General features: G+C 65.6%; 64 protein-coding genes and 1 pseudogene (2 of these 65 running past the window's edge). 37 read left to right on the forward strand and 28 right to left on the reverse strand.

Annotated features, from left to right (window positions below; translation table 11 throughout):
• On the forward strand, positions 1-241 hold the 3' portion of the coding sequence (locus NO998_RS15150) for an enolase-like domain-containing protein (protein WP_267648130.1). It extends 845 nt beyond the left edge of the window; 241 of the gene's 1,086 nt are visible here — the last part of the coding sequence; the start codon falls outside the window, past its left edge; it ends in the stop codon at positions 239-241.
• Positions 242-331: 90 nt separating this feature from the next.
• Positions 332-748: an archease gene (locus tag NO998_RS15155; protein ID WP_267648131.1), complete on the forward strand. Its 417-nt coding sequence runs from the start codon at positions 332-334 to the stop codon at positions 746-748.
• Between the two features lie 30 nt (positions 749-778).
• Here NO998_RS15155 and NO998_RS15160 read toward each other — a convergent pair whose 3' ends face one another.
• A complete protein-coding gene (locus NO998_RS15160) occupies positions 779-2,215 on the reverse strand; it encodes an RtcB family protein (protein WP_267648132.1) in 1,437 nt (478 codons plus the stop codon).
• A 189-nt stretch (positions 2,216-2,404) separates the two neighbouring features.
• Here NO998_RS15160 and NO998_RS15165 point away from each other — a divergent pair, with 189 nt between their 5' ends.
• Positions 2,405-2,782: an Hsp20/alpha crystallin family protein gene (locus NO998_RS15165; protein WP_267648133.1), complete on the forward strand. Its 378-nt coding sequence runs from the start codon at positions 2,405-2,407 to the stop codon at positions 2,780-2,782.
• A gap of 14 nt (positions 2,783-2,796) precedes the next feature.
• Here NO998_RS15165 and NO998_RS15170 read toward each other — a convergent pair whose 3' ends face one another.
• The 3 genes from NO998_RS15170 to hsp14 form a co-directional block, all read right to left on the reverse strand.
• Positions 2,797-3,258 carry a DUF6653 family protein gene (locus tag NO998_RS15170; RefSeq protein WP_267648134.1) on the reverse strand — a complete coding sequence of 154 codons (462 nt, stop codon included), beginning with the start codon at positions 3,256-3,258 and terminating at the stop codon, positions 2,797-2,799.
• 1 nt (position 3,259) lies between these two features.
• Positions 3,260-3,889: a phosphoribosyltransferase gene (locus NO998_RS15175; RefSeq protein WP_267648135.1), complete on the reverse strand. Its 630-nt coding sequence runs from the start codon at positions 3,887-3,889 to the stop codon at positions 3,260-3,262.
• A gap of 118 nt (positions 3,890-4,007) precedes the next feature.
• Positions 4,008-4,448 carry an archaeal heat shock protein Hsp14 gene (gene hsp14 / locus NO998_RS15180; RefSeq protein WP_267648136.1) on the reverse strand — a complete coding sequence of 147 codons (441 nt, stop codon included), beginning with the start codon at positions 4,446-4,448 and terminating at the stop codon, positions 4,008-4,010.
• Between the two features lie 141 nt (positions 4,449-4,589).
• On the opposite strand from hsp14, the gene NO998_RS15185 reads away from it, so the two are divergent.
• Positions 4,590-5,030, forward strand: a complete 441-nt coding sequence (locus NO998_RS15185; RefSeq protein ID WP_267648137.1) for a DUF7992 family protein — start codon at positions 4,590-4,592, stop codon at positions 5,028-5,030.
• Between the two features lie 160 nt (positions 5,031-5,190).
• Entirely contained in the window at positions 5,191-6,222 is a 1,032-nt protein-coding gene (locus NO998_RS15190; RefSeq protein ID WP_267648138.1) for a threonine ammonia-lyase, read from the forward strand.
• A gap of 32 nt (positions 6,223-6,254) precedes the next feature.
• Here NO998_RS15190 and NO998_RS15195 read toward each other — a convergent pair whose 3' ends face one another.
• Entirely contained in the window at positions 6,255-6,677 is a 423-nt protein-coding gene (locus NO998_RS15195) for a CBS domain-containing protein (protein ID WP_267648139.1), read from the reverse strand.
• Positions 6,678-6,835: 158 nt separating this feature from the next.
• Between NO998_RS15195 and NO998_RS15200 the strand changes: the two genes are divergently transcribed.
• A complete protein-coding gene (locus NO998_RS15200; protein WP_267648140.1) occupies positions 6,836-7,411 on the forward strand; it encodes a flavodoxin domain-containing protein in 576 nt (191 codons plus the stop codon).
• 106 nt (positions 7,412-7,517) lie between these two features.
• On the forward strand, positions 7,518-8,054 hold the full coding sequence (locus tag NO998_RS15205; protein ID WP_267648141.1) for a hypothetical protein: 537 nt from the start codon (positions 7,518-7,520) through the stop codon (positions 8,052-8,054).
• Positions 8,055-8,109: 55 nt separating this feature from the next.
• Here NO998_RS15205 and NO998_RS15210 read toward each other — a convergent pair whose 3' ends face one another.
• Positions 8,110-9,285: an inorganic phosphate transporter gene (locus NO998_RS15210; RefSeq protein WP_267648142.1), complete on the reverse strand. Its 1,176-nt coding sequence runs from the start codon at positions 9,283-9,285 to the stop codon at positions 8,110-8,112.
• 97 nt (positions 9,286-9,382) lie between these two features.
• On the opposite strand from NO998_RS15210, the gene NO998_RS15215 reads away from it, so the two are divergent.
• Together NO998_RS15215 and NO998_RS15220 are read left to right on the forward strand one after the other, a co-directional pair.
• Complete coding sequence (locus NO998_RS15215; protein WP_267648143.1) at positions 9,383-9,802, forward strand: universal stress protein; 420 nt, start codon at positions 9,383-9,385, stop codon at positions 9,800-9,802.
• Between the two features lie 110 nt (positions 9,803-9,912).
• Positions 9,913-12,186 (forward strand): AAA domain-containing protein, encoded by a 2,274-nt coding sequence (locus NO998_RS15220; protein WP_267648144.1) that lies wholly within the window; start codon positions 9,913-9,915, stop codon positions 12,184-12,186.
• Between the two features lie 65 nt (positions 12,187-12,251).
• Here NO998_RS15220 and NO998_RS15225 read toward each other — a convergent pair whose 3' ends face one another.
• On the reverse strand, positions 12,252-12,617 hold the full coding sequence (locus tag NO998_RS15225; protein WP_267648145.1) for a rhodanese-like domain-containing protein: 366 nt from the start codon (positions 12,615-12,617) through the stop codon (positions 12,252-12,254).
• A gap of 99 nt (positions 12,618-12,716) precedes the next feature.
• On the opposite strand from NO998_RS15225, the gene NO998_RS15230 reads away from it, so the two are divergent.
• Complete coding sequence (locus NO998_RS15230) at positions 12,717-12,959, forward strand: Rdx family protein (RefSeq protein ID WP_267648146.1); 243 nt, start codon at positions 12,717-12,719, stop codon at positions 12,957-12,959.
• Positions 12,960-12,989: 30 nt separating this feature from the next.
• Here NO998_RS15230 and NO998_RS15235 read toward each other — a convergent pair whose 3' ends face one another.
• A complete protein-coding gene (locus NO998_RS15235; protein ID WP_267648147.1) occupies positions 12,990-14,384 on the reverse strand; it encodes a sodium-dependent transporter in 1,395 nt (464 codons plus the stop codon).
• A 339-nt stretch (positions 14,385-14,723) separates the two neighbouring features.
• On the opposite strand from NO998_RS15235, the gene NO998_RS15240 reads away from it, so the two are divergent.
• From NO998_RS15240 to NO998_RS15250, 3 genes are all read left to right on the forward strand, one after another.
• The gene (locus tag NO998_RS15240; protein WP_267648222.1) at positions 14,724-16,724 is read left to right on the forward strand and encodes a copper-translocating P-type ATPase; all 2,001 of its coding nucleotides are present in this window, start codon (positions 14,724-14,726) and stop codon (positions 16,722-16,724) included.
• Between the two features lie 205 nt (positions 16,725-16,929).
• Complete coding sequence (locus NO998_RS15245; protein ID WP_267648148.1) at positions 16,930-18,186, forward strand: thiolase family protein; 1,257 nt, start codon at positions 16,930-16,932, stop codon at positions 18,184-18,186.
• Between the two features lie 2 nt (positions 18,187-18,188).
• The gene (locus tag NO998_RS15250; RefSeq protein ID WP_267648149.1) at positions 18,189-18,632 is read left to right on the forward strand and encodes a Zn-ribbon domain-containing OB-fold protein; all 444 of its coding nucleotides are present in this window, start codon (positions 18,189-18,191) and stop codon (positions 18,630-18,632) included.
• 44 nt (positions 18,633-18,676) lie between these two features.
• Here the strand turns inward: NO998_RS15250 and NO998_RS15255 are convergent, their stop codons facing one another.
• Genes NO998_RS15255 through NO998_RS15265 form a run of 3 tightly spaced genes read right to left on the reverse strand, consistent with a single transcriptional unit; the run spans position 18,677 to position 21,196 of the window.
• Positions 18,677-19,000, reverse strand: coding sequence for a holo-ACP synthase (locus tag NO998_RS15255; RefSeq protein ID WP_267648150.1), 324 nt, complete (start codon positions 18,998-19,000; stop codon positions 18,677-18,679).
• A 4-nt stretch (positions 19,001-19,004) separates the two neighbouring features.
• Positions 19,005-20,189, reverse strand: coding sequence for an acetate/propionate family kinase (locus NO998_RS15260; RefSeq protein WP_267648151.1), 1,185 nt, complete (start codon positions 20,187-20,189; stop codon positions 19,005-19,007).
• The gene (locus NO998_RS15265; protein WP_267648152.1) at positions 20,186-21,196 is read right to left on the reverse strand and encodes a phosphate acyltransferase; all 1,011 of its coding nucleotides are present in this window, start codon (positions 21,194-21,196) and stop codon (positions 20,186-20,188) included. The genes NO998_RS15260 and NO998_RS15265 overlap by 4 nt, the downstream gene beginning before the upstream one ends.
• Positions 21,197-21,513: 317 nt before the next feature.
• Here NO998_RS15265 and NO998_RS15270 point away from each other — a divergent pair, with 317 nt between their 5' ends.
• Positions 21,514-21,780 (forward strand): hypothetical protein, encoded by a 267-nt coding sequence (locus NO998_RS15270; protein ID WP_267648153.1) that lies wholly within the window; start codon positions 21,514-21,516, stop codon positions 21,778-21,780.
• Between the two features lie 5 nt (positions 21,781-21,785).
• Here NO998_RS15270 and NO998_RS15275 read toward each other — a convergent pair whose 3' ends face one another.
• The 3 genes from NO998_RS15275 to NO998_RS15285 all read right to left on the reverse strand — a co-directional run bounded on the left by NO998_RS15275 (position 21,786) and on the right by NO998_RS15285 (position 24,501).
• The gene (locus NO998_RS15275) at positions 21,786-22,799 is read right to left on the reverse strand and encodes a BtrH N-terminal domain-containing protein (RefSeq protein WP_267648154.1); all 1,014 of its coding nucleotides are present in this window, start codon (positions 22,797-22,799) and stop codon (positions 21,786-21,788) included.
• 121 nt (positions 22,800-22,920) lie between these two features.
• Positions 22,921-24,135: a CBS domain-containing protein gene (locus NO998_RS15280; RefSeq protein ID WP_267648155.1), complete on the reverse strand. Its 1,215-nt coding sequence runs from the start codon at positions 24,133-24,135 to the stop codon at positions 22,921-22,923.
• A 99-nt stretch (positions 24,136-24,234) separates the two neighbouring features.
• Positions 24,235-24,501: an acyl carrier protein gene (locus NO998_RS15285; protein WP_267648156.1), complete on the reverse strand. Its 267-nt coding sequence runs from the start codon at positions 24,499-24,501 to the stop codon at positions 24,235-24,237.
• A gap of 235 nt (positions 24,502-24,736) precedes the next feature.
• Here NO998_RS15285 and NO998_RS15290 point away from each other — a divergent pair, with 235 nt between their 5' ends.
• From NO998_RS15290 to NO998_RS15300, 3 genes are read left to right on the forward strand one after another with little or no spacing between them, the layout of a single operon-like run.
• Positions 24,737-26,314 (forward strand): COG1361 family protein, encoded by a 1,578-nt coding sequence (locus NO998_RS15290; protein WP_267648157.1) that lies wholly within the window; start codon positions 24,737-24,739, stop codon positions 26,312-26,314.
• The gene (locus NO998_RS15295; protein ID WP_267648158.1) at positions 26,311-27,033 is read left to right on the forward strand and encodes an ABC transporter ATP-binding protein; all 723 of its coding nucleotides are present in this window, start codon (positions 26,311-26,313) and stop codon (positions 27,031-27,033) included. The genes NO998_RS15290 and NO998_RS15295 overlap by 4 nt, the downstream gene beginning before the upstream one ends.
• Positions 27,026-28,240, forward strand: a complete 1,215-nt coding sequence (locus NO998_RS15300; protein ID WP_267648159.1) for an ABC transporter permease — start codon at positions 27,026-27,028, stop codon at positions 28,238-28,240. Before NO998_RS15295 ends, NO998_RS15300 begins: the two co-directional genes overlap by 8 nt.
• A gap of 84 nt (positions 28,241-28,324) precedes the next feature.
• On the opposite strand, the gene NO998_RS15305 is transcribed toward NO998_RS15300, so the two are convergent.
• From NO998_RS15305 to NO998_RS15315, 3 genes are read right to left on the reverse strand one after another with little or no spacing between them, the layout of a single operon-like run.
• Positions 28,325-29,176 carry an alpha/beta fold hydrolase gene (locus NO998_RS15305; protein ID WP_267648160.1) on the reverse strand — a complete coding sequence of 284 codons (852 nt, stop codon included), beginning with the start codon at positions 29,174-29,176 and terminating at the stop codon, positions 28,325-28,327.
• A 5-nt stretch (positions 29,177-29,181) separates the two neighbouring features.
• Entirely contained in the window at positions 29,182-29,580 is a 399-nt protein-coding gene (locus tag NO998_RS15310; RefSeq protein WP_267648161.1) for a hypothetical protein, read from the reverse strand.
• Positions 29,581-29,599: 19 nt separating this feature from the next.
• Positions 29,600-29,929, reverse strand: coding sequence for a hypothetical protein (locus NO998_RS15315; RefSeq protein ID WP_267648162.1), 330 nt, complete (start codon positions 29,927-29,929; stop codon positions 29,600-29,602).
• A 77-nt stretch (positions 29,930-30,006) separates the two neighbouring features.
• Between NO998_RS15315 and NO998_RS15320 the strand changes: the two genes are divergently transcribed.
• A complete protein-coding gene (locus NO998_RS15320; RefSeq protein ID WP_267648163.1) occupies positions 30,007-30,363 on the forward strand; it encodes a DUF8165 family protein in 357 nt (118 codons plus the stop codon).
• Between the two features lie 106 nt (positions 30,364-30,469).
• Here NO998_RS15320 and NO998_RS15325 read toward each other — a convergent pair whose 3' ends face one another.
• A complete protein-coding gene (locus NO998_RS15325) occupies positions 30,470-30,802 on the reverse strand; it encodes an ArsR/SmtB family transcription factor (RefSeq protein WP_267648164.1) in 333 nt (110 codons plus the stop codon).
• A gap of 124 nt (positions 30,803-30,926) precedes the next feature.
• Here NO998_RS15325 and NO998_RS15330 point away from each other — a divergent pair, with 124 nt between their 5' ends.
• Positions 30,927-31,499 carry a helix-turn-helix transcriptional regulator gene (locus tag NO998_RS15330; RefSeq protein ID WP_267648165.1) on the forward strand — a complete coding sequence of 191 codons (573 nt, stop codon included), beginning with the start codon at positions 30,927-30,929 and terminating at the stop codon, positions 31,497-31,499.
• A 30-nt stretch (positions 31,500-31,529) separates the two neighbouring features.
• On the opposite strand, the gene NO998_RS15335 is transcribed toward NO998_RS15330, so the two are convergent.
• Positions 31,530-31,949 (reverse strand): DUF7500 family protein, encoded by a 420-nt coding sequence (locus NO998_RS15335; RefSeq protein WP_267648166.1) that lies wholly within the window; start codon positions 31,947-31,949, stop codon positions 31,530-31,532.
• A 144-nt stretch (positions 31,950-32,093) separates the two neighbouring features.
• Positions 32,094-32,672, reverse strand: a complete 579-nt coding sequence (locus NO998_RS15340) for an archaellin/type IV pilin N-terminal domain-containing protein (RefSeq protein WP_267648167.1) — start codon at positions 32,670-32,672, stop codon at positions 32,094-32,096.
• Between the two features lie 236 nt (positions 32,673-32,908).
• On the opposite strand from NO998_RS15340, the gene NO998_RS15345 reads away from it, so the two are divergent.
• From NO998_RS15345 to NO998_RS15390, 10 genes are all read left to right on the forward strand, one after another.
• On the forward strand, positions 32,909-33,844 hold the full coding sequence (locus NO998_RS15345; RefSeq protein WP_267648168.1) for a FlaD/FlaE family flagellar protein: 936 nt from the start codon (positions 32,909-32,911) through the stop codon (positions 33,842-33,844).
• The gene (gene arlF, locus NO998_RS15350) at positions 33,844-34,287 is read left to right on the forward strand and encodes an archaellum stator protein ArlF (protein ID WP_267648169.1); all 444 of its coding nucleotides are present in this window, start codon (positions 33,844-33,846) and stop codon (positions 34,285-34,287) included. The genes NO998_RS15345 and arlF overlap by 1 nt, the downstream gene beginning before the upstream one ends.
• The gene (gene arlG / locus NO998_RS15355) at positions 34,288-34,740 is read left to right on the forward strand and encodes an archaellum stator protein ArlG (RefSeq protein ID WP_267648170.1); all 453 of its coding nucleotides are present in this window, start codon (positions 34,288-34,290) and stop codon (positions 34,738-34,740) included.
• Positions 34,737-35,447 (forward strand): archaellum protein ArlH, encoded by a 711-nt coding sequence (gene arlH, locus NO998_RS15360; protein ID WP_267648171.1) that lies wholly within the window; start codon positions 34,737-34,739, stop codon positions 35,445-35,447. Before arlG ends, arlH begins: the two co-directional genes overlap by 4 nt.
• Positions 35,444-37,117: a type II/IV secretion system ATPase subunit gene (locus NO998_RS15365; protein WP_267648172.1), complete on the forward strand. Its 1,674-nt coding sequence runs from the start codon at positions 35,444-35,446 to the stop codon at positions 37,115-37,117. Before arlH ends, NO998_RS15365 begins: the two co-directional genes overlap by 4 nt.
• Complete coding sequence (gene flaJ, locus NO998_RS15370; protein WP_267648173.1) at positions 37,114-38,835, forward strand: archaellar assembly protein FlaJ; 1,722 nt, start codon at positions 37,114-37,116, stop codon at positions 38,833-38,835. Before NO998_RS15365 ends, flaJ begins: the two co-directional genes overlap by 4 nt.
• A gap of 63 nt (positions 38,836-38,898) precedes the next feature.
• Positions 38,899-39,336, forward strand: a complete 438-nt coding sequence (locus tag NO998_RS15375) for a FlaD/FlaE family flagellar protein (RefSeq protein ID WP_267648174.1) — start codon at positions 38,899-38,901, stop codon at positions 39,334-39,336.
• Between the two features lie 179 nt (positions 39,337-39,515).
• A complete protein-coding gene (locus tag NO998_RS15380) occupies positions 39,516-39,947 on the forward strand; it encodes a DUF7539 family protein (protein ID WP_267648175.1) in 432 nt (143 codons plus the stop codon).
• 89 nt (positions 39,948-40,036) lie between these two features.
• The gene (locus NO998_RS15385) at positions 40,037-40,426 is read left to right on the forward strand and encodes a CBS domain-containing protein (RefSeq protein ID WP_267648176.1); all 390 of its coding nucleotides are present in this window, start codon (positions 40,037-40,039) and stop codon (positions 40,424-40,426) included.
• Between the two features lie 79 nt (positions 40,427-40,505).
• Positions 40,506-41,912, forward strand: a complete 1,407-nt coding sequence (locus NO998_RS15390; protein WP_267648177.1) for a serine hydrolase domain-containing protein — start codon at positions 40,506-40,508, stop codon at positions 41,910-41,912.
• Between the two features lie 27 nt (positions 41,913-41,939).
• Here the strand turns inward: NO998_RS15390 and NO998_RS15395 are convergent.
• The 5 genes and pseudogenes from NO998_RS15395 to NO998_RS15415 all read right to left on the reverse strand — a co-directional run.
• Positions 41,940-42,230: pseudogene (locus tag NO998_RS15395) on the reverse strand (type II toxin-antitoxin system RelE family toxin); the annotation flags it as partial.
• On the reverse strand, positions 42,211-42,486 hold the full coding sequence (locus NO998_RS15400) for a ribbon-helix-helix domain-containing protein (RefSeq protein ID WP_267648179.1): 276 nt from the start codon (positions 42,484-42,486) through the stop codon (positions 42,211-42,213). The gene NO998_RS15400 and the pseudogene NO998_RS15395, both read right to left, overlap by 20 nt.
• Before the next feature lie 147 nt (positions 42,487-42,633).
• Entirely contained in the window at positions 42,634-43,158 is a 525-nt protein-coding gene (locus NO998_RS15405; RefSeq protein WP_267648180.1) for a hypothetical protein, read from the reverse strand.
• A 58-nt stretch (positions 43,159-43,216) separates the two neighbouring features.
• On the reverse strand, positions 43,217-43,390 hold the full coding sequence (locus NO998_RS15410; RefSeq protein ID WP_267648181.1) for a glycine zipper domain-containing protein: 174 nt from the start codon (positions 43,388-43,390) through the stop codon (positions 43,217-43,219).
• Between the two features lie 141 nt (positions 43,391-43,531).
• Positions 43,532-44,542, reverse strand: coding sequence for a Cdc6/Cdc18 family protein (locus NO998_RS15415; RefSeq protein ID WP_267648182.1), 1,011 nt, complete (start codon positions 44,540-44,542; stop codon positions 43,532-43,534).
• 143 nt (positions 44,543-44,685) lie between these two features.
• On the opposite strand from NO998_RS15415, the gene NO998_RS15420 reads away from it, so the two are divergent.
• The 4 genes from NO998_RS15420 (at position 44,686) to NO998_RS15435 (ending at position 48,199) form a co-directional block, all read left to right on the forward strand.
• Complete coding sequence (locus NO998_RS15420) at positions 44,686-44,982, forward strand: hypothetical protein (protein ID WP_267648183.1); 297 nt, start codon at positions 44,686-44,688, stop codon at positions 44,980-44,982.
• Positions 44,983-45,274: 292 nt separating this feature from the next.
• A complete protein-coding gene (locus NO998_RS15425; protein ID WP_267648184.1) occupies positions 45,275-45,853 on the forward strand; it encodes a hypothetical protein in 579 nt (192 codons plus the stop codon).
• On the forward strand, positions 45,840-46,091 hold the full coding sequence (locus NO998_RS15430; RefSeq protein WP_267648185.1) for a DUF8156 family protein: 252 nt from the start codon (positions 45,840-45,842) through the stop codon (positions 46,089-46,091). Before NO998_RS15425 ends, NO998_RS15430 begins: the two co-directional genes overlap by 14 nt.
• The gene (locus NO998_RS15435) at positions 46,088-48,199 is read left to right on the forward strand and encodes a type B DNA-directed DNA polymerase (RefSeq protein WP_267648186.1); all 2,112 of its coding nucleotides are present in this window, start codon (positions 46,088-46,090) and stop codon (positions 48,197-48,199) included. Before NO998_RS15430 ends, NO998_RS15435 begins: the two co-directional genes overlap by 4 nt.
• A gap of 248 nt (positions 48,200-48,447) precedes the next feature.
• On the opposite strand, the gene NO998_RS15865 is transcribed toward NO998_RS15435, so the two are convergent.
• Positions 48,448-49,254 (reverse strand): PH domain-containing protein, encoded by an 807-nt coding sequence (locus NO998_RS15865; RefSeq protein ID WP_379822355.1) that lies wholly within the window; start codon positions 49,252-49,254, stop codon positions 48,448-48,450.
• A 2-nt stretch (positions 49,255-49,256) separates the two neighbouring features.
• Positions 49,257-51,014, reverse strand: coding sequence for an outer membrane protein assembly factor BamB family protein (locus tag NO998_RS15440; protein ID WP_267648187.1), 1,758 nt, complete (start codon positions 51,012-51,014; stop codon positions 49,257-49,259).
• 140 nt (positions 51,015-51,154) lie between these two features.
• Here NO998_RS15440 and NO998_RS15445 point away from each other — a divergent pair, with 140 nt between their 5' ends.
• From NO998_RS15445 to NO998_RS15460, 4 genes are all read left to right on the forward strand, one after another.
• Complete coding sequence (locus NO998_RS15445; RefSeq protein ID WP_267648188.1) at positions 51,155-51,493, forward strand: helix-turn-helix domain-containing protein; 339 nt, start codon at positions 51,155-51,157, stop codon at positions 51,491-51,493.
• A 45-nt stretch (positions 51,494-51,538) separates the two neighbouring features.
• Positions 51,539-52,600, forward strand: coding sequence for a hypothetical protein (locus NO998_RS15450; RefSeq protein ID WP_267648189.1), 1,062 nt, complete (start codon positions 51,539-51,541; stop codon positions 52,598-52,600).
• Between the two features lie 432 nt (positions 52,601-53,032).
• Positions 53,033-53,281, forward strand: coding sequence for an AbrB/MazE/SpoVT family DNA-binding domain-containing protein (locus tag NO998_RS15455; protein ID WP_267648190.1), 249 nt, complete (start codon positions 53,033-53,035; stop codon positions 53,279-53,281).
• Positions 53,282-53,716 (forward strand): PIN domain-containing protein, encoded by a 435-nt coding sequence (locus tag NO998_RS15460; RefSeq protein WP_267648191.1) that lies wholly within the window; start codon positions 53,282-53,284, stop codon positions 53,714-53,716.
• Positions 53,717-53,817: 101 nt separating this feature from the next.
• Here the strand turns inward: NO998_RS15460 and NO998_RS15465 are convergent, their stop codons facing one another.
• Positions 53,818-53,928: the end of a hypothetical protein gene (locus tag NO998_RS15465; protein ID WP_267648192.1), read on the reverse strand. Its footprint extends 660 nt past the window's final position; only the last 111 of its 771 coding nucleotides appear in the window; the start codon falls outside the window, past its right edge — the gene reads right to left on this strand; its stop codon occupies positions 53,818-53,820.

Here is a 53,928-nt window from a genome sequence, read left to right on the forward strand (position 1 = left end):
CGCGTCGCTGTTCGAGACGGTCGAGTGGGCGCTGGCGAAGGGGATCACCCTCTACGGCGGCGGCCAGTTCGAGCTCTCGGTCGGGCGCGGACAGGCCCACGAACTCGCTTCGCTGTTCTACCCCGACGGCCCGAACGACCTCGCGCCGAGCGTCTACAACGAGTCGTCGCTGCCGCCGGAACTCCCCCGTAGTCCGATCGCTGTCCCGGCCCGCGGCGCCCACGAGGGCTTCGGCTTCTAAGCGCCGACCCCGCGATCCACCCGCCCTGGGCCGACCATCGGTGATCCACCCTAACGTGAATGTGCCTGCGAGCGAACGACTCCGGTAGCCATGTCGTTCGAACTCCTCGAGCATCCCGGCGACGCCAAACTCAGAGCTCGCGGCGAAACACTCGAAGACGCGTTCTCGGGCGTCGTCGATGCCGTCTCCGCCCTCGTCGGCGGGACGGGGATCGACGGTCCCGAGACGACCCGCGAGGTCGAACTCGCCGCCCGCAACCCCGAGGCCCTGCTGTTCGACTTCCTCGACCGGCTGATCCTCTTTCAGGACCTCGAAGACGTCGTCGTCACACGAGCCACGGCGCTCGCCATCGAGGAGACCGACGACGGCGTCAGGCTCTCGGCGACGCTCCACGGGGTCGCTATCCCGCCCGACCGCACCCTGCTCGACGTGAAGGCGCCGACCTACAGCGAGATGCGGATCGAGGAGAACGCCGAGTGGGTCATCGAGGCGGTCCTCGACCTCTGAGCGGTCCCCACGGGCCGCCCCGCGGTCCAGTCAGCCCTTGATGTTGCAGATCGGCACCGTCCGGGCGACCTTGGTGCCGATGTTCAGCGCGTCGCTGACCCGGATCACCTCGTCCACGTCCTTGTACGCCCCCGGCGCCTCTTCGGCGAGGGTTCCGCCCGAGCGCGCCCGGACGTAGATCCCTCGTTCGCGCAGGGTCCGCCGGAGTTCCCCCGCGCTGTACTCCTTTTTCGCCTGCATCCGGGACTTCAACCGCCCGGCGCCGTGGGCGGTCGAGCCGAACGTCAGGTCGAGTGAGCGCTCGCCGCCACAGAGTACGTAGGAGGCGGTCCCCATACTCCCGGGGATGAACACCGGCTGGCCCACGTCACGGTAGGCATCGGGTATCTCCGGCCGACCGGCCGGGAACGCCCGCGTCGCGCCCTTCCGATGGACGAGCAGGGTGTCCTCGCCGCCGTCGATGCGGTGGCGTTCCTCCTTGGCGATGTTGTGGCACACGTCGTAGACCAGTTCGACCGTATTCACGCCCAGGAGGTCCGCGAACACCTCCCGAACGGCTTGCGTCATCGCCTGCCGGTTCGCCCACGCGAAGTTGGCGGCGGCGTACATCGCCTGCTTGTAGTCCTCGGCGACCTGCTCGTCCAAGGGCGCGTAGATGAGCTGTTTGTCGGGCAGCGAGTCGGCGATGTCCGGGAACGCCCGCTCGAACCGGCGGACGTACTCGGTACAGGTCTGGTGGCCCAGCCCGCGCGACCCCGAGTGGATCATCACGACGATCCGGTCCTCGGCGAGACCGAACGCGGCCGCGGTCTCGGCGTCGTACACGTCGGCGACGCGCTGGACCTCGAGGAAGTGGTTTCCCGAGCCGAGCGAACCGACTTGATTGTGACCGCGGCTCAGCGCTTCCGCCGGCACCTTCCCCGGGTCACCGTCGAGCCGACCGTTCTCCTCGCAGTGTTCGAGATCGGCCTCGGTCGCGTGACCCGCCTCGCGCATCCACTCCATCCCACCGTCGAGGATGCCTCTGAGGTCGTCCATATTGGTCTCGAGATAGCCGCCTTTCCCCAGGCCACACGGGACCGTCTCGTAGAGCCGTTCGGCGAGTTCCTCCTCGTGACCCGCCACGTCGTCGGCGGTCAACGGTGTCCGGAGCAACCGGACGCCACAGTTGATATCGAAGCCGATCCCGCCGGGGCTGATCACGCCCGTCTCCGTGTCCACGGCCGCGACGCCCCCGATCGGGAAGCCGTACCCCTGGTGCCCGTCGGGGAGCACGACTGCGAACTTCCGGATGCCGGGTAGTGTCGCCACGTTCCGGCCCTGACTGAGTGTGCGGTCGTCGGCAGTCTGCATCTCCTCGACCAGCGCCGCCGACCCGTAGACCCGAACGGGGACCTCCATCCCCTCGTCTTCGGGTATCTCGTAGACGTTCTCCGCGACCTGTGTAAGTTGGATCTGTTGGCTCATGGTGACGGGACACGACCAGCCACTGTGCGACACGGTCGATCACCGCCGACCTGGTCCATCCGCCCCGGCCGTCCGTAACCTGTCTCCCCTGTTCGTTCGAGCCCACGTGGCCGCTCGACCAGTCCCCGACGTGGTCAGTCGGCGTCCGCATTTATGCACCGTCGGCACATATGTAGACGTGGTGAAACCATGACCTCGATCAAGCGAGTCCCACTGGACCGCATCCGACCAGCCATCGACCCCAGAGCGCGCCGCTCGGAGCCGTTCCCCGTCGACGTCGAGGACCGCGGCGACGAGTTCCACGTGTCGGCGGACCTCCCGGGGCTCCGCAAGCAGGACCTCGACATCAGCGTCCGCAAGAACCGCGTCCGGATCACCGCTGACTACGGCGACGAGTCCGAGTCGGGGACGTACCGCCGACGCGAACGGGCCAGCGGCGAGGTCAGCCGCGTCGTTCGGCTGCCCGTCTGGGTCGACGAGAAGCACGCCGACGCCTCCTACGACCAGGGCGTCCTGCGGATCACGCTCCCGAAGCGCGAGCGGGGGATCGACATCGAGGTCTCCTGAGCCGGCCTGCCACCTCAGGCCGCCCCGGTTCGCTCCTGTGTCGCGTCGTACCGTCGCACCAGCACACCGATCCACCAGAGCTTCAGCGCCGACCCGAGCACCGTCCCGACTGCCGCTCCGAGGGGCCGTCGACGCCACGCGGCGAGCAGCGCGTAGCCGAACGCGAGTGCGCTCGCCGCGTTGCAGACGTTCGGGTACGTGCGACCGACGGTCCCGTTTCCTTCCTCGCGCACCCACCAGCGCTCGGCGAGTACGCCCCGGGTCATCCACGCCTCGTCGGTCGCCGGCGGGGGGAAGATGAAGGGGTTGACCGCCGCCCAGAGCAGTCCGGCGAGCAGGAGTCGCGTGTCCCGCTGGTAGACCGCGTAGATCAGCACGGCGCCCGTCGGAACCCTGCTCCAGCCGCTTTTCGGGTTGGCGTGCCGGGCCCACAGCACTGCCTCTGCCCGGCCCCGGACCGACGGTGATCCGTCCACGTCAGCCCTCCGGCGTGAGGAACGTCGTCGCCTCGTCATCGCTGACCTGGTCGAAGCGTTCGTAGAACTGGCCGACCGCTCGGAAATGCGGCGGCGTTTCGACGCAGATCACTTCGTCGGCCTCGGCGCGGAGCCGTTCGACGGTCTCCACCGGCGCGACCGGGACAGCGACGACGATGCGTTCGGCGCCGGCGTTCCGGACTTGTTTGACACACGCCATCGTCGTCGCCCCGGTGGCGACGCCGTCGTCGACGATGAGCACCGTCTTCCCTCGGAGATCGGGCGGCGCTCGATCACCGCGATAGCGTTCGACGGCGTCCAGCGCGGCCGCCCGCTCGTACTCGCCCCGCTCCTCGATGTACGGCTCTGACACCCCGAGGTCGTCGATGAGCGTCCGGTTCAGCCACACGGAGCCGTCGCTCGCGACGGCACCGATCGCGAGTTCCCGGTTCCCCGGCGCGCCGATCTTCCGTGCGGCGACCACGTCGAGCGGGAGGCCGAGGCTGTCGGCGACGATACGGCCGACCGGCAGGCCGCCCCGCGGGACCGCCAGCACGATGTCGGCCTCCACGTCGTGATCGTCGAGGAGGTCGGCCAGCTGTTCGCCGGCGTCGGTTCGGTCTGTGAACATGGGTGGTGGATCTCTCTGTCGCCTCGGCGGGACGGCCCCCTCGGCTGACGGGCTGTCGGTTCGTTCACCGCGGTCTGCCCACGCGGAGACCGTCGGTCGGTCCGACTCGGCGGGCAGTCTACTCGATCTCGATGCTGTGGGCTTCCTCGACCTCCATCTTCGGGACCGTCACGGTCAGCACGCCGTTGTTCATCCGGGCTTTCACCTCCTCCTTCCGGACCTCCTCGGGCAGCCGGATCGACCGACTCATCGAGCGCTCCCGGCGCTCGTGACGGAGGTACCGTTCGGACTCCTCGTCGGTGCTCTCCTCGCGGTCGGCCTCGATCCGGAGCGTGTGGTCGGTTACCCGGACGTCCACGTCGTCCTTCTCGAAGCCGGGGAGGTCGATGGTCACGACGAACTCGTCGTCGTGTTCGACGAGGTCGATCGCCATCTCCTCGCCGCCCCACCGGCCGAGTGGCCCGTCGTTCTCCCACGCGTCGGCCGACTCCTCGAACTGCCGGCTCATTCGCTCGAAGAACTGTTCGATGTCCTCGAAGGGGTTACTGCGTGTGCTCATTGTCGTGCTCCGACGTAATCAGAGGACGAGGACGGAGATATACAGTACGCTTGACTATTACAGGTGCTCGACGCCCTCGGGCACCGTGGTCGCCAATCCCCCGAGCGGGCCTTTATCGTTCCTGTCAACCAATAGCCGCCTATGCCGATCGATATCGAGGCGCCGAGCCCCCCCGACCTGACGAATCGTTCGCTACCGAGCGGGATCGACCCGACGGACGTGACCGACAGCACTGGTGACCTCCGCCGTGAGGAGTTGGAGACGGCACTGCGAGAGGGTGCGTGGGACGACGCCTTCGGCGAATGGACCGAGTACACGGACCTGAACGAGGCGGAGTACCGCGCGGTCCACGACGCCGGCCTCGTCGAGTCGCTTGACTTCTACTGGGACCCCGTGGAGGGTGGCGTCCGGTTCGAGCTCCCGTCGATCCCCGATGGGCTCGGCGACGACGGCAGCCTGTCCAGCCTCGCCAGCACGGAGCTCGCCGACCTCGGCGAGACGGTCCGGAAGGTCCTCGAGGGCGGCTATATCGACTGGAGCGAGCTGGAGACCGATGAACAGGAGATGGACGAAAACCTCTAGGCAGCCATGTTGGCTACGGTGGCTCAGTCACCTGAGGTACCTAATGTAAGTCTGGTAGCTTCGGATCCGGTTCGCGCCGGCGCTGTGGCCACGCCCTCCTCAGGGCGCAGTTGCGTTTTCACCCGAACGCTTAGTAGCCGACGGCCACAGCGTCGAGAGCATGACTGCTGGGTACGAGCCGGTCGATTCACCCGACGAGACGACCGTCTTCCCCTACCACGACCTTGAACCGCCGACGACGGCAGACATCTATCGCGCGCGCCGTGTCGTCGACCGCCACCTCCCCCGGACGCCGCTCGTGCGGAGCGAAGCTCTCTCCGCCGAGTTCGACGCCGACGTCTACCTCAAGCGGGAGGACACCCTGCCGACGGGGGCGTTCAAAGTCCGAGGCGGGCTCTACCTGGCTTCGGGGCTCGACCCCGAGTTCCACGAACAGGGGCTGATCGCCGCGAGCACCGGGAACCACGGCCAGTCGGTCGCCTACGCCGGCCGGACGTTCGACGTGCCCGTTACCGTCGTCGTCCCCGAGGACGCCAACCCCTCGAAGGTGACCGCGATGGAGCGACTGGGCGCCGAGGTGCTGTTCCACGGTGAGACGTTCGACGACGCCCGCGAGCACGCTGAGGAACTGGCGACGGCCAAGCCCTACCGCTACGTCCACTCGGCCAACGAACCCGCGCTCGTCGCCGGTGTCGGCACTGCGGGGCTCGAAGTCGTCGAGGACCTGCCGGAGATCGACCACCTCTTCTGCCCGGTCGGCGGCGGGTCGAGCGCTACCGGTTACTGCCTCACCGTCGGCGCGCTCACCGACGCGACGGTCACGGGGGTTCAGTCCGCGGCCGCGCCGGCGATGCACCGCGCGTGGTCGGAGGGCACGCTCGCGCCACACGAGCGCATGGAGACGTTCGCGGAAGGGATCGCCACGCGGGTCCCGTTCGCGCTGACCACGGAGGTGCTCCGGGAGCGACTCGACGCGTTCGAACTCGTCGAGGAGTCGGCCATCGAACGCGGCGCTCGCGACCTGTTCGTCGATGATCGCATCCCCGCAGAAGGCGCGTGCGCGGCGAGTCTGGCGGCGATGCGCCAGCAGCGCGACGCGATCCGTGGCGACACCGTCGTTTTCCCGATCTCCGGGGGAAACGTCTCGCCGGACCTGTTGCGGACGCTCCTCGACGGTAGCTCCCTCGAGTGAGCATCGCCCGTTGTTGGCTGTGATGTCCCGTCTCAGTACGGTGGTGATTCGGCCTCGATCACCCCAGAGAGTTCGTCAAGTTCGTCGGCGAGCATGACCACGAGGTCGTCGAGGGTGATGATCCCCGCGACGGCACCGTCCCCGTCGACGACCGGCAGCCGTCGTACCGAGCTATCGTGTAGGGTCCTGATCGCGTCGAACACGCCCGTATCGAGATCGACGGTGACGGGCGTCTCCGTCATGATGTCACCGGCGGTCACCGCAGACGGGTCGCCCCGTGGTTCGAGTACGCCCATCACGAGGTCGCGGTCGGTCACGATCCCGACGGGCTCGCCGTCGTTCTCGATGACGACGCTCCCGACGTTCTCCTCTTTCATCACCGTTGCGAGGTTCCCGGCTGACTGGTCACGGTGTGCGGTCATCACGTCCGTTCGTACGAGGTCTTGGATCGGCATTGTGCTTCAGTAGAAGGTGGCCGGGAGTCCCTCAATAGTATAGACACGATTCTGGCCGGGCGCGAATCCAGACCGCTACTAACCTCGGCGTAGGCCGGTGCTTCACGGCGGACGTGTTATCGGACAACACTTTTCGAGTGAGCGGCCCTACCGACGGTATGGCATCGATCCTGGTGTATTACGGAACCGGCGAAGGGCAGACTGCGACGGTCGCCGAACGGCTGGCGGCGACGCTGGACGAGCGGGGCCACGACGCGACGGTGGTCGATGCGGCCACTCGGCCCATCGACCTCGACATCGCCGACTTCGATGCAGTCCTCGTCGGCACGTCCATCCACATGGGTGACCCACAGCAGTCGGTCGTCCAGTTCGTCTCGGCGAACGCCGAGGCCCTGGCAGAGCGCCCGACGGGGCTGTTCCAACTGTCGCTGTCGTCGGCCACCGACGACCCCGAGGGCCGCGCCGCTGCCGCCGACTACGTCGACTCGTTCGTCGAGCAGACGGACTGGCAGCCCGACCGCATCGGGCTGTTCGGCGGGGCGCTCCGCTACTCGGAGTACGGCTTCTTGAAGCGCCTCGTCATGAAGCGCATCGCCAAGGATGCCACCGGCGACACCGACACCAGCCGGGACTACGAGTACACCGACTGGCACGAGGTCGAGGCGTTCGCAAACGACTTCTCGGCGTTCGTCGAGGGCCGGTTGGGCGAGCGCCCGCCGGCCGACGACGGCTGAGGTCTCAGCGTCGCCTCCCGCCGTTCCTGCCCGCTGGTCCACTCCCGTTCTCGCCCGCCGAGGCGTGTCGTCGATATTGAAGGTCTCTGGGACCGTTCGTTCCCGTATGGAACAGCGCAACGACGGCCAGGGGACCGAGAGCGAGGAGTTCCCGGCCTACGGTCCGGTAGAGGCGGTGTTCGGCTACATCCTGTTCTACGCTCTCGTCGACCGAGCGACGCCGGTCGTCGTCGACGTGCTGGCCGGTACCGGGCTGTCGGCCTCGTCGGTCCGGTTCGGGTTCGCGGCGCTGCTGTGGTTCGTGCTCGTCGTGAGCGTCGTCGACGAACTCCGCCGGCAGTTGGCAGCGCTCGGGATCGGCAGCTACGAGCCGGATCTGCGCGTCTGGTCGCGGGTGACGCCGTCGTCGGTGCGGACTGCGGGCTATGTCGCCGCGTTGGTCCTCGGCGTTACCCTCGCGTCGCTGACGTTCGACCGTGCCTTCGAGACGGTGCTCGCGCTGCTCACGCTGTTCGTCGACGGGGCGTCGATCAGCGTCCTCGACGCCGTCGCGACGGTCGTCTTCTTCGCCGCCTACGGCGCTGCGACTCACTCGCTCGACCGACTCGTCATCGGCGTCGTTCGGGCGCTCACGCCCCGCTGAGCCCGGCTGAGTCCCGCCAGTCGAAGCACCTGTCGCCGGCGGGACCCCGTGCCGGCTACGGCGTGCCGGCGATCGGGAGGAACGTGAACGTCACGTAGGAGAGCGCGGTCGCTACGGACGGGCCGATGATCCAGAACGCGACGAAGCGGACCACCGAAGACGGGTCGAACAGCTGTTGAGCCTCGCGGATGTTCGTCGGGTCCTCCTGCCCGACTGGGGGGACCTCGTCGTCGGTCTCGGCGGCGACCGCGCTCACCGATATCTCGGTGTCGATGTCCTGCTTGACGAGGTCGGGCGCGCTCACGGGTCGCGTCGCGCGACCCCAGCCGAGGCCGACGATGCACATCACCGTCGAGAGCGCCAGGCTCATCGGGATCCCGAGCGCCGACGCGACGGTGGTGATGCTCGCGGCCACGACCATCACGATGGTCGCCGCCAGCAGCGGCAGGTCCGTGAGGTCGTTCCCGACCGACTCCATCGTCCGGCGCGCGATGGTGAACGCGCCCAGTCCGATCGCGGCGGTCCCGAGGTAGACGGCGTTGTTGACGCCGATCAGCTCCCCGCCGACCAGTGGCGCGACCGCGTTGGCGACGTTGCTCGCGCCGGCGCTGAAGGACATGTAGCACGCGATGGCCAACACTACCAGCGTACTGACCGCTTCCTTCGGGGTCGTCCCGGGCCCGAGCGTCGGCGTGGGGATCGCGCCGGAGCGGTCGAGCGTGAACAGCGGCCCCTCGGACTGTTCGAGCGCGAACCGCTTGTCGAGGTACGGGTAGAAGTACCGGCCGATGAGCCCGCCGGTCCAGAAGCCGAGGACTGGCGCGATGATCCACCACATCATGATCGAGCCGATGACGGCGTAGTCGAGTTGGTTCGTCGCCAGCCCCAGGCCGGCGATAGCGCCGACGGCGGTCATCGACGTGGAGACGGGGACGCCGTAGAGGTTCGCCAGCAGCATCCCGAGTCCGATGAACGCCAAGACGACGATACTCGCCTCCGGCGAGAACATCGACTGGGGGACCAGGTCGCCGCCGAGCGTGTCGATCACGTTCCGACCGACCGTCCAGCCCCCGAGGAACACGAAGAACGTCATCAGGGCTGCCGCGCCGGTCTTGTTCATGATCCGCGCGCCGACGGGGGGACCCCACGCGACGCCCGTCGACGACCCACCGATGTTGAAGCCGACGAACGCGGCTGCGACGACTGCAACCAGCAATAAGAGAGAAACCATACCGTAAGTTAGCGAAATTCTGTATGTATGCGTTTCGGCTCCACAACCGTCTCGCACGTGGCTACTGATTTATCACCTCGGGTGTGCAACACCGGATATGGTCGAACGCGTGCTGGTCCCCATGGACGACTCGGACCTCGCCGAGCAGGCGCTCAGATACGCGCTCGAAACACACCCCGACGCCGAGATCGTGGTACTTCACATCGTCGGCGAGCCGTCGCCGATGATGGGGGGCGCGGTCGGCCTCGCCCTCGAGGGGGACATCGAGACCGCGGCGAAGGAACACGCCTCCGAGGTGCTCGACCGGGCACGCGAGATCGGCGACTCCTACGGGATCGACGTGGAGACTGAGGTAGCCTGGGGGAGCCCGGCGAAACTGATCGTCAAGCGCGCCGCCGACTTCGACACGGTCGTGATCGGCAGCCACGGCGGCTCCATCGCCGAGCGTATCTTCGTCGGGAACGTCGCCCGGACGGTGTTCCGTCGCTCGCCGGTCCCCGTCACCGTGGTTCGGTAGCCACCTACCCACGGATCGATAGCCTGCTGCCGACGGGCCGGCGGGTCCCGGCTGTGGGGCCGTGCCACCGACGGGTAGTTTTTCACCGATGGCGCTGCACTCCTACCTGAATGTCGGACCTCCTCGATGCGGCCGTCGGCGCGTTCCTCGCCGGCGACGACCCCATCCTTCTCTCGACACCCGGTGTCGAGTCGCTCCCCGGCGACGCCGATGAGCCACCCATCGGCGCGGCTCTCGACCGACTCCAGGCCTACGACTCGCTGGTCACCGACGACGGCACCGTCCTCCTCCCGCTGCACGAACGCGACTCGGCAGAACTCACAGGTGAGTACGTCGAGTACCGCCCGAGCGGCCTCGCCCCGACGTACGTCTATCGGGATACGGCCACGGACGCGCAGGCCCGACTCGACCCCGGAAAGATCGCGGGGACGACGGTGGGCTGGCGCCTCCGCTTTTGGACCGAGGCGTTCGACCCGCCGACGCCGCCGTCCTACGCGAGTGAGGGCGCGGATGAGGGGTCCAACGCGGTCCGTGCGGAGCCGGTCGTCACGATGGACGACGACGAGCGGGAATCGTTCCACGAGGAACTGGTCGATTCCGTCGAGAGCCTCCGCGGACGGGACCGTGTCGACACCCGCGAAGCCCTGGCCGAACGGGGCTATCGGTACGTCAGCCGCACGGAGGGTGGGATCGAGGAGACCATCTACACCGGCCGGCGGGTGACCCAGTCCCACGGCACCGTCGAGGTGTTTACCATCCCCGAAGAGGAGGACGGCGAACGGCGCTTCGACATCCCCGGCGAGCACGACATCTACCCGGATTCGGAGGTGCTGGTGGTCCCGAACCCGGACGCCTCGACGGTCTGGATCGACCGGGACGAGACGCCGTTCCCGGCCGAGGCCCGCGTCGCGTTCGCCGAGGACGGCGCCGTCGGCCTCTCCTTTTTCGAGGACCGCTCGCCCGACCCCGAGACCCTCCGGCGGTACTTCTCCGACGACCGCGCGGTGTTCTCGGTGCTCGCGCTGCTCAACGGCGTCCCCTACGACCGCGAACGATCGGGGATCGAGTCGGTCCGCTCGACACCCGAGAAGTGGGACGTGCTGACCGGCCAGCAGTCCCTCGGTTTCACCCCCGCGTTCACCGTCGACGTGGACACCGATCTCGCGTTGAACGAGTTCCAGGAAACGGCCGTCTCGCGTGCGCTCCGGGCCCGTGACGTGTACTGCATCCACGGTCCTCCGGGGACCGGCAAGACCCGGACGCTGATGGCCATCGTCCAGCAGGCTGTCGCCGACGGGCAGCGCGTGCTCGCCTGTGCCCACTCGAACCAGGCGGTCGACAACCTCCTCGTCGGTGCCAGTTCGGCCGACGACCCCGACCCCGGAACGCTCCACGCGATGGCCGTCGACGACGACCACGAGGAGATCGACATCCGGCGGGTCGGCCACCCAGAAAGCGACCTCGTCGCGGACCGCTACACCGACGGCCCCGTCGCCGAGGCGGACGTGGTCGGCGCGACGACGAGCATGGCCAGCCGGTTCGACGTGGACGAGTTCGACATCGCCGTCCTCGACGAGGCGACGCAGGCCTCGATCCCGGCGAGCACGATCCCCTACGCCTGTGCCGAGCGACTGGTGCTCGCCGGCGACCACAAGCAGCTACCGCCCTTCGCCTCCGACGAGCTCGAACAGCGCGAGGCCGAGGTCTCCCTGTTCGAGCACCTCCTCGATACGTACGACGACGGTGTCAGCACGATGCTTCGCCGACAGTACCGCATGCACGAGCGCATCGTCGACTTCCCCAACGAGGCGTTCTACGACGGGCAACTGGAGACCGCCGACCGCAACCGCGGGTGGACGATCGACGATTTGGACCCGATCGTCGCCTACGACGTGGCCGGCGGCGAGGACCGAACCTCCGGGAAATCCTACCGTAACCCCGCGGAGGCCGAGATCGTCGCCGACGAGGTCCAACGCCTGCGCGAGCACGGCGTCCCCCAGTCGGACATCGGCGTCATCACGCCCTACACCGGCCAGATCAGCTGCATCAAGAGCGCCCTCGCGGATGTCGACGCCCGGACGCGCGGGATCAAGGTCAACACCGTCGACTCCTTCCAGGGCAGCGAGCGCGAGGCGATCGTCCTCTCGCTCGTTCGGTCGAACGACCGCGGGAGTTCGGGCTTCCTCACCTTCGGCGACGAGGGCGAGCGTCGACTGAACGTCTCGCTGACCCGTGCGAAACGCCGCCTCGTCGTCGTCGGCGACTGGGAAACCCTCGGAACCGTCGGCCGCCACCGCGACCCCGAGGACTCCTGTGCGGACGTGTACGCGGCGCTTCGGGAGGCCCTCCCGATCGAGAAAGCCCCGACGGGAACCGTGTCGTAGCGCACCGGCCGAAATCCAGCCGTTCGTCGTGTCTTCCTCGTGGCTCCCCGCGAGCCACGCCGAGGCTACAGCCGCCAGAGCAGCGACCGAAGTTTGTAGAGCAGCGAGCCGTTCTGGTAGCCGCGCCACCCGCTCATGCCGCCCGAGAGCGTGCTCGCGTCGTAGCCCTCCTCGACGAGCAGGTCCGTCGCTCGGCGGGCGACGACGCCCATCTTACAGACCACGACGATCTCCTCGTCCCGGGGCAGCGTATCGAGCCGCGCCCGCAGCGTGCTGTCGTCGCCCGCTCGGAGGTCGTCGTACACCGGGACGTTGTGACTCCCCTCGATGGCCCCCGACTCGTAGGCCGACTGCGGCCGGATGTCGAGCACGTACGGCTCGTCGCCGCCGTCGAGACGGCTCGCAAGCTCGGCGGGTCGAACGTCGCTCATTATCTACTGTCGGCCCCGCGGCGGCAAAACCACACCGGTACTGGCGACGCCATTAGCACGGTGAGGTTTAACACACAGCGTTCGCTACTTTGGGACGGCATGACATCCGTCGAAATCGAGTACTGCGTTCCGTGTGGCCACCTCCAGCGAGCACAGGACCTGGAAGCGTCGATCCTCGAAGCGTACGGCCTCGGCGTCGACCGCGTCGCGCTCGTGACCGGCGACGGCGGCGTCTTCGAGGTCAGCGTGGACGGCGAGACGATATTCGACGTGGAAGAGGACGAGTACGACGCCGACGCGATTGTCGACGAGGTCGGCACGCACGTCGGCGCGACCGCGTAGCTCCGGCCGGATCCCGGTCCGATACCGACGCTACCCGTCGGTTGCGACCGCGACGGCCGCCCGACAGGCCACGGTGACGGCGACGGCGGCGACGGCCCGGCCGCCGAGGCCGAGTGAGACGCCGACCAGCGGCGCCACGCTACTGGCCAGCGAGAACAGTACGACGACGGGCAGCACCCAACTCACCGCCAGCAGCCACGGCTCGGCCAGCGGCGTGAAGGCCCCAGCACCGGCGCGGAACTCCTCGAGCGCTTCCGTCCGGATCACCCAGCCGGCGATGGCGAGGAACGCGAACAGCCCGACAGAGAGCAGCAGATCCGCGAGCGTCCCCGAGACGAACGTGAACACCGAACTCGCCAGCGCCAACCCGCTTCCGGTCGCGGCGAGCAGCAGCGAGACCAGCAGCGTCGCCCGTCGACGAGGGACGCCGAAGCTGTCGACCAGCGTCCCCACCGGTGTCTCGAGGAGGTTGATCCCGCTCGTGACCGCCGCCAGCAGGACGGTCCCGAAGAACGCCGTGGCGACGACGCTCCCGCCCGGGATCGCCGCGAACGCGCTCGCCAGCGCGACGAACAGCGCGCCCGGTCCACCCTGTCCCGGGTCGATCCCCTGTGAGAACAGCAGCGGAATGACGACCAGCCCAGCTAACACGCCGATGACGGTGTTCGAGACGGCGATGACGATGGTGTCCTGCGGGAGCGAGGTGTCCTCGTCGAGGTAGGACGCGTAGGTGAGCATCGAGCCCGCACCCACCGAGAGGGTAAAGAGCGCCTGCCCCGCCGCGGGGCCGAGCACGCTGGTGAGGTTGGCCGCGAGGTAGTCGGCGTCGAAGCTCAGGTAGAACTCGTAGCCTGCGGTGGTCCCCGGTTGGGTGGCGGTCCACGCCGCCAGCCCAGCCAGCAGCACCACGACAGCCGGGAGCATCACCTTCGACACCCGTTCGATCCCGCGGCTCACGCCGAAGAAGACGATGCCGGCGACGATGGCGAGGAAGGCGAGGTGGAAGGCCACCGCCTCCGCCCCGTAGCTGATAGAGCCGAAGTACCGTCCCGGCTGGGCAAAGTACGCACCCGTCGGCGAGGCCACGGTGTACCGGAGTATCCAGCCGCCGACTACCGAGTAAAACGAGAGGATCACCAGCGTGGTGACGACGTTCAGCACGCCGACCGCCGCTCCCCAGCCACCGACGAGGGAGCGAAGCGCGCCGATCGGCGTCTGTCGCCCCCGCCGCCCGAGCACGAACTCCGCGAGCAGTCCGGGGACGCCGACGCCCACGACGATGAGCAGATAGACGACGAGAAAGGCGCTCCCGCCGTTGCTGGCCGTCAACCACGGGAACCGCCAGATGTTCCCGAGTCCGGCGGCGCTCCCGATCGCGGCGAGCACGAACCCGACGCTCGATACCCAAGAGTCACGAGTGGACATTCGTGGACAGAACTGTCCATCGGCTACTCAAGTGGGTGTTGCTTTCGTCCGGGAACTCTTCACAAAGATGAGTCAACCGATGGACACGACCGGCCGTACAGGGGCGGCTACGTCCCAGTATCCGTCGATGAACTAACACGCTCCAGCCCATATCCAGGGGTCGAGGACACCATGGCCGACAACAACCCCCACTCCCACGACGGTCCGGACGGGGACCACGCCGATCACGCCGACCACAACGAACCGGACGGCGACGCCCACGATGGGACCGGCGGCGGCCACGGGGAACACGACCACGGTCACGGGGACCACGACGGCGGACACGGCGACCACGGGGGGATGCACGCCGGCCATGAGGCGATGTTCCGTCGGCGCTTTGTCGTCTCGACGCTGCTCTCGGTCCCGGTACTGCTCTACAGCGAGACCCTCCAGGGGTGGCTCGGGTTCTCGGTGCCGGCGTTCCCCGGCAGCGAGTGGCTCACCCCCGTCTTCGCCGTGATCGTCTTCGCCTACGGCGGGGTGCCGTTCCTTCGGATGGCCGTCCCCGAACTCCGGGAGCGCAGCCCCGGGATGATGACGCTCATCTCCATGGCGATCACCGTTGCCTTCGGCTACAGCCTCGCGAGCCTGCTGTTCCCGACGACGGCCTTTTTCTGGGAACTGGTCACGCTGATCGACATCATGCTGTTGGGTCACTGGATCGAGATGCGCTCGATCCGGCGGGCCTCCAGCGCGCTCGACGAACTGGCGAAGCTCCTCCCCGACACCGCTGAACGTCTGACCGAGGACGGCGACACCGAGACCGTCCCGGTCGGCGAACTCGCGGCCGGTGATCTGGTGCTCGTCCGGCCGGGAGCGAGCGTCCCCGCCGACGGCGTCGTCGAATCCGGCGAGTCCGACGTGAACGAGGCGATGATCACCGGCGAGTCCCGCCCCGTTTCGAAGGAACCCGACGACCAGGTCATCGGGGGCACGATCAACGGCGACGGCAGCCTCCGGGTCCGGATCAGCGCGACCGGCGAGGAGACGACGCTCGCGGGGATCATGCGGCTGGTTGAGGAGGCCCAGCAGAGCACCTCCCGGACCCAGCGCCTCGCCGACCGGGCGGCCGGCTGGCTGTTCTACGTCGCCCTCGCCGCCGCCGCGGTCACGGCAATCGCGTGGACTGTCGCCGTGGGCTTCGACGCGAGCGTCGTCGAGCGTGTCGTCACCGTGCTCGTGATCGCCTGTCCCCACGCCCTCGGGCTGGCGATCCCGCTGGTCGTCGCCATCAACACCTCGTTGGCGGCGGGCAACGGCATGTTGATCCGCGACCGCACCGCGATGGAGCGCGCCCGGGGCCTGGACACCATCGTCTTCGACAAGACCGGTACCCTGACCGAGGGGGAACACGGCGTCGTCGGCGTCGGGACGACCGACGCCATCGGCGAGTCCGAGGCGGTCGCGCTCGCTGCCGCCGTCGAGGGCGACTCCGAGCACGTGATCGCTCGCGCGGTCCGGGAGGCCGCCGCCGACCGCGACCTCACGGTCCCCGAAACGCGCGATTTCGAGGCGATCAAGGGACGCGGTGTCCGCGGCACCGTCGACGGCGAGACGGTCCACGTCGGCGGGCCGAACCTCCTCACACAGCTCGATACGGCGGTTCCCGACGACCTCCGGGCGTTCGCCGACGAAGCGGGCGCCAACGCACAGACGGTGGTCTACCTCCTCCGCGGGGGTGAGCCGGTGGCGGCGTTCGCGCTCGCGGACGTGATCCGGCCCGAGAGCTACCGGGTCGTCGACGCGCTCCACGGGCTCGGCATCGAGGTGGCGATGCTCACCGGCGACGCCGCCGACGTGGCCGATGCCGTCGCAGACGAACTCGGCATCGACACGGTGTTCGCCGAGGTACTGCCCGAGGACAAGGACCGGCACGTCGCCGGCTTGCAGGAGGCGGGGAAGCTGGTCGGAATGGTCGGCGACGGCGTCAACGACGCGCCGGCACTGGCCCGCGCCGACGTGGGCATCGCCATCGGCAGCGGCACCGACGTAGCCGTCCAGTCGGCCGACATCGTGCTCGTCCAGAACAACCCGATGGACGTGGCCCGCCTCGTCGCACTCAGTCGCGCCAGCTACCGGAAGATGCAGCAGAATCTCGTCTGGGCGGCCGGCTACAACGTCGTCGCGCTCCCGCTGGCTGCCGGGGTGCTCGCGCCGTGGGGAATCTTACTTTCACCGGCCGTCGGCGCGCTGTTGATGTCGCTGAGTACGGTCATCGTCGCCATCAACGCCCAGTTCCTCCGGCGTGCGGACCTCGACCTGACTGATGGCGACGGGGCGCCGACCGCCGCCCCCGCGTAGGTCCCTGCCCGCGACGTGTCGAACCAGTAGACCTTTTTCGGCCGTCGCCGACACCCCGAGCGAGACGTCGATGTACCGACGGTCGGTCCGTCCGGTGTTCGATCGTCTTAGCACAGCATTTCCCGCCGGCTAAGACGCTCCTACGCCGACTTGCCGGTGTATTACTTTGCCCCCTGACCGGGGAGAGACAAGGGGAGTCACCGTAATGACCGAACCAGCAATCATCGGTGTTGGAGCGACCAAATTCGGCAACGTAACGGAAGACGAACAACTGAAGGGAAAGACCTTCGAGGAGCTCTGTGCCGACGCCGCCTTCGAGGCGATGGACGACGCGAACGTCGACGCCGCAGACATCGACGGCTTCTACGTCGGAAACATGCTTCAGAGCACGAGCCAGGTATCGAGCCACGCAACCGTCCTGGCCGACTGGCTCGGCCTCCAGCTCAAGGGCGGCTTCCACTTCGACACGGCCTGCTCAACCGGGAACACCGGCTTGGGCATCGCCCACGCGATGGTGAAAGCCGGCAAGTACGACACCGTGCTCGTCCTCGGCGGCGAGATCACCAGCTCCGAACCCGTCGACCGGGACCAACTGCAACGCAAGCCCCTCGATCCACAGGAACTCTGGTACCTCACCGACATCGGCGTCGACACGACGTACGCCTACAAGCACGCCTACGACGTGGCGACGGCCTACGGCGCCATCCCGACGATGGGGTTCGCCGAGCGCCACGACCTCGACATGGAGGAGATGGACGAGCTGATGTATCACGTCAGTCGGCTCGCCAAGGAACACGCCTCGATGACGCCGAAGGCGGCGCGCCACGAGACCTTAGAGGACATGGCTGCCGACCGCGGCTTCGAGGACCCCAAGGAGTTCTGGCAGAGCGACTACAACCCGTTCTTCGCGTGGCCGACGCGCCAGCTGTCGGCGCTCACGGCCGTCGACGGGGCTTCGGCGTGTATCGTCACGAACGAGCCCGAGGCCTACACGGACAAGACCCCCGTCGAGATCACGGGGTTCGACTGGACCACCAAGTCGTTCCCGTGGTACGGCGACCAACCGGGGCTCATGCCACAGGACGAGCGGGCGTTCGAGCGAGCTTACGCGATGGCCGACATCGACGGCTCGGATATCGACTACCTGTACGTCCACGACTGCATGCAGATCTACCAGCCCACGCTGGGTGAAGTCGCCGGCTATCTCGACGACCCGGTCTCGGCGTTCATGAACGAGGAGACCCGCTACGACGGCGAGAAGCCCATGAACGTCACCGGCGGCCGCCACGGCGTCGGCCACGCGTGGGAGGCCTCGGCGGGCTTCGAGACCTACGAGATCGTCAAACAGATCCGCGGCGAGATGGACCGCAAACAGATCACGCCGGAGCCGGAGACCGCGGTACAGCACAACCACGGCTACGGCATGCACACGGCAGTCACCGTGATGGAGGCCGCCGACTAACCATGGCAGAACCAGTTATCACCGAGACACCGGAAGGGGTACCGCGAGTCGAACGCACGGCCAAACGGTTCTACGACGGCCTCGAGGAAGGCGTCATCTGGGGCACGCACTGCAACGACTGCGAGGAACACTCGTTCCCGCCGATGACGGCGTGTCGGAGCTGTGGCAGCCGCGACATCGAGTTCACCGAGATGAGCGGTCGCGGCAGCCTACAGTACTACTCCAGCACGATGCTGCCGTCCTACCGCTTCCGCGACGAGGACCGGATGGCCTACGGAATGGTCCAACTCGACGAGGGACCGTACTTCTTCACCAAAATCGAGGGAGTCGACTTCTCCTCGCCGGAGGCGATACAAGAGGGCAACGAGGAACTCCCGGTCGATGTGGTCGGCAAGCCCGAGGAGGTCGGCGGCAGTACGATCCTCGTCTTCGAGGTCGAGGAGTAGCCCGGCCTCCCTCCTCTCGCTCCTCCACGGATTCCGACCAACAATCACCGACGGAGGGCAACGGCGACAGCACACTCCGTTTCGAAAGCGAGGCTCAGCAGCAGTTTTTCGCCGTCCCGACACACCGCCCGCGGCTGGCCCCGCACGTCTCTGACGACTTCGACGTCGTCGCCGTCGGTCCAGCCCGTTCCGAGCGCTTTGAAGCTGGCTTCCTTCGCCGCGAACGTCACGGCGTACTGGGCAACGGTGGGGCTGTGAGACTCCGCGTACTCGATCTCCCGGTCGGTGAACGCCCGTCGCTTGAACGCCGGTGAGAGACAGCGTTCGGTCCGAGCCATCGAGACGACGTCGACGCCGATCCCACGCATGAACTCAGGCAGTGTCGGCGACCCTCGCCGTCTCTCGGGCGATCATCAGCTCCTCGTCGGTCGGGACGACCAGCACCGGTATCTCTGCGTCCGCCGTCGAGACGATCGCCCGCTCGCCGATCGCTGCCCGGTTCGCCTCGTCGTCCAGTTCCGTCCCGAGCCCCGGCGCCGTACAGACTCGCTTCCTGATCGTCGGCGCGTTCTCGCCGATGCCCGCCGTGAACACGAGCCCGTCGACGTCACCGAGGACCGCCGCGTATGCGCCGACGTACTTCACGATCCGGTAGACGAACACGTCGACGGCCAGCTCCGCCCGCTCGTCGCCCGCTCCCGCCGCTTCGAGTACCTCCCGGAGGTCGTCGCTCACACCCGAGAGGCCGGCGAAGCCGCTCTCGTGGTTGAGCACGTCGAACACTCTGTCGAGGTCCATCCCCACCTCGTCGACGAGGTACTGGACGACCGCCGGATCGAGGTCGCCGGCTCGCGTGGCCATGAGCAGCCCTTCGAGCGGCGAGAACCCCATCGAAGTGTCGACGGAACGGCCGTTCTCGATCGCGGCGACGCTGCAGCCCCCACCGAGGTGGCAGGTAATCAGGGTCGATTCCGAGAACGGTTGGTCGAGCATCGAGGCTGCCTCTTCGCCGACGTACTCGTGTGAGATGCCGTGGAAGCCGTACCGCCGGATCCGGTGGTCCTTGTAGTACTCGTTGGGAAGGCCGTACCGGTACGCTTTGGGCGGCATCGTTTCGTGGAACGCGGTGTCGAACACCGCCACGTGCGGCAGGTCGGGGAGGGCGGCCTCGGCGCCCTCTATCCCACGCAGGTTCGCCGGGTTGTGCAGCGGTGCGATCGAGGCGTAGCGTTCGATCGTCTTCACGACCGCAGAGTCGATCAGCTGTGGCTCTGATAAGGGCCCCCCGTGAACCACCCGATGGCCGACGGCTTCGATCTCCCCGGGCTCCTCAAGGGCGACGGCGTCTTCGCCGGTCAGCCGCGATAGCACCGCCTCGATCGCTGCCGTGTGGTCCGCGATGTCGGTCTCCTCCTCAGCGGTCTCACCGCCGACAGTCTGGCTGATGACCGTCTCGCCCTCGCCGACGTTCGTGACCGCCCCCTCCGCGACGGACATCTGGCCGTCGAACAGTTCGTACTTGACCGACGTGCTCCCGACGTTCAACACGAGGATCACGCCTGATCACCCACGGCGAGCGCAGCAGTAATCGTCGCCGCCCCGACGATGTCGTCGACGGACGCTCCCCGGGAGAGGTCGCTGATCGGCGCGGCAAACCCCTGCAGCACCGGGCCGTACGCGCTGGCCCCGGCGAGTTCCTGTGTGAGCTTGTAGCCGATGTTACCCGCGTCCAAATCGGGAAAGACCAGCGTGTTCGCCCGTCCCGAGACCGGGCCGATGTCGTCGAGTTTCCGTGCGGCGATCTCCGGGTTCAACGCGGCGTCGGCCTGTAGCTCACCATCAACGTAGCCGTTGTCAGTCCGATCGCGGGCGATCTCGGTCGCCTGCCGGACCTTGGTTACGTCCGGGTGGTCGGCGCTCCCTTTCGTCGAGAATGAGAGCATGGCGACGCGTGACTCCCACCCGAGCAGCGTCGCTGCGCTCTCACCGGTCGTTACCGCGATGTCGGCGAGCTCCTCGGCCGTGGGGTTCGCGTTCAGCGCCGCGTCGGCGAACACGAGCACGCCACCGTCGGGCGCCGCCATCACGAAGAAACTCGACGGGACCGAAACATCTGGCTTGAGCCCGATCACCTCCTTCCCCGCGGCGATGAGTTCGCCGGAGGTCCGGACACAGCCGCCAACTAAGCCATCGGCGTCACCGGTCCGCACCGCTAACCCCCCGAAGAACAGTTCGTTGCCGACGATCTTCAGCGCCGTCTCCATCGACACACCACGGATCTCGCCGTAGGCGGCGGCGTATCCCTCCCGATTGGCGGCCGTCGTCGGATCGATCACCTCGACACCGGATAGCGCGATCCCCTCCGCCTCGGCTGTGGCGTGGATGGCGTCGGCGTCGCCGAGGACTGTCGGCAGGGCCAGCCCACGGTCGTGCAGCGCCGCGGCGGCCCGGAGCACTCGCTCGTCCTCGCCCTCCGGGAACACCAGCCGCGTCCCCTGTCCGCTGACCCGCTCCGCGAACCCGTCGAGAACCGATCGCTCGGCCTGCGGCTCTGTCTCAGACATGCTCACCCGGCTGCCAGTCGCCGCGGTTCGCACGCCACGCTGGCGCTAAGTCGGCCGGTTCGTTTTCGGACGGTTCGTTCGTCAGCCGCGTCTGTCCCCCCAAAACTCGGGTCGGGGACACGGCGGGAAGCTCTCGGTCAGACATGGTGATCGCTTGCGGCCGCTCAACAGCCCCCGCACGGCGAACTGTGCGACCGTCGCTCGTCCCCTCATCACGGCGGTAACACATCGTAATGAGCTTCCTAGCCGCCGGCCGCACAGCTGGACTGTTCGTCACCGACTGAACCGAGATGGCGTTCGGGCGACGACTATGGCGTATGGCCATCCCCGACCCCGAACTGGTCGAACTGGAGGGCGAGTACTACCACGTCCGGTTCCGCGACCCCGACGAGTTCGACGAGATCCGGACCCCCGAGTGGGCGGCAGAAGCCGCCGACGAGGTCGAACCCGGGAGCAAGGTCCGCACCGGTCACCGCAAAGACAGCGACGACTGGGTGGTCCAGTCGGTGCTGGTCCCCGAGGCCGCCGGGAAGTCGAACGCGCGGTCTCAAGCTGAACAGATCATCGAGAAACTCGAAGAGTAGGCGGCTCACTCGCCGCGGTCGCCCAACTCCCGTCGTAGTGCCGAGAAGATCGACTCCTCCTGATCGGCGATGTCCGCGACGAAGGTGGCGGTCTCCTCGAAGCTCCCCGGTTGGGGGTTCTCGCGGTCGTCGATCTCGGCGAGGTGTTCGGCCACCGTTCGCCACTCCGACCCCACGTCGTCCATCCGATCGGCCAGTTCCCGAGGGAGCCCAGTTCGCTGACCCAGTTCGGCGAGTGACTCCGCGAAGAGCCCCCGATACGCGGTGCCCTCCCCGTGTTCGTCGATCGCTTGGCGAGCCGCTCGTACGGGCCGGGTCGAGTCCGAGCGGTCGCCCCACGTCCCGAGGTAGTCCGCGAACGAGCGTAGTGCCGGGAGCCCCTCCTCACCCGGCCCTCGGGCGTCTCGCTTGACTTCGAGCGGGGCGAGCATGTACGTCGCCGCCTGTCGGAGGCCGGCCGCGGCGGCGTCGTTGCCCTCCTCGCTCGCCCGTGCGTTCGTCACGACGAGGTACTCGTTCTCGATGGGGACGAACCGGTCGTGGCTCCACGCTTCCCGCAACGACTCGCGCGAGAGTTCCTGTAGCGACGGCACCGAGGCGTCAGAGAGCAGCACCGCCTCCTCGTCGTAGCCGACGACGGCGGCGGCGTGTGGCGGGACGTGCCCCGGCCCCTCGGCGAGGTAGTCCAGACTTCCCGGATCGAGGAACAGGATCGGCGGATCGTCGTCGTCGATGTGGCCCGTCACGTTCGCCCACGCGGTCTCGAAGTCGTCGCCCGCACGGAACGTGTGCGGGATTCCGAGCCGCTCGAAGAACGCCCGCTCCAGCCACAACGGACTGGTCCGGAACGTCACCCACGGCCGGTCGGGGTGTTCGTAGAGGACGAACGCCGGGCCGCCGCCGATACCGAAACACGCCGCCTCGGTGTAGTCCATCTCGTAATAGTCGGTAACGTTCCTGAGTGCCCCAGCGCCACAGTGGCTCCCGGGCTGGTGGTCGTAGCCATCGACGCGTTCCATAGCTGACACGGGTCGCTTTGGTGAGTTAACGGTCGGGTTGGTGCACAGCAACCGGCGGCGGCTCGCCGCGACTGCCGCCGTCATCGGTGCCCCTGCCACCGCCGCCCCATCCCCGCGCCGATCACTCCTCGAGCAGCCAGCCGAACCGTTTCTCCCAGAACTCCTCGTCGGGGTGTTTCTTGCTTCGGCCGTACGTTTTCCGTTCGCGGATCTGCCGTTCGAGCACGTCACGTGCCTCGTTGAGCGCGTGGTTCGCACCGTACCCCTCCCCGGAGGCGATATACTGCCCGCGGTCGGTGTGTAAGCGGATGCTGGCACGCAACAGCGGCGTCCCACGGAACTTCTCGTCGTGTTTGTGGAAGTGGATCCGGGCGTCTAGGACGGCCATCCCGCCGTCGCGGTCGTCGAACTTCTCGACCATCTCGACGATTTCCTCGTACTGGATATCGTCGATCAGGTCGGAGCCGTAGAGTTGGACCGAGCGGCTCCCGCCGGCTTCCCACGTGAGCGCGTCGAGCACGTCGGTCTTGGTGACGATCCCGAAGGGATCCCCGTTCCGCGTGACGACCAGCGATGAGGCGTCGACGGCGAACATCTCCTCGACGGCCGTTTCGAGGGTCGCCTCGGGGTCGATCGTCCGAACCGGCGTGGTCATCACGTCCCGAACCGGCAGGTCGAGGACTCTGGCGAGCTCCCCCTCGCGGGCCCCGAACCCGCCGTGGGACCGCCCGCTCCCGGAGGACATGTCGCCGCCGTAGGAGTCGATACCGCTCGGCCTCCCGCCTTTGCTCCCCTGTTCCGGGCGGACGGTGAGGTCGATCACGTCGTAGAGGCTCAGGATCCCGACCGCGTCCCCGTCCTCGACGACCGGGAGGTGGCTGATCCGGTGGTCCCGGAGGACGTGGAGGGCCTCGCCGAACGTTGAACCGGGGTCGAGGACGACGAGGTCGTCGCTGTGGGCTTCGGCGACGGTCGCGGCGTCGAGGAACGGCTTGACCGCCTCGAGGACGCCGTCGACGGTGACGACGCCGCTGAGTTCGCGGCCGTCGAACACCGGCAGCAGCCCGGAGTCGCTGTCGATCATGAGTTGGGCGACTTTCCGTACGTCCTCGTCGGGGGCAAGCCGGGGGACGTGCCACGTCAGCGAGCCGATCTTCTCGTCGGGCTGGTGGTGTGAGGTGGCGAGCTGCTTTCTCGTGACGACCCCCTCGAACTCGTCGCCGTGGACGACGACGCCTTTGACGGCGGCGTCCTCGAACGCCCCGGTGAGCTTCGAAACGCGGGTGTCGGGCGAGAACGATACGTACTCCTCGGAGACGATATCGGCGATATCCATAGCTATGAGTGCTCCGCAGTCCGGTCGCTGTTCGGTCGGTGGTTCCCAGTCCGGCCGCCCCTACCGCGGGACACGGACCTCCCGGCGAGGCGTCGACGCTCAGGCGTCACGAGCGTCGAGTTCCTGGCTGATCCAGTCGGATGCCTCCCCGACAGTCTCGTTTCGCCGCACGTCCGCCGCGGAGATCGGGAAGCCGAACTCCCCTTCCAGGGCGGCCAGCAGCGCGATGATGTCCATCGATTTCGCGTTGAGGTCGCCCACGAACTCGGTGCTCCGAGTAATGCTCTCGGCATCCTCGTTGAACACGTCCGCGACGATGGTGGTGACGCGCTCATCGATGTCGATCGCTTCGTTTGGTTCCTTCATCAGTGGTGTTCCCGACACTGGGTCAGGTCGCGTATCGAGGCCGCGCCCGAAAGTAATGAACACCCTACGGGTTCCTCCGCCCCTATCCCGGCGTATCGGGTCTGGGCGGACTGCCACGCCCACCCCACTCTCCGACATGATTCGCCCCACCGTTTCCATCGACCGAACTGACTGGCCGCTCTCGCGCACGCGCGGGAAGGACTCATAGGTGTCCGACCCGTACCTGTTCTAACCGATGCTACGTACTCGCGGCGCTGCCCTCGTGATCGCCGTTCTCCTCGTGATCGCCGGCCTCCCGGGACTCACCGCCGGGGCGATCCCGGACAACCGCGTGACGATCACCGACACGACGGTCTCCCCGGGGACGCCGACTGCCGGCGCCCCGACGACCGTCTCCGCAACCGTCCGGCTCTCGGCTGGAAGCGCCTCGGCAGCGACACTCGAACGCGTCGAGGTCGTCGACGGCAACGAGACTCTGGGCGCCGCGACCGGTCTCGGCTCGCTCACGCCCGGCGAGACGCTCTCCGTGCCGGTGACTGTGCGCTTCGACGAGCCCGGGTCGAAGAACCTCACCGTCCTTGCGACAGTTAGCGACGTCAACGACACGCTGACGACTGTCCGCCGGCCGCTCTCGTTGGTCGTCGAGTCCGGGGTGCCACAGGTGGAGACCGACCTCGGACGGCTCGTCGCCGGCGTCGACTCCCCGGGCGCCGTCGTTGTCTCGAACCCGACGACGGCGGCGATCCGGAACGTCTCGGTCGAACTCTCCGGCATCGACGGCGAGCGCACCCGGCGAACCATCCCGACCCTCGGCGCGGGGGCGACCCAGACGCTGAACTTCAGCTTCCACCCGACCGCCGAGGGCACCCGTAACGTCACGGTCGACGTGGCGTACACCACCGCCGTCGGCACGCGCGCCGCGGAACGCGTGGAGCGCTCCGTCGAGGTCGTCCCGCTTTCGGAGGACGTTGGCGTCCGCGTCGAGCGCTCGGCGGCCGACCAACAGCCGGCGGCTGACGGCGGCGGTGGCGGCGGCCTCGCCGGCCTCGCCAGCGCCCTCGGCGGCGGCAACACCCTTCAGCCGAACGACGGCAGCGACGACGGCCAAGACACGACTGGCGTGGCCGTGACGGTGACGAACTTCGGGAACGCGCCGATCCGGGACGCCGTCGTCGTCCCGCAGCTCGCGAACGGGAGCATGGTCCCCGAGTTGGGTCGCATCGCTGTCGCCGACAGCATCGCCCCCGGGGAGAGTGCGAGCGTGTCGGTCGACCTTTCGGACGTTCGGGCCTCGACGCTCCGATTCGCCGTCGAGTACGACCTCGGCGACGAGTCCCGGGAGGTCGCCCGGCCGTACGACCTCGACCGCAGCACCGGCGCCGTCTCGATCACCGGGCTGAACCTCAGCGTGGACGGCGACGAACTCCGGATCGCTGGCAACCTCGGCAACGTCGGCGACGGCGAGATCCGCGGCGTCGTCGTCGGCGTCGGCGGGAACGAGTATGTCGTGCCGACCTACCCTGGCCGGGACCAGTTCATCGGGACCGTCGGTCCGAGTGAGTTCGCGCCGTTCGAACTGACCGCGGAGATCGACGCGGGGAACGCGACCAACGTCCCGGTCGAAGTGGCCTACACGACCGCCGGGGAGCGCCGGACGACGACGATCGACGCGGTCCCGCCAGCCCAGCCCGACGAACCCGAAACCGGGCTCCTCGGCGGGTTCCGCGCGCTCGACGGCGGGCTCGCCGGCCTCGGCCTCGGCGTCCTCGTGACCGTGCCGCTGGTCGTCTTCGGCGTTCGGCGATACCGATGAGCAAGCACGTCCGCGAGGGTGACGCGACTGACGGGGCCGATCGGGGCCCCGTGGCCGACCCGCCGCCGCTCAGACTCGACGGCGTCACCAAGCAGTACGAGGGTGGCGGGGGCACCGTCACCGCACTCAACGACGTGGACTTCACCGTCGAACGAGGCGAGGTCACGGCGGTCATGGGCCCCTCCGGGTCGGGGAAGTCGACGATGCTGAACATGCTCGGGCTGCTTGACGACCCGACGACCGGCAGCGTCGAACTGCTCGGCGAGCCGGTCGCGGGCCTCTCGGCGGCCGAGCGAACCGACGTGCGCCGCGAGCGCGTCGGCTTCGTCTTTCAGGACTTCCACCTGATCCCGACGCTGTCTGCCGTCGAGAACGTCCGGTTGCCGACGCGCTTCCTCGACGACGACTACACCGAGCGCGCGGTCGACCTGCTCACCCGCGTCGGGCTCGGGGACCGACTCCAGCACACGCCTGACGAGCTCTCCGGCGGGCAGAAACAGCGCGTGGCCATCGCCCGCTCGCTGATCAACGAGCCCGACGTGTTGCTCGCCGACGAGCCGACGGGCAACCTCGACCGGGACACCGGCGAGGCCGTGCTCGCCGAGATCAACGTCATCGCCGCGGGCGGCGTCGGCGTCGTCGCCGTCACTCACGACGACCTCGTCGGCGAATACGCCGACCGGACCGTGGAACTGGTCGACGGGGTGCTCCGTGGCTGAACTCGACGGCTCCGGCGACGCCATCGCCGGGACCGGGGGGACTGCTGAGTCCGCGAACGCCGCCGTCGACTCAGGTCTCACGAAGCGTCTCGCACGGCGGTTCCCCGCCGCTTCGCTGGCGATCCGGAACCTCTCGCGCCAGCGGCTCAGAGCGGGGTTGGCGGCGCTCGGTATCGTCATCGGTGTCTTCGCCGTCGTCACGCTCGGGATGCTCGGCACGGCGCTCCAGACCGCTGCACTGGCCGAACTCGGCGGGCTCGGGAACCAGGTCATCGTCAGCCCGGCCGACGGGGGCGACGCCCTCGGCCCGCGCGAACTCGCCGCGATCGAACAGGCCGCCGCCGGCGGGGGGACCGTCGTTCCGCTGAAGTCCGGCGGCGGGGCCGTCTCCGGCCCTGACGGCCAGTCTTTCGCCCAACTCTATGGCACCAGCCAGCCAGCGGCCCTGTTCGGCGTCGGCGGCGTCCCCGACTACCTCCGGCAGGGCGCCGTCGTCGGCGACGACCTCGCCGAGGGGTTGGGCGCCCGAGTCGGCTCGACCATCGAGATCGAGGGGAACCGCTACCGGGTCGTCGCTGTGATCGATTCCGAGGGGACGTTCTCGCCGATCAGGCCCGAGTCAGCGGTCGTGCTCCCGCCCGGGGAGTTCGTGACCGACGATTACACGCAGGTCGTCGTGCAGGCCGACTCCGCCGACGACGCCCGGGCCATCGCCGACGGCGTCCGCGACCGCCTGAACGCGGGCGAGGAGCGTGTCTCCGTGCTCTCGTTGACCAGCGTGCTCTCCCGGATCACGGAGTTCTTCGCCCTACTCAACGGCTTCCTGCTCGCGGTGGCGGGCATCTCGCTGGTCGTCGCCGGCGTCTCCATCTTCAACGTTATGCTGATGACGGTCTCCGAGCGCCGCGGCGAGATCGGTGTGCTGCGAGCCGTCGGCATCCACCGCACCGAGGTGCTCCGGACGCTGCTGGTCGAGGCGACGCTGCTCGGCGTCGGCGGCGGCGCCCTCGGGACCGTCCTCGGTGCGGGCGTCGTTGTCGGCATCGCCCTCAACACGCGGCTGCCGCTCGACGCGGTGTTCGTGCCCACCAACGGTCTCGTCGCGCTCGGTGCGTTCGGATTCGGCGTGCTGATCGCCCTTGTTGGCGGGCTCTACCCGGCCTACCGCGCCGCGTGGGAGCCGCCGGTGGAGTCCCTCCGGGGCTGAAACAGTAGCTCCCCGTCCCGACCCCCCGGGTATGTCCGCAATTCACCCCGGGTACGTCACCAATTCGGTGATTCCGATCGATCCTCACTCCAGAAACTCCCCGATCAGAGAAACCACGTCCTCAGGCCGCTCACGCGGCGGCCAGTGGCCACAGTCGGGCAGGATCCTCACTTCCGCGTCGGGCATCAGCGTCCCGGCACGAACGGCCCACTCGACGGGAACGAGTGGGTCAGCCTCCCCGTGGATCACGAGCGTCGGGACCGACAGGTCTGGGAGGCGGTCGACGTAGTTCGTCCGCAGTCCGTTGGGGCCGACCTCGGCCCGCTGGAAGCGCCTGAACGTCCGGCCGGCGCCGGGCCGCTGGATCGCGGCCACGGCCTCATCGACCAGCCTCTCGGTCACGGCGTCAGCGTCGCCGACGATGGCCCGCAGGCTCAGCGCCACGAGCCACCGGCTCCGGCGGAGCATTCCCCACGTCAGTTCGGCGACGTACGGCAACCGGGTGAAGTAGTAGCCGAGCGATCCGCCGGGGACGCGCCCGCCGAGACCGTAGCTGTCGATCAGTACGAGCCGCGAGACACGCTCCGGGTGGCCGAGGGCGTAGCCCAGCGCCGCCCCGCCGCCCATCGACACCCCTGCGAGGGCCGGGGCGTCGAGGTCGAGTTCGTCGATCAGGTCGGCCAGCATGTGGCAGTAGTACGCCGTGGTCGGGGAGTCCGTCGGATCGTCACTTGCCCCGTAGCCGGGCCAGTCGGGCGCGTAGACGGTGAAGCGATCGCTTAGCAGGGGGAACAGCTCCCGCCACGACAGCGTCGCCGAGTCGAGACCGCCCCCGTGGAGGAGCACCAGCGGCGGTCCTTCGCCGGCGACGAAACAGCGGACGCCCGTCCCGTCGACGACGAGGCGTTCAACCCGAGCCGACTCAAACGCCTCCATCCCGATTAGGCCTGCAAAAGTTCCCCGATCGTTCGGTAGGTCGCTTCGAGATCAGTGATCGTCCGCCCCGTCTCGCCGATGCCGCGGTTCGTGTTCTCGATGATCGGCGTCGAGTGGGCCACATCGTTCCGGAGGTCGACCACGTCGGCGAGCGCGCTCCCGGCCTCGTGATCCGCCTCAAAGCCATACCGGCGCCAGCAGTCCTCCCTCGACGTGATCACGGTCACCAGCGTCGAGAACTGGGCGTAGTGGACCGGGTCGAGCGCGACCTCGGCCTTCCGGGCCTCGGTCTCCCGGTCCCGGATGTCGTCGATGACCGACGGCGGGATCGGGGCCGTCTCCATCCAGTCGGGGGCGTGGGTCGTGATGCAGTCACGGAACGAGGTTTCGAGGCGCGAGAGCAACGAGTGAACTGCCTCGGGGTCAAGCCCCGAGGCACTCTGCCTTGACCGCTGTAGAACGGGACTCGTACAGCGCCGACAACAGCCGCTCGAAACCGGTGTCCGGGCTCATTATCACGCCCACGTCGAGCGGGTGGCACAGTTCGGCGACCGGCCGGTCGTCGTCGCCGACGCCGTCGAGCAGGTCGTCAGTCACGTAGCCCATCGGCTCGTCCCCGTCGTACACCGGCGCCGTGTCGAAGTCCCTCGATTCGAGCCACGCCGCGACCGACTTGACCGATTCGCTCGCGTACTGTCCCGCCGGATCGGGGGTCGCGATCGCTCCTGCCGTACAGGTCGAAGACCCGCGCATAGTCACGAACTGTCACAGCGGCGTGAAGAGTGTACCCCTCACTCTTATTAGTTAGAAGCATAACTGAGCAACTGGAAATGCGCAGTAAGAATACACACGTCCGATACGACGCCGTCCCGTACGGGGAGGTGGCTCACCTGCTCAGCGATTCCCTTCCGGGCACCGCGACCGTCCACCGGCACGAGGCCGCGGTGGACGCCCTCCGCCGGGCCGACGACGGGGCCGTTTTGGCCGCGGCTCCGACGGGGATGGCCGTCGGCGTCCGCTTGGCGTCGATACCGCTCACGGTCGTGGAGCTGTCGGCGGTTCCCGCCGAGGCGCTCACGGGCGTCGAGTCGGCCGATCGACCCATTGCGGCCTACGAACTCCTCGCGTTCGGGCAGTTCCCCGAGCGGGCGAACCGCTCGCTCCGGGAGTTCGCTTCGTCACCGTAGCGACCCACTGTGGATCCGCCACTCCGGGCGCTCGCCGACGCGTTCGGCCCGCAGCTGAGGTCGCCATCGCCGGTTTGGAGGCGTGCCGAGCCGAGAAAAACACCGTTCAGCGCCGTTCGAGCGGTTCGGGGGCGCCCTCGTCGCTCTGAAAGACGCGGACGTCGTACTCCTCGTCCTCTAGGGAGACGACCGTGCCCCCGAAGTCCGAGCGGTACTCGCTGTAGTGGTTCCCGTCGTCGGCCACGAAGGTCCGCTCGTCAACGAGCCCGTGTCCCCGGAGTTCTTCGATCCGCCGATAGATCGTCGCCCGAGAGAAGTCCAAGCGCTCTGTCAGCTCCTTCACCGAAGCGGGTCGTTGGGCAACTTCGGCCAGGATTCGCCGTGCCCGGCCGTCTCCGAGGGTGTCGAGCAGTTTTTCCTCCGACTGACCTCTGCCCATAAAGTTAGCAAATAGTACCTGACTACTTATGCTTTCTCAAACTCCGAGGACGCCCTTATATATCAAATCTCTGTAGCTGATCCCGCGAAGTGGTGTTATCTACCGTTAGTCCTCGCGGACTGGTATGACTCGAAACCCGGAGAGTTCTGATCTTCACTCCCGCCCGACCGGGGAATCGACGCCTGACGACGCCGAACAGACGGCAGACGGACGGGTGGGAGACTTCGACACCGGCGTGACCGCCGAGCGGTTGCTCGACGAGCTGCAGTCCGGCCGAGAGGAAAACGCGGGGATGAGCGTGCGGCTCACGCCCGAACAGGAGTCCGAGGTCATACTCGATCGGGTGTTGAAGACGCTGTTCGACGACCCGGGGTTCGAGTTCGAGGAGCAGACGGTCAAAGAGAACCTCGAGGAGATCCTGCTGGTCTTGATCGCCCACCGCTCGTCGAACACCCACGGCAAGAGCCTGATGGGCGACCTCACCGCCATCTTCGGGACCAGACTGAGTCCCGGCACCGTCTACCCACAGCTTCACGAACTGGAAGCGGCCGGGGCGCTCCGGGTTCAGGAACTGGTTCGGACGAAGGAGTATCAGGTCGAGGACGAACAGGTCCTCAGGGACCGCGTCACCGCAACGATGGAGCAGCACCTCGCGTTCGGACTCTTCTTGCAGGCCGCACTCGAAGAACTGCCGTAGTCCCCACACCGGCGCAGACTCGTTTCTCTGCTACCTGTTCGTCGGGGGTGTGTCCGTCCGTGAGGGCTGAGTGGACACGTTCAGCTCGGTGTTTTCGAGTAGCGTCGCGATGACGGTTTCCGGTGGCGTCTCCCCGGCCACCTTATCGGCGTACCAGCGCAGCAGCGCGTCGAACGCCACCGATACGTCGTTCGTTTCCACCGTCAGGTCGTCTTCGGCGCTCCCGAATCGCGCGTCGAGTTCGAGCGCGTAGGCGCCGTCGAGGTCAGCCAGCCCGCCAGTCGGGTCAGACCCCTGCAGCGCTGCCCCACGGCTCTCTCCGTCCCCGTGCGTGTCCTTCGAGCCGTCGGGGGTGACCACGTACCGGTCCTCCCCGAGCGACCTGATCTCCGCCTCGTTCGATGCGTGCGCTTCGTCCGCTCCCGTCTGGTTGGTGTGTTCGTCGGTCATCCGTCGGTTTGGGTGGCGCCGTCTCCCGCGCTTTCGACGCCGTCGACGCCGCGTGGGCGCTACGCCCGCGGCTCGTGATCGCTTGGTTCGGCGAAGAAAGGGGTCGGTTCCGGTGTTGTGGCCGCCCCGCAGCGGCCGTCCGGTTTACACCTGTGCGTAGTCGCCCGTCAGCACGTCCGGGACGTTCACGCCGTAGATCGTCGTCGCACCCGACTGGTCGACGATCCGGAGGTCGGCGTCGCTGCCCTCCGCGAGACCGTCACCGGCCTCGATACTCGCAGTGTCGATCTCGATCTCGATACGTTCGTCCGTGTCCTCGAGTACAGTGGCTTCAGTGCCGTCGAGGTCCACGGTCGTGAACGTCGTGCTGTCCGTGGTGCTTCCCTGACTCAACGTTTCGGAGCTCCCACTGCTCGTGTACTCGATCGTCGCCTCGGAGAGGTCGATCGGATCCGAGCCCGGCGACTTCTTCACGACGAGCGTGATGTTGCTGATGCTGTCATTAGCACCGACTGCACCCGTCGCTGATACAACGTCGATCTGGTTGGAGACCTGTGCCTGTGCGTCCGCCCCAGTGTCCGATGCGCGGGATTGGAGGTCGTCAGCCGTCGTGACGAGGACGCCTGCGGCGACCGCGGCCACCAGTACCAGCGCGATGAAGATGATCAGTGTCCCGATACCGACCTGCCCACGGTCGGAGTCGTCGTGTGTTGGTAGTTTCATTGTCGTGTTTCACACCTGTGGTGTCGTGGGTTCGTTCCCACCTCGACCGTTCCATGGCATCCACTTAGTGTAGCGAACGGTTTCGGGCGCCGAATCGGCCCCCGAATCGACCCCGGAATCGAGACTCGAAACGCGCCCCGAGTTGGACCGGCGGACTATACGCGTCGTGGTTCTCGGGTCGGGTAAGGACAGTATCGGTGCGGGCGAGGACCACCATGTTCAAAGAGATCAGTCGTATGTTCGGATCGAACGACCCCGACACGCCGGAGGAATCGGACGAGACAAGAGACCAAGCGGGGCCCTCGGGCCAGGAGCCGACCGGCGCCGACGACGGGCTGGCTCCGGACGCTGGGGAACCCGGCGACGACGGCGGCGGCGGCGCCGACGAGGAACCGGACGTGACTGAACTCGACGTCCGGATCGACGAACTGAACGAGGAACTCGACTCGACGGACGCCTCGATCCGCGAACTCCGCTCGTCCCAGGAGGAGATGGCCGATTCCATCGACGAGATGAGCGACCGGGTCAGACAGCTCGTCGGCGTCTACGACCGGATCGCCGCCGAGGAGAACCCCTTCGTCGACGATCCGTCAGAGCCGGACCCAACGGCCGGCGGGTCGCCGATGTCGACGGGCGGCGAGGGGTGGAGCGGTGACTCCGTGATTGACGAGGGACACGCACGCGAGGAAACTCCCGAGCCGACGACCGCCGGCGCGGAGGACGATGTCGTCTCCTTCGACGACCTCTGGGACGGGTCGGAGGAGTCAGCCGGTCGAGCCCCGCCACAAGAAGACCTGCAGGCCGAGAGCGACGCGGCCCCGATGGCGGAACAGCCTCCCGTCGCCGACCGAACGGCGTCGACCGCTGCCTCGGCGGCGGACGACGCGTTGCTCCAGTCCATCCCCAACGGCTACGCCGGGGAGGTGCTGGTGATGGAGTGGCTCGCGACGCTGATGGAGCGCTCCGGCCCCGCGGGCGCGTTCCGCGCCATCGACTACTACGAGAACGTCGGCTGGATCTCGCCGACGGTCGAACAACGGCTCGTCGACGTGATCGGTGGGCCGGCCCTCGACGTGTTCGTCGACCCGACCCAGCCCCGCGAGCCGACGGCCGAGGAGCACGCCGTCTCACACGAGTACCTCCGCGTGATGGCGCGGCTGAACGAGATCTAATGGGGTTCAGTGTCAGCGGCGCGACGGCGGTGCTCTTCGTCGGTCTCCTCGTGGGCGCGGCGACGCTGTACCCCGCCGTCGATCAGTACGCCGAGCGTACGGCGGACGCGGCGAACGCCGACGACGAGCGCCTGCTGACCCAGCGCAACACCGCCATCGAGACGGTGAACGCGACGTACAATGCCACCGCAGACGAACTGACCGTCGCCGTCCGAAACACCGGCGCGAGTACGCTCTCGGTCTCGAAGACGGACCTGCTCGTCGACGGCAGCTACGCTCGGTTCTCTGCGGCGAACACGACCGTCAGCGGCGATCCGGCGACCGACATCTGGGCACCCGGTCAGACCCTGCGGGTGACGCTCAGCGACCCCGCCGAACCGAGTCGAGTCAAGGTCGTCAGCGGGCCGGGGGTCGCCGTCACCGCCCCGGTGGAGGTGCGCTGAATGGCCAGCGCCTCGGTGTCGGAACTGATCATGTTCATCGCCGCCGTGAGCGTCGCCGCCGCCGTCTCGGGGGCCCTGGTTACCACGGTCGGGGGGATCTCCGGTTCCCTCGATGAGCGCGGCACCGACGTGGCCGCCGACATCGCCACCGACGTGGAGGTCATCAGCGACCCGGCCAGCGGGGCCGTCTACGACAGCGGGAACGGCCAGGTTCGACTCCTCGTCAAGAACACCGGGCGGCGGACCATCGAGACGGGCGGCACAGTCATCGAGGTGCTGCTCGACGGACGGTACGTCCCGCCCTCCGAGTACAGCATCGACGTCATCGGCGGCGAGAGTTGGCACGAGGGCGACGTCGTCCGGATCGCCGTGAACGAATCGCTGTCGAGCGGTGACCACCGGGTCACCGTCATCGTCGAAAGCGAACGCGAAACCCTGAGGTTCACCACGTGAATCACCTCTCTGTCGGTCTCGAATCCCGTGACCGCGTCAACCGCGCCATCGGCGGCGGCTTCCCCGAGGGGAGTCTCGTCCTCGTCGAAGGCGGGACGGGCGCGGGGAAGTCGGCGCTGACCCAGCGGTTCGTCTACGGTCTCTGTGCGGAGGGGACGACCGTTGCGCTGGCTTCGACCCAACTCTCCACGGCGGCGTTCGTCGATCAGATGCACTCGCTCTCCTATGGCGTTGTCGACCACCTCCTCGACGGCCGGCTCCGGTACTTCCAGGTGCCGACCGACGGGGATCGCCCGCTCGTGGACCGACTCGTCGACCCGAGCGGCCTCTGGGACGCCCGCGTCGTCGCCGTCGATGGCTTCGGCACGCTCTGTCGGAACGACCGGGAGTTCTCCGGGTTGCTCGGATCGGGGGAGGAGGACCGGGCGATGGAGCGTCTCGTCGGTCGGCTCGACCCCGCGCTGGCCGCCGGCAAGGTCGTCCTGTTGACGGTCGACCCCGACGCCCTCACCGAGCGGTCGCTGCGTCCGCTGCGCTCGGCTGCCGACGTGTACCTCGACCTCCAGAGCGAGGCCGTAGGAAACGACATCCGGAAGAAGGCGCTCGTCCGGCGCTTCGCCGGCATGAAGAGTCCCGTCGACGACACCATCGGGTTCTCGGTCCAACAGGGCCGCGGACTCGTCATCGAATCCCGCACTATCGCATGAGATCGAACACGCGACTCACCGACGACCTGCGTGCCGTGGCCGCCGAACAGCCACACGTCCGGGACCACCTCGAGTCGATCTACGAGCGTACCGGTACCTACCCCGTCTACGCGGAGGAGCCGACCGAGGACCATACCACGGACCCGAACGTCCTCTTCCCGGCGGAGCCACCGATCTACGCACACGTCCACGGGGGGCGGGGCCGGGACGAGACGTACTACTGCTTGGAGCCGACCCTCTCGGCCGACGAGCAGGCGCTGTACGAACGGGTCCGGACGGAGGTACTGGACCAGTCGGTCACGAAGCCCGCCCCCGCCGAAGACGACGACTTCACGACCCACCTCGACGAACTTATCGACGAGATACTCACCGTCGACGGCACCGGCGCGTCGTTCGCCGACCGGCTCCGTTCCTCGCTGCTCGGCGATCAGTTCGTCGTCGACCACGAGACCTACGAGCGGCTCCGGTACGTCCTCCAGCGCGATATCGTCGGTCTCGGCCCCCTCGAACCGGTGATGGCCGACCCGGAGAACGAGGACATCCACGTCATTGGCCCCCACGCCTGCTACGTCGAACACGGCGTCTTCGGCATGATCGAGACGACCGTCGACTTCGGCGACCGCGACGCGTTCAGCAACTGGATCCGGAACATGGGCGAGCGGATGAACTCCCCCGTCTCGGACTCGAACCCCGTGATCGACTCGACGCTGCCCAACGGCTCGCGGATCAACATCATCTACTCAGACGACGTGAGCATCAAGGGACCCTCCCTCACCATCCGCCAGGGCGAGGACGTACCCCTCTCGATCTTCCAGATCACCAAGTGGGGCACGCTCTCGCCGGAACTCGCCGCCTACCTCTGGCTCTGCATGGAGAACGAACAGACCGTGTTCGTCGTCGGCGAGACTGCCTCGGGGAAGACGACGACGCTCAACTCCATGTTCTCGTTCATCCCTCGGGACCACAAGATCTACACCGCGGAGGACACCGCCGAGGTGATGCCCCCACACGACAACTGGCAGCAACTCCTCACCCGCGAGGGCAACGGCGACGGCTCCGACGTAGACATGTTCGACCTCGTCGCCGCCGCCCTGCGGTCGCGTCCAGACTACATCGTTGTCGGCGAGGTCCGGGGCGCGGAGGCCCAGATGGCGTTCCAGGCCGCCCAGACGGGCCACCCAGTTCTCCTCACCTTCCACGCCAGCGACATCGTCTCGATGATCCAGCGGTTCACCTCGAACCCGATCAACGTCCCCGAGACGTTCATGGACAACTGCGACGTGGCGCTGTTCCAGAACCGCGTCAAGCAGGGCGACGACGTGCTCCGGCGCGTGACGAGCGTACAAGAGATCGAGGGTTACTCCGAACACGAAGGTGGCGTCGTCACCCGGGAGACGTTCTCGTGGGACCCCCGGGAGGACGAGGTCAGCTTCAAGGGCCGGAACAACAGCCACGTCCTCGAGAACGGGATCGCGCGGCTGTTGGGCTACGACGACACCCGACGGATCTACGATGAACTCGACCGCCGCGCCGAAATCATCCGCCGGCTCATCGACGCCGACGTGACCGGCTACCACGAGGTCAACGACGCGATCCAGACGTTCCAGCGTGACGGCGCGGAGGCCCTGCCGATCGAACTGCACGGCCTCACGGGGAGGGTCGACGTGTGAGCGCCGAGGCCGAGCAGGGGGGCTGGGACGCGAACCTCCGTGACTTCATCAGGTCGGTCGTCGACGCCTACCGCTTCATGGATATGTCCCCCGAACGGTACGCGCTGGTCGTGCTGGTGCCGGGGATCGCCGCCTCGCTCGCGGCCGGTGCTGCGGTCTTCGTCCTCTCGCCGCCGCTGTTCGTCGCCCTCCCGGCCGTCGTCCTCGGACTCCTGCCGCCGATGGGGGCGTTCGTCTACCCGAAGATCGTCGCCGACCGGAAGCGCCGGGAGATCCGCGAGCAGTTCCACATCTTCCTTACACACATCACCGTCCTCTCGACGACGAACATCGACCGGGTCGAGATCTTCCGCACGCTGGCTCAGGTCGAGGAGTACGGCGCGCTCGCCGAGGAGATGGGCCGGATCACCGCGCTCGTCGACACGTGGAACCAGTCGCTCGACGACGCTTGCCGTCGCCGCTCCGAGCGGGTCCCCTCCGAACTCCTCGCTGACTTCCTCGAACGGATGGCCTACACTGTCGGCGCCGGACAGGGCCTCGACGAGTTCCTCCTCGACGAGCAGGAGTCGATCATTCAGGAGTTCGTCATCCGGTACGAGTCGGCCCTCGACAAGCTCGACGTGTTGAAGGAGCTCTACCTCTCGTTGATGCTCTCGGTGACGTTCATCCTCGTGTTCGCGACGGTGCTCCCGCTGCTGATCCCGGTGCCGCCGACGCTGCTGCTCGGGGGGATCATCGTCCTGTTCGGTATCGTGCAGGCCGGCTTCGTCTTCATCATCCACACCGTCGCCCCGCGCGACCCCGTCTGGCTCGCCCCCGAGAGCGAGCACTCCCCGATGTACCGCGTTCGGCCCGCGCTGATCGCGGGGGTCGTGCTCTCGGTCGTGGCGGTCGTCGTCGTGCTTGCGGTCGGGCTCGGATACACGCCGCTGGCGACGGACGTGCTGCCGACGCCCATCTATCTCGCCATCCCGACGACGCCACTGATCGTGCCTGGACTGGCCATGCGACAAGAGGAACAGAAAGTGGCCGAGCGCGACGAGGGGTTCCCCTCGTTCGTCCGCGCGCTCGGCAGCGTCGAGTCCGTCAAGCAGACCTCGACGGCGAACGTCCTGGAGTCGCTCCGGAAGAAGAACTTCGGCGCGTTGACCGACAACGTCGACAACCTCTACAAGCGGCTCCGAACCCGGATCGACGCGGCGACCTCGTGGCGACTGTTCGCCGCCGAGACAGGGTCGTACCTCATCCAGAAGTTCGGCGACATGTACGTCGTCGGCCGTCGGATGGGGGGAGAGCCACGACAACTGGGGCAGGTCATCTCCACGAACTTCAACGAGGTCCTGCGCGTGCGGGAGCAGCGCCGCCAGGCGACGACGACGTTCGTCGGCATCGTCTACGGCATCACGGCGGCGTCGATGTTCTCGGCGTTCATCGGGCTGGGGATCGCCGAGCAGATGCTCGCCATCACCGCCGAGATCGCCGAGGGGAACGCCCAGTTCGTCGACTCGCTGTTCTCGACGGCCAGCTACGACATCGGCGTCATCGAGTTCCTCCTCCTGTTGGTGGTGTTGATGAACGCGCTACTCTCCTCGGTGATGATCCGTATCACCGACCGTGGTCACTACGTGAGCGGCCTCACGCACTTCGTCGCACTCGTCTGGACCGGCGCGTTGGTCGCAACGGGGACCCGGATCGTGGTGAGCGGACTGATCGCGTGAGTGCCCGTATCGAGTGTCGATACGGTCCCCCCACTTTAGCCGACGGTGGCCGAACGACCGTCCATGCCAGACGTGTCCGGAACACGCCCGTTCCTCGACGGGCCCCTCGACGTGGACGGCTCCGAAACGCTCCTGCAGTGGATCAAGTACCTCGGGACGACGTTCGGCACCGCCGGCGCGCTCTGTTCGCTCCGGTACTACGAACAGCTGTCGTGGATCTCCGCTGACGCCCGCCGCGAGGTCGAACAGCACCTCCAGGGGCTCTCTCTCGAGGAGACACACTCGAAGAAGTACGACGAACCCGGTCACCCGACCGGCCCGCTCTCCTCCCTCGCCGGGACCCCTTTCGGCGCCCACGCGAAGTCGCTGGCGTTCATCTCGACGCTGGCCGACGACGACCTGCAGGGCGCCATGCTCCGCGCCAGGCTGGCGAAACACCAGGTCGACGGCGAACTCTCCGAGACGGCGGACGGCTCGGACGACCCGACTCCCCCGGTGTAACTGTGGGCCGTGGCTGACCGGACCGTCCCCGGCCGCTCGCTGCCCTCCCGGCCTGTGAGGACGTGAGGACCGACCTCAACTGGGCTGCGCCCGCCCGAGGGGTTCGGCACTCGGGACCGAGGCGACGCACACCTATCAGGGGGAAACTATCAAGCGCTGACACTCCCTACTACGTCGCGATGAGTTCTTCTCCGACGAGCCGGCAGATGGTGCGCCACGCGCGAGAGCGACTTCCGGAGTGGGTGACGGACGCCCGCTCTCAGGTGTACGCCGAGCTGTTCGAGGGGGAGGATGCGGTACTGGACGAGGAGGAACTCCGCCTCCTCGACCGAATCGACTCGGACCTCACCCGCCGGGACGGGGACGGGATCTGGGGCGCCGACGAGTACGGCATCGTCGTCGAGGGGAGCCTCGACATCAACGAGCCACAGGTGGTCTGTACGTACCACCCGGAGATTCCCTACGAGGGGTTCCGCGGCGAGGAAAGTCTGCGAGAATCGACACGCCGGGAGCTTAACGACGTCCTCTGGGACTACAGTGAACGCGTTTCGCTGCTCGTCCAAGCGGACCTCGACGAGTTCCTGCGCTCGAACCACCCGGACGAGGAGTGATCGCTCGCCCCAGCCACCGATCGTCTCGCGCCGACGTGGTGACCACCGAACGAATCTCTTTGGGGTGGTAGCACTCACCACCCAGCGTGATGGAGCTGTACGTCGACCACGTCATGTCCCGGCCCGTGGAGACGATCGAGCCGACTGCCTCGCTCCGTGACGCCGCCGCGGCGATGATCCGCCACGACGTGGGGGCGCTCGTCGTCGTCGACGACAACGACCGGCTCGAGGGGATTCTCACGGCGACGGACTTCGTCTTGCTCGCTGTCGAGGGTGAACTGCCGCCGGACGAGCCGGTGGCGACGCCGATGCGTACCGACGTCATCACGGTGGAGCGCGACGCGCCCGCCAGCGAAGCCGTCGACGCCATGCTCGACCACCTGATCCACCACGTTCCGGTGGTCGAGAACGAGACAGTCGTCGGCATGGTCTCCACCTTCGACTTCACGGCACGGTTGGGGCGCTCGCTCGAACCCTGACTCGATGACCGCGTCGGGCGCCCGTTCGTCAGCTCGCCGCAAGCCAAGCCTACTTGCCCGCCCGCGGACAGCCCCACCCATGGCTACCGAGAGCAGCCTCGACGCCGAGACAGAGCGTGCCGTCGAGGAGTACGTCGCGTCGTGGATGAGCGAGGACGGCGTTCCGGGCGCGAGCGTCGCGCTGATCGACGGCACCGAGTTGACCTACGCCGAGGGGTTCGGCGCTCGTGACCTCGACGACGACCTGCCGGCGACGCCCGAGACGCTGTTCGGGATCGGCTCCTGTACGAAGTCCGTCGTCGCCACCGCGGTCCTCCAGTGTGTCGAGCAAACCGACCTCGCCCTCTCGGACCCCGTTTCTGCGTACCTCCCGCACCTCAGATCGGCCCCAGGCGACCTGATCACCGTCGAGTCGCTGCTGAACCACACCTCCGGCATGCCCAGCGACGGGAACCTCTCGGCGCTGGTGACCCGGCTGACCGATATCGGCGACGCCAACACGCCGCTCACCAGCGAGGCCGATTTCCGCCGGCACGTGCAGGGGAGCGCTGAGGAGCGCTACACCGAGGAGGAACACTTCTTCTACTACAACACCGGCTTCGCCCTGCTGGGGCTGCTCGTCGCCGAGGTGACGGGCGTGGCCTTCGAGCGATACGTCCGGAAAGAGGTGTTCAAGCCGCTCGGGATGGATCGCTCCTGTTTCACCCCCGAGCGCTTCGAGGCCGAGGAGAACCGAATGAGCGCCTACTACGAGGAGTCGACAGGCGACGGCACCGAGTGGCGCGAGGGAAGCCTCGGCTTCTCCGAGCCGATGTACGCGCCGGGCGGCATGGCCAGTTCGGTCGTCGAAACCTCGCGGTTCCTCCGGATGCTGCTCAACGGCGGCGAGTTCGACGGCGAGCGCGTGCTCCCCGAGTCGGCCGTCGACGCCATGACGACGCCGACGGTGACCCGCTACGAGAACGTCGACGGCGTCGAGCGACAGTACGGCTACGGGCTCTCGATCCAGTCGTTCCTCGACGACACGCTCGTCGGCCACGGCGGCATGATGGGGACCACGACGGCGTTCATCGGCTACCTCGAGAACGCTGAGGTGGGCGTCGTCGTCGCTTGCAACACCGCGCCCGCCCACCACCCGACGGTGACCGGCCACGCGCTGCTGTCGATCCTGCAGGGCGAAGACCCCGAGGAGGCAGTGCCCCGGCTGGCGCTGGAGGCCAAGGCCGACTCGCTGGTCGGCGAGTACGAGTCCTACCGCGGCATCCAGAAAGCGACTGTCGAGCGCGAGGGGACGAACCTTGCCGTCGAGGTGCAGGGCCGACTCGGCGATCGGTCGATGACGCTGTTCCCCGAAAACGCTGACCCCGAGCACCTACGCTACTACACCGTCTCCGGGGACTCACGCGTCCCCGTGGAGTTCCTCGACGTCGACGACGGGACGGACATGCTGCTCCAGCGCTGGCGGCTCCACCGCCAGCACGAGTAGGGGCGTCGGCGGGGCGCTCCCAACCCAGTCATCTCCCTTGTAGGCACCTTCGCGCTTCCGAACGCTCTCAACTCGAAGGACGCCCGATTCCCTGTCAAGGCGACATCCGAGTCGATGGCTCCCAACCCGGAGTTTCTGAAACGGTGAGTTCGTGAGTGGCTCCAGAAAGTCACCCGGATTCCGCCACTCGGAGTCGACGACCTCCTCCAGTTTGTCGATGATGCGTTGCTGGCTCTCGCTGCCGATCTGTGAGAACTGTGTTTCTGCTCGTGGCGAGAACTCCCAGTCCCACCCGTCGTCACTCGCTGTCGTGCCCATACGTCGCTTTGATCTCCTCGCTTGAGACCCGCTCGTCGTCATCGAGCTGGGCTTCACTGATCGCCAGGTCCTTCCAGAGTCCAGCGCCTTCAGGGTGGTTGACGGAATCGCGGAGCGCATGCCGGATGAACTCACTCCGGCTGTTGAAGCCTCGCTCACGCCACGTCTCGTCGATGACGTCGAGGAACGAACGGGAGATTCGGACGTTCACCCGGTCGATCTCCGGATCTCCGTTCCCGGAATCTGCTTCTGACATACGCACGTGTGTTGGGACGACATACGTAAAACGCTACTGCCAACCCAGTTTGACCCCCCCCCCGATGAAGCGCGATAACTGGTCTTCCTGCCTCTCACGACGAGGCTGCCGCGTACAAGCGTATCTCCATTGATCGAACGCGTCAGCTCAGCCGGCGAACTCGGCGTCCCGAACTGCGACGAGGATCGAGAGTGTCTGTCCCGCGCCGACGAGTGCGATGGCGGGGAGAACTAGCCCCGCGCCGCTGCTCGCCGCGAACAGGAACGTGGCCGCCCCGAGACCGGCCAGAGCTGCAGCGACCGCGTAGCGCGCGTCCAGTCCGTCAGCGCCGCCGACCTGCCGAGCGGTCGGGACGAGCGCCACCGCCGGGAGCACCATCCAGCCGAAGACGGCGACGTTGACGCCGAGGTCGCTCCCGGCGGCAACGCCGTAGCCCCCGGCGACCGTCACCGGGATTCCGGCCACGACGACGCCGAGCCACGCTCGGAGCACCGGATCGGCCCGCATCTCGCCCCACGAGAGGCCGGCGAAGGCGATCAGGAGCGCGGTCATCACGACGTGGCCGATGAAGACCGAGCGTGGCGTGAGCAGCCCGGTGTGGGCGGCGGCGGCGAACGACCACGCCAACGGGACGAGCCCGGCGGGTGCGGTCGCGCGGATCGAGCGGAGCATAGCTGACAGGTGGCTCGCTGTCGCCAAAGTCGGTTCGGTGGGTGTGTCTCGGGCTCCGCTATTCCCGCGTCCGCAATCCCGCTTCGATCGCTGCGCCGAGTGCGACTCCGATCGCCAGCCACAGTCCGATGTTCTCCGTCGCAGAACCGATCGCAACTCCGATCGCCATCCCGATCACCATCCCTATTCCCGTGTCTGCTCCGCTCGTTTCAGACCCATCCTCCTCGTCCATGTACGATTATTTAACCATAATGAGTGGTAAGTCTACCCTCCCTGCTTATCACGGTGTGACCACCATCGCTTGCGCAGTCCGAGAACTGGCCTCCCGTCGAGACGGTAACCAACAGTTCGGCGCTTCAGCGTTGGGTACGACTCAAGCTATCCGCTGTTCCCGCAACGGCGCGGCGAGCGTTTCGTCGACGGCGACCCAACCGTCGGGCGTCTCTTGGATCAGCCCGTACTCGTCGAGCTTCTTCCGATACTGCACCACCATCTGGCGCGTGTTCGACCCGCCGAGCTCCTCGTAGCCCTCGAAGATCTCCTGTGGGCGCACGGCACCGCTCTGCCTGATCGCCCGGTAGACGAGCTGGTGATTGACGCCGAGGCTCTCCAACTGCTGTTTCCGGATACGCGCATGTGCGTGCTCGAAGCAGTCCTCGAGATCCTCCTCTCTCACCGTCGTGTGTCCGCGATCGATCCCGAGGTCGACGGCGCTCCGTAGCGCTTGAACGCCGAACCGCGCCGACCCGCCGGCTTCGGCGACGATCCGCTCTAACTGCCTGTCGTCGACGACGCCGTGCTGAAGCGCGACTTCCCGCCGGGCAGCAAGGATGGTGAACAGTGCGTCGTGGGAGTACGGGTCGAACTCGATGATCTCGCTGTAGCGGAGATAATCGACGGCATCGGGAATTTGTCCGAGCGCGTTCGAGCGGCGGTGACCGATCAGGATCAGCGAGAGCCACTCGATGCCGGCGAGGTCACTCAGTAGTGCTGTCTCTTCGAGTCCGCCGATCTCGTCGAGGATGACGACGAACGGTTCATCGGGTGCGGCGATCAGTTCGCGGAGGCGCTCGGTGCTGGTGTTCTGCGTCGCGAGGACCGATGGGTGTTCATCAGCGATCTTCTTCAGCGCCTCCCAGCGCGTGTTCGAGACACAGGAGACGTACTCGGACTCGATGCTCCAGTTCCACCGGAGTTCGCGGAGGAGGTACTTCGCTGTCGACGTCTTGCCGACGCCGCTTGGGCCGATCTCCCAGCATGACTCGGCGGGTTTGCCTTCGGTCGCTGGCTCCAGAACGTTGCTGATGCGTTGGAGTTGGCGTTCGCGCCCTGGCATCGCCCGCGGGAGATGGTGTTCTTCGAGTTTGTCCGCGGCGACGTACATGGTTGAGTGGTGAGGCGTGGCTAGTACATAAAGGGTGGAACAGGGGGGTTGCAGAATGTTCCCCGATTGATAAACTCTCCGGTGGGTGGTTTCGAAACACCCCTTCTCGGCGTTATACTGTCCTCTCACACCATGGGTCGCATATGGCCACCACGGCTACGCAGTCGAGTCAGAAAGAACAGTTTTCGATCGACACCCGCGACCACGGGCATCCCGACGGTCCGGCACACGTTCTCGTGGAGGTTTCGCCTGCCCAGCGTGGGGTTCTGATGGCGGTCTGTGCCGCTGGTGGTGCCGGGCGTTGTAGTTTTGATTTCTCCATCGACGACGGCGTCAAGGTGCAGAAAGCGTTTATCGGCGGTGAGCGTGCTGCCGTGGAGGAACTTCCGGCATGGGTCGATCCCATTCGAGAACGTATCGAAACAGAAATCGAGGGCTAGGATGCCTCACAGACTCAGTATCGACCGCAATGGGCCGACCTCGATATGGGAGGTCCATGGGGCAGTACGTTGGAGATCTGATGCGGGGACTCACGGGCAGCAAGGGTCCCCCTCAGACGGGAGAGGAATGGTCCAGTCGGAACCAATCAGGCTGTTCGGTACCAGCTAGACGATGGCCCGGAGAAACACCACGAACGGCAGGTCGTACAGCATCCCTGAGCTCCCCTCTCTCGAACAGGGTATCACCCTGCTTGAGTCAGACGGTGATGCCCGGCTCCCGCTGCAGACACTCATGGTGGACCACCTCCTGCTCGAACGTGGGCACGGAGTGTGGGTCGGGACTGGCCGGTACTGTACCACAGACACGCTGGCCGACGTCGCTCCTGACCGACGCGTTCTCGATCGCGTCGATGTCGCCCGAGGCTTCACCCCGTATCAGCATACGGCACTCATTCAGGATCTCGAGGGCCATGTTGACGACGAGACGGCTGTGATCGTTCTTCCAGCTATTGATTCTCATTACCGGAGTGACGATGTCCACGGGTCCGGTGGCCAAGAGATGCTTGTGCGGGCGATCGCCCAGTTGGCGGCCGTCGCCCGACGCCACGAGGTCCCGATCCTCTGTACCCGAGCCAAGGCGGATGCATTCAGCGAGCCGCTTGAGGCAGCGGCGTCGTCGTCGCTAACGGTCCGAGAAACGTCGATGGGGCCGCGATTCGTCGGCGAGGAGTTCGAGACGCTAGTCTACGAACTCGACGGCGAGTGGGTCCAGACGACGATCGCGTTTTGGCAGGGAATACTCGAGGCTCGACAGCCGATCCACGAGACAGCGACGCTTACTGAGGGGGTGTTTGCTCGTGGGACGGTCTAACCCCACGTATCGCGACAACCTTCGCCACCTTGAGGATCGTTGGAGCGACTATCGGCGAGCACTCCGGCGCCGCGATCAGGAACACTTCGACCACCTCTGGGAACAGGCGGCGGGCTACGCCGATGCGGCCGGCTACCAGAACACTGGTCGGAACCTCGACCTCGTCCTCGTGTCGATCATTCTGGCTCAGGAACGCCGTATCGCCGCCCTCGAGGACGCAAAGGGACTCGAAGAATGACGTACTGTATCGACTTTCCGGACTCCAGCACGGCTGTCGAGTGGTCGCTAACCGACTCAGGAGTGACGCGAAAGGAAGTGACCTATCACCCGCGGTTCTACGTCGCCACCGAGGGTGGTTCACTTGCGGAGATCGCCGAGTCGATTGCTGTTCATCCAGAGGTTACCGCAGTCAGTCAAGAACGGCACCGTCCTGGCTGGCGTCACGACGAGACAGCGATGCTGGCCATCGAAGTGTCAACGCTGGGGAGTATCCCTCGGTTGGCGTCGACGATCGCCGATGTCGGCAGACCCGGGACCTACCGCTGTTTCAACGTCGACCTCTCACGCGAATTTCGCTACTGTCTGGAGGCGGGAACGGACCCGACACCCGACCGAGCGCCGACGGTGATGGAGCTAGACACACCGCCCATCACCAAGTCTGGAGGTATCGAGTCTATGACGGTGACAACCCCGGGTGGAGAGACTCATTGCTTGGAGCGCTCGCCGTCGACAATCGTCCGACAGGTAGAGAGACTGATCGAGGAGACTGATCCGGACGTATTGCATGTCTCTTCTGCCCAGGTCATCCCGGAACTGTTCGACGCCGCCGAGGGAACGCTCCGTCTGGGCCGAGAGCCAGGGTACACACAGTTAGCAACGGCAAGCACCTACGAGAGTTACGGGCAGATCGGCCATTCACCCGCGCGGTACAACGTTCCGGGCCGGGTGGTCGCCGACGCCGCGAACTCGTTTTTCCTGACCGAGACCAACCTGCACGGGATTCTGGATCTCGTTGAGCGCTCCCAAAAGCCCCTCCAAGAGGCCGCATGGGCGAGCATCGGGAACATCCTCACCGCGATTCAGATCCGTGAGGCGCTTGCTCAAGACGTACTCGTTCCATGGCGGGCGTGGCGCCCGGAGTTCTTCAAGACCGCTGCAACGCTTGATGCAGCCGACCGAGGTGGCTACACGTTCTCGCCAGACGTCGGCGTCCATGAGGATGTGTACGAAGTCGACTTCTCGAGCCTCTATCCGAACATCATGTGTACACGGAACATCTCGCCCGAAACAGTCTGCTGTGACTGTCACCCAGAACGAGAAGACGTTCCGGGACTTGGGTACAGCATCTGTCCGGAACCAGGCTATCTACCCGATGTGCTCCGGCCACTCATCGACGACCGTGACGAGATCAAGCGCCGTATCCGCGAGGGAGATGGCGATGTCGACGAACTCGAAGGGGCATCGGCGGCGATCAAGTGGATCCTCGTTTCGTGCTTTGGCTATCAAGGGTTCTCGAACGCGAAGTTCGGCCGGATCGAGTGCCACGAAGCCATCAACGCCTTCGCCCGAGAGATAATCCTCGACGCCAAGGCGACGTTCGAAGAGCATGGCTGGCGAGTTGTCCACGGGATCGTTGACTCACTCTGGGTGACGCCGATGGACGGACGAGAGCAAACGGATCTGGAGACGGTCATCAGGGCAATCTCCGACACGGCCGAGATTGAACTTGAGTACGAGGCCACCTATGACTGGATCGCGTTTTGCCCACGACGAAACGATAGTGTGGGGGCTCTCACCCGCTACTTCGGGAAGCGTGCCGGTGCTCCCGCCGATCAAGCATCAAGCTACAAGCGACGCGGGATCGAGGCCCGGCAGCGGTCGACACCGCCGTTCATCGTCGACGCCCAGCTGACGCTGATGAAGGAATTCGGGCGGACACGGTCTCCTGAAGCAGTCTGTGAACGGCTCCGTGAGTTCATCGAACGGTTGCAGGTGGGGGAGATAGAGCCTTCGCGATTGGCGATCACCAACCGCGTCTCGAAACGCGTCGATGAGTACACACAAACGACGAAGAACGTCGCTGCCTTGGAGCGGGCGTCGGATCAGGGGCTGGCAACGCATCCCGGGCAGGACGTGGCGTACGTCGTCGTCGACGACGAGACGTCAGGCCGAGAGAGGGTTGCCCTCGTGCATGAGGAGCCATCGGAGTATGATACTGTGTTCTACCGAAATCAGCTGTGCCGAGCTGCCGAGTCAGTGCTGGCGCCTGTTGGGTTCCGTCGGTCGGACATCGAGGCTCAACTATCTGAGCGCGTCGATGGGTCCGTTTCAGCGTATTCGACGTGATTGGTGGCAAGGTTTCGCCCATAGAGAAATTTACGGCGACGACGAACTCCAAGGCTACTTCTGGGAGGTGGATGACCGCAAGTACTACTACATCGAGACGACCGGCGTTGGGTGGGGCATTGGTGACCTTCCTGACGAGTACAAGGACACCTCGGCATATACGAACCAAGTCTGAAGCTTGTGATGCGAGGTATGGCTCGCTCAACAAAGGGCCACGAGAACCGGAATGTCGAAACGGCCGACTCTCGTTACTGTTCTGAGCTCCGGATTTCCGATTGTAACGACTCTGCAAGGGCATACGGGTGCTTGATCGCTCGCGCCCGAATGCGGGACGCACTAGATTCACCAGCAGACTCGATCACAACGTGACCGATACCGAACAACCGCTCCATAGCCGTCTGGCTTTCCTGAGTCGCCTGGATTCGTGAGAGGGGAATCGCCTTACTTCGGACGCTCAGCAACCGATAGCTCTGTATGAAACGTTGGCTCGTAAGGTAATATCGGGTGAGAGAGTTGATCCAGAACTGAACCATCCCCGTTGCGTAGGCATACAGTCCGAGAAGCATCAGTGCAACCGGATAGGCTAGCGGAACCGAGGGATCGAAGAAAATCACGACGCCCCCGAGTACCAGCGTCATCCCGACTGTTCCACGGATAGTGGCGACTCGCTTTGTCGGCGTTGTCGTTGCGAGGACGCTCTCATCTTGGTATGTTCGCGGATTTGGCGGCGACGATATCTCCGTAGCGATTCCGCCAGCCCAGACGGCCAAGCCGATAACGAGCGGCAGGTAGCCGATCTCTGTTGGAAGGGGCGTATTGCCCGCTAGCAAGACGCCTCCCCCAACGACGAACGGAGACCCACTGAGGAAACTCCAAAGCAGGACATGATGTTCGAACACTTGACTCAGTCGAGTGCTCATCGTCGCAAGAAGCCCTGCTGACAAAGCAGAGCTCGCTTCCGGCTCAGAGTCACTACCGGACTCGAGTGGGACTAGTTCGACCGGCTCGTTAGCCTGACTCTCTTCAGGTTGGTCGGATAGAGATTCGTTATCCATTGTTAGTTGTCCTTCAGGACGGTGTACGCGACGCCAACGATCGAGACAATAAACCCGACTGCAGACAGGACCCACGCAGAAATCGGTCCTTCAAGCAGTCCATCCCCCTGGAAGAACAGTCCTCTTTCCGCTCCGAAGAGAGACTGGCTCTGAGCGGAGCTCTCTGGGGGCTGTGTGGTGGCCGAGCTGGTGTCCGTTGCCGAGTCTGGTGGGCGCTCAGACCCTGTTTCAGTTGGTGTGTCTCTTGAGGAGGTTGGTGTTGCTTTTTGCACAGTGACCGATTTTGTCACCGACTGTGTGGAGCTATCAGTATTAGTCACCGACAGCATCACTTCGAATTCGCCGGCGGATTCGAATTCGTGCTGTACTGTCGGGCCGGTCGCATCAGCCACCCCGTTTCCATCGAAATCCCATTCAAATCGGGAGATCTCCTCGTCGTCGCTACTTGCTGTCGCATCGAACTCGACAGTCTGGCCGACGACAGGAGATGCTGGCGAGACTTTGAATGCCGGTGTCGGTGGCTCATTTGGTGGTGCGTTATGGATCGAGTATAGGTATCCATCTGCCCCCGGAACGTACAGTACACCGTCAGCAACGGCGAGTTCTCCCCAGACGTTGGTCTCCAGGTCTAGCGTCCATGCCTCTGCGCCCGTGTCTATGTTGTAGGCGTGGACTGTTCCGCTCAGATCTGCTACGTACGCATACGTTTCATCCGCCACGACAGACGCGTTCGTATTTGCGGATATTCGAGCCTTCCAGTTGAGATCTCCATCGACGAAGTCGTTCGCATATACGTAGGTAACCTCGTTATCCCGATCGCTAGCCGCTGTCACTACGGTTCGGCCAATCACAGCAGAGGACATCGACTCGTTAAAGTAGACTTCGTCATCTGAGATCCCGTAACTCCACGAAGTACTCCCATCTGACGTGCTAGCTGATGAAATGCCACCGAAACTGGACCCGATGAGCGAGCGTTCGCTGAGTGCTGGAGAGCTCGTCAGATATGCTCCTTCAGACCAGACTACTTCCGCCTCTTGAACATCGATCGCAATCAGACCATCTGATGCGGGAACATACACTGTATCCCCACCGATAGCTGGCGAAACTGGCTGGAACGCGGTGACATCTCGGTCTGCGACCCCAAACGGACCCGCAATGTACACTTCCTCTCCGTCATGGTTGAGGACATGTAGGTGTGGGAAGTCGCCGGCTCCACCAGTTCCAAGGAACGCGATATAGTCGTTCGTTGCCGTGATCGGGTGATAGAGAGCGGCGTCTGGACTGGCGTACGACCACAATTCAGCACCGTCGGTGCTGAGCGCATAGAGCTGGCCGGTGTTGTCACCTGCGTATACCTGACCTTGACGTACTGCGATTCCCGCCCTCACTCCGCCTTCCGCTTCGAACTCCCATTGGATAGAGCCATCCTCTCGATCGACGCTGTAGACCTTGCCATCTTCGCTCCCGAGATAGACAGAGTCCCCAACAACTGCAGGAGCACTCGCGATTGCGCCTAGCGTAGAGGCACGCCATTTGGTTTCCACGGGTGACTGCAATGGTGTCGATGCTGTTGCAACTCCTGTATTGGCAGTCGTTCGCTGGAACTCATGCCAGTCACTTGCGTCAGAATCAACCTGTCTGGCCGGCGCTTGCCGCGAAGATGCCCGGCCGATAGACAGAGACGAAAGAGCCGCCCCAGAAGCACCGATTCCTAACCCATAGAGGAGTCGGCGGCGTGTGGTGGCATCCGTGACGTTCATCTGAAGCCTCATTTCTGGTCACGATACATATATCGGACGTATTGCTGCTGGATTCGGGAGAGGTGAAGGGAAGGGCTCTATGCAGATGCCTTACTGGATGAGTAAGCGATAAGTCATGATTCGTTAGTATACAAACTACTGTGAGCGATCGGAAGCAACTGACCCCCACCCAACAAGCGATATTAAACAAGGCCAAAGAGAACCCAGGCTGGCAGAACACCGAGATAGCCGAGGCCGTCGGTTGTTCGGATTCTCATGTTTCGAGAACCCTGAACAAGTGGAGTCCCAACGAGATGGATAGTGACGGGACAGTCCCAAAGAACGACTCCCCCTCATTGATTGGGACTCTGCTCTGGGCGACATGGTGGCTTATCAAGATCTCCGTATGGGTATTGCTGTGGCCGATTTCGGTTCCGTACTTCGCATGGAAGTTGTATCGGAAAGCGGGCACAGACAACGGTTCACCCGAAGGCTCCTAGCATACTTCCGAACCGATAAGTGTGAGTTCTTCACTCGTTACGGATATGCCGGGTGAGTCCCCCGATATCTTCGATATTGACTTCAGATCCATTCTGACCTTTGTTGTGGTAGCAGCGGTGCTGATCGCCTTGGGCATCCTCGTGAGGGCAGGGTTTGGAGACTCTGGGCTGACGATTCTAGACTTCGCCATCTCCGGGCTCTTTTCTGCAGCCTTGGTAATCCTATACTCGCGCCAGGCAACGATCATGGAGGGACAGAGTGATCTGATGAGGCAAGAAGTGAACCGGGAAGCGAGGCAGCAACATTCAGAAACTCTCAGAAAGCGCGTCGAGATCTGGCATGGAAATCCGGAACGGGAAGTCGGCGATTCCCCGATCGATACTCCAACGTTGAATACACCCACTATTGGGTCTAGATCGTTCAATTCCGCTAGTGCAGCTTTTTCGGCGGCATTCCCGATGGACCAGACTTTCCACGTGATTCCAGAGCGCCTGCGTGGAGACCGATACCTCGAAGACCTGCTCGAAAACCATGCTCCAGATCTGCGAGAGATTGTGGAGAAGTTGCTCAGACTGGAGCAGGAGTTCAATGAGACACGAGGTGATTTCGAGAACGACTTCGAGGTAGAGATTCAGGGAGAATACGAGAGATACACAATACAGGAAACCGACCGTTTGTCAGGGTGGATATTCGACCTTCTTGTCGAGCAAAATAGGGGGCTCATTGACGACGCAGTTGAGAAAGGAAGGACAAAAGTCGAAAATTCGACGGCGAGAGAGCACCCTGAGAAATCTAAGATCTGGTTCCAAATCGAAGTTGGGGGAGGACGAAGTTTCTCAATTTTGGCGGCTGACGTGACCGAAGACGAAGTAGCTGACATCCATGATCTCCGGACGGAGGTCAAGAAGGACGGTATGGAGGTGATGAACCACGTATTCGAGCAAATCAGAGACAATGCTCCATACGAGGCAGCCTCTGAGGGTGGCAGAATCCTTGATGAGGGGAAGGAAGCTACCGATAACCTCGAAAGAACGCTGATTGAATACCATGGTCGGCCGATAATCCCTGGCGACTGTAAGTACCTGGACGAAGCGAAGCTAGAGTAGGGTTTTCTCGGTTACACCGGCAAAGCCTGGTCCACCAGTGTGCTTGCAGTTCTCCATTTCCCCCTTAGCTAAGCATGTGCGTCCAAAGTTTGCTTAGAGCGCTGTGTGATCGGTGGTAATTTATGCTACTTCTCAATTGCCACACCCTTTAATCAGAATTCCTGATGGGTTAACTTTGGAACCAAGTGACGCTCACGACATCCCGCCTTCGGGAGTCGTTGTCGTTGGTTGCGGTAATCGACTCCTCGGAAGCGAGTGTCACGATCAAAGAGTTGATCACCGGCGACGGTGTTGCGAGGTGATCATGCTGGAACTGGGTAACCCGAGATGTCTGCCGGACAAAACCGTAAACAAGTGATTTCATGAATTGTGAAGAGCGTCGCTAGTGTACCGGCACACTAGGCTTTTCACCGACCACCACCATGTTGTGCTATGAGCAGTGATCGCATCGACGCTGAAAGCAAAGTCTCAGGGAACCAGGCGAACATCCCTGCCCGAATCCGACGGGAACTCGATATCGACGACGGTGACCACCTCCGATGGCATGTCGAGAACGGGACGCTTCGCGTTGAGGTTGTCCAACAGGAGACGGGAACGTTCGCCAACTTCGACGGTTATGATGGAGATGAGGAGACTGACGTGACCACAGACCACGACGCTTGGGGCGTCGACGCCGGGTAGATGCCGCGAGCGCTACTAGACACCAGCGTCCTATTTGCAGCGACGTACCGCCGTGACAACGCTCATTCTGCAGCGCTACCGGTTCTTCGCGGCGTCGACGATGGGTCACTCCCCGAAGCGGTTGTGTTGGACTTCGTGCTTGCAGAAACCCTGAATGGGCTTACAACCCATGCAGGTCACGATGCTGCGGTTGATTTGCTCGATCGGGTCGAGGAGAACTCTCATTTCCACATCGAGTCGCTGAGCTCCGACGCAAGAACGACAGGAAAAGCCCTCTTCAGACGGCACGAGTCACTCTCGTTTGTCGATGCCTGCATCGTCGCGTACATGCAGACTGAGGGTCTCGGCTATCTCTATGCGTTTGACGATGATTTCGACGCTGTCGATGATGTCTATCGGCTCGATACAGCCGTGAATCCGTATAAACCGGATTGAACGACTGAAACTGTCTCCAGCTGTTCACAGCGCCCAGTCGCACAGTACGACGATATCGAGATCCACCACTCGCTTCTCGGTGACGAGGCATCAACGCCGTACTAGCTGTCACCGTTGTCGTTCTCATCGTCGTCATCGCTGTCCTCATCGTCACGGTGGTAGATATCCGGCCAATCGTACTCAGGGCCCTCCAACGGCTCTGGGGGCATGCG

Origin of the sequence: Halolamina litorea (genome assembly GCF_026616205.1) — an archaeon.
Lineage (GTDB): Archaea > Halobacteriota > Halobacteria > Halobacteriales > Haloferacaceae > Halolamina > Halolamina litorea.

Bases quoted from the DNA above. Each gene is read 5' to 3' on its own strand.
- NO998_RS15345 (WP_267648168.1), top strand. From the start codon at position 32,909: ATGTTCGGATCGAACGACCCCGACACGCCGGAGGAATCGGACGAGACA.
- NO998_RS15285 (WP_267648156.1), bottom strand. From the start codon at position 24,501: ATGAAGGAACCAAACGAAGCGATCGACATCGATGAGCGCGTCACCACC.
- NO998_RS15315 (WP_267648162.1), bottom strand. From the start codon at position 29,929: ATGCGCGGGTCTTCGACCTGTACGGCAGGAGCGATCGCGACCCCCGAT.
- NO998_RS15225 (WP_267648145.1), bottom strand. From the start codon at position 12,617: ATGAGCGACGTTCGACCCGCCGAGCTTGCGAGCCGTCTCGACGGCGGC.
- NO998_RS15275 (WP_267648154.1), bottom strand. From the start codon at position 22,799: ATGGAACGCGTCGATGGCTACGACCACCAGCCCGGGAGCCACTGTGGC.
- arlG (WP_267648170.1), top strand. From the start codon at position 34,288: ATGGCCAGCGCCTCGGTGTCGGAACTGATCATGTTCATCGCCGCCGTG.
- arlF (WP_267648169.1), top strand. From the start codon at position 33,844: ATGGGGTTCAGTGTCAGCGGCGCGACGGCGGTGCTCTTCGTCGGTCTC.
- NO998_RS15340 (WP_267648167.1), bottom strand. From the start codon at position 32,672: ATGAAACTACCAACACACGACGACTCCGACCGTGGGCAGGTCGGTATC.
- NO998_RS15210 (WP_267648142.1), bottom strand. From the start codon at position 9,285: ATGGTTTCTCTCTTATTGCTGGTTGCAGTCGTCGCAGCCGCGTTCGTC.
- NO998_RS15290 (WP_267648157.1), top strand. From the start codon at position 24,737: ATGCTACGTACTCGCGGCGCTGCCCTCGTGATCGCCGTTCTCCTCGTG.
- NO998_RS15155 (WP_267648131.1), top strand. From the start codon at position 332: ATGTCGTTCGAACTCCTCGAGCATCCCGGCGACGCCAAACTCAGAGCT.
- NO998_RS15335 (WP_267648166.1), bottom strand. From the start codon at position 31,949: ATGACCGACGAACACACCAACCAGACGGGAGCGGACGAAGCGCACGCA.
- NO998_RS15330 (WP_267648165.1), top strand. From the start codon at position 30,927: ATGACTCGAAACCCGGAGAGTTCTGATCTTCACTCCCGCCCGACCGGG.
- NO998_RS15230 (WP_267648146.1), top strand. From the start codon at position 12,717: ATGACATCCGTCGAAATCGAGTACTGCGTTCCGTGTGGCCACCTCCAG.
- NO998_RS15865 (WP_379822355.1), bottom strand. From the start codon at position 49,254: ATGGATAACGAATCTCTATCCGACCAACCTGAAGAGAGTCAGGCTAAC.
- NO998_RS15455 (WP_267648190.1), top strand. From the start codon at position 53,033: ATGAGCAGTGATCGCATCGACGCTGAAAGCAAAGTCTCAGGGAACCAG.
- NO998_RS15240 (WP_267648222.1), top strand. From the start codon at position 14,724: ATGCACGCCGGCCATGAGGCGATGTTCCGTCGGCGCTTTGTCGTCTCG.
- NO998_RS15440 (WP_267648187.1), bottom strand. From the start codon at position 51,014: ATGAACGTCACGGATGCCACCACACGCCGCCGACTCCTCTATGGGTTA.
- NO998_RS15270 (WP_267648153.1), top strand. From the start codon at position 21,514: ATGGCCATCCCCGACCCCGAACTGGTCGAACTGGAGGGCGAGTACTAC.
- NO998_RS15265 (WP_267648152.1), bottom strand. From the start codon at position 21,196: ATGTCTGAGACAGAGCCGCAGGCCGAGCGATCGGTTCTCGACGGGTTC.
- NO998_RS15250 (WP_267648149.1), top strand. From the start codon at position 18,189: ATGGCAGAACCAGTTATCACCGAGACACCGGAAGGGGTACCGCGAGTC.
- NO998_RS15185 (WP_267648137.1), top strand. From the start codon at position 4,590: ATGCCGATCGATATCGAGGCGCCGAGCCCCCCCGACCTGACGAATCGT.
- NO998_RS15380 (WP_267648175.1), top strand. From the start codon at position 39,516: ATGAGTTCTTCTCCGACGAGCCGGCAGATGGTGCGCCACGCGCGAGAG.
- NO998_RS15460 (WP_267648191.1), top strand. From the start codon at position 53,282: ATGCCGCGAGCGCTACTAGACACCAGCGTCCTATTTGCAGCGACGTAC.
- NO998_RS15365 (WP_267648172.1), top strand. From the start codon at position 35,444: ATGAGATCGAACACGCGACTCACCGACGACCTGCGTGCCGTGGCCGCC.
- NO998_RS15175 (WP_267648135.1), bottom strand. From the start codon at position 3,889: ATGTTCACAGACCGAACCGACGCCGGCGAACAGCTGGCCGACCTCCTC.
- hsp14 (WP_267648136.1), bottom strand. From the start codon at position 4,448: ATGAGCACACGCAGTAACCCCTTCGAGGACATCGAACAGTTCTTCGAG.
- NO998_RS15220 (WP_267648144.1), top strand. From the start codon at position 9,913: ATGTCGGACCTCCTCGATGCGGCCGTCGGCGCGTTCCTCGCCGGCGAC.
- NO998_RS15420 (WP_267648183.1), top strand. From the start codon at position 44,686: ATGGCCACCACGGCTACGCAGTCGAGTCAGAAAGAACAGTTTTCGATC.
- NO998_RS15280 (WP_267648155.1), bottom strand. From the start codon at position 24,135: ATGGATATCGCCGATATCGTCTCCGAGGAGTACGTATCGTTCTCGCCC.
- NO998_RS15415 (WP_267648182.1), bottom strand. From the start codon at position 44,542: ATGTACGTCGCCGCGGACAAACTCGAAGAACACCATCTCCCGCGGGCG.
- NO998_RS15165 (WP_267648133.1), top strand. From the start codon at position 2,405: ATGACCTCGATCAAGCGAGTCCCACTGGACCGCATCCGACCAGCCATC.
- NO998_RS15255 (WP_267648150.1), bottom strand. From the start codon at position 19,000: ATGCGTGGGATCGGCGTCGACGTCGTCTCGATGGCTCGGACCGAACGC.
- NO998_RS15215 (WP_267648143.1), top strand. From the start codon at position 9,383: ATGGTCGAACGCGTGCTGGTCCCCATGGACGACTCGGACCTCGCCGAG.
- NO998_RS15190 (WP_267648138.1), top strand. From the start codon at position 5,191: ATGACTGCTGGGTACGAGCCGGTCGATTCACCCGACGAGACGACCGTC.
- NO998_RS15410 (WP_267648181.1), bottom strand. From the start codon at position 43,390: ATGGACGAGGAGGATGGGTCTGAAACGAGCGGAGCAGACACGGGAATA.
- NO998_RS15375 (WP_267648174.1), top strand. From the start codon at position 38,899: ATGCCAGACGTGTCCGGAACACGCCCGTTCCTCGACGGGCCCCTCGAC.
- NO998_RS15195 (WP_267648139.1), bottom strand. From the start codon at position 6,677: ATGCCGATCCAAGACCTCGTACGAACGGACGTGATGACCGCACACCGT.
- NO998_RS15400 (WP_267648179.1), bottom strand. From the start codon at position 42,486: ATGTCAGAAGCAGATTCCGGGAACGGAGATCCGGAGATCGACCGGGTG.
- NO998_RS15435 (WP_267648186.1), top strand. From the start codon at position 46,088: ATGACGTACTGTATCGACTTTCCGGACTCCAGCACGGCTGTCGAGTGG.
- NO998_RS15450 (WP_267648189.1), top strand. From the start codon at position 51,539: ATGCCGGGTGAGTCCCCCGATATCTTCGATATTGACTTCAGATCCATT.
- NO998_RS15405 (WP_267648180.1), bottom strand. From the start codon at position 43,158: ATGCTCCGCTCGATCCGCGCGACCGCACCCGCCGGGCTCGTCCCGTTG.
- NO998_RS15205 (WP_267648141.1), top strand. From the start codon at position 7,518: ATGGAACAGCGCAACGACGGCCAGGGGACCGAGAGCGAGGAGTTCCCG.
- NO998_RS15200 (WP_267648140.1), top strand. From the start codon at position 6,836: ATGGCATCGATCCTGGTGTATTACGGAACCGGCGAAGGGCAGACTGCG.
- NO998_RS15425 (WP_267648184.1), top strand. From the start codon at position 45,275: ATGGTGGACCACCTCCTGCTCGAACGTGGGCACGGAGTGTGGGTCGGG.
- NO998_RS15325 (WP_267648164.1), bottom strand. From the start codon at position 30,802: ATGGGCAGAGGTCAGTCGGAGGAAAAACTGCTCGACACCCTCGGAGAC.
- NO998_RS15295 (WP_267648158.1), top strand. From the start codon at position 26,311: ATGAGCAAGCACGTCCGCGAGGGTGACGCGACTGACGGGGCCGATCGG.
- NO998_RS15245 (WP_267648148.1), top strand. From the start codon at position 16,930: ATGACCGAACCAGCAATCATCGGTGTTGGAGCGACCAAATTCGGCAAC.
- NO998_RS15390 (WP_267648177.1), top strand. From the start codon at position 40,506: ATGGCTACCGAGAGCAGCCTCGACGCCGAGACAGAGCGTGCCGTCGAG.
- NO998_RS15160 (WP_267648132.1), bottom strand. From the start codon at position 2,215: ATGAGCCAACAGATCCAACTTACACAGGTCGCGGAGAACGTCTACGAG.
- NO998_RS15320 (WP_267648163.1), top strand. From the start codon at position 30,007: ATGCGCAGTAAGAATACACACGTCCGATACGACGCCGTCCCGTACGGG.
- NO998_RS15235 (WP_267648147.1), bottom strand. From the start codon at position 14,384: ATGTCCACTCGTGACTCTTGGGTATCGAGCGTCGGGTTCGTGCTCGCC.
- NO998_RS15385 (WP_267648176.1), top strand. From the start codon at position 40,037: ATGGAGCTGTACGTCGACCACGTCATGTCCCGGCCCGTGGAGACGATC.
- NO998_RS15305 (WP_267648160.1), bottom strand. From the start codon at position 29,176: ATGGAGGCGTTTGAGTCGGCTCGGGTTGAACGCCTCGTCGTCGACGGG.